The organism is Mycobacterium sp. E2497, assembly GCF_001668695.1.
GTDB lineage: Bacteria > Actinomycetota > Actinomycetes > Mycobacteriales > Mycobacteriaceae > Mycobacterium.
On the sequence record NZ_LZKD01000242.1, the window covers coordinates 56696 to 100867 of the forward strand.

31 protein-coding genes and 1 riboswitch (1 of these 32 running past the window's edge) are annotated in these 44172 nt (G+C 67.9%); of the genes, 11 read left to right on the top strand and 20 right to left on the bottom strand.

Annotation, left to right across the window (positions count from 1 at the left end; genetic code table 11):
* The 3 genes in view from fadD11 to A5713_RS23085 are tightly spaced (at most 40 nt apart) and all read right to left on the bottom strand, a layout consistent with a single transcriptional unit that may run on beyond the window.
* A protein-coding gene (gene fadD11 / locus A5713_RS23075; protein ID WP_068098502.1) for a fatty acid--CoA ligase FadD11 crosses the window boundary here: on the bottom strand, positions 1–882 show its 5' portion. Its footprint begins 945 nt before the window's first position; 882 of the gene's 1827 nt are visible here — the first part of the coding sequence; it begins with the start codon at positions 880–882; its stop codon lies off the left edge, out of view.
* A 40-nt stretch (positions 883–922) separates the two neighbouring features.
* On the bottom strand, positions 923–1402 hold the full coding sequence (locus tag A5713_RS23080; RefSeq protein ID WP_068098503.1) for a VOC family protein: 480 nt from the start codon (positions 1400–1402) through the stop codon (positions 923–925).
* Between the two features lie 14 nt (positions 1403–1416).
* Positions 1417–1797: a helix-turn-helix domain-containing protein gene (locus A5713_RS23085; protein WP_068098504.1), complete on the bottom strand. Its 381-nt coding sequence runs from the start codon at positions 1795–1797 to the stop codon at positions 1417–1419.
* A gap of 54 nt (positions 1798–1851) precedes the next feature.
* On the opposite strand from A5713_RS23085, the gene A5713_RS23090 reads away from it, so the two are divergent.
* Entirely contained in the window at positions 1852–2298 is a 447-nt protein-coding gene (locus tag A5713_RS23090) for a PPOX class F420-dependent oxidoreductase (RefSeq protein WP_068098505.1), read from the top strand.
* 95 nt (positions 2299–2393) lie between these two features.
* Here A5713_RS23090 and dnaE read toward each other — a convergent pair whose 3' ends face one another.
* The 4 genes from dnaE to A5713_RS23110 all read right to left on the bottom strand — a co-directional run bounded on the left by dnaE (position 2394) and on the right by A5713_RS23110 (position 8490).
* Positions 2394–5927: a DNA polymerase III subunit alpha gene (gene dnaE, locus A5713_RS23095; protein WP_068098506.1), complete on the bottom strand. Its 3534-nt coding sequence runs from the start codon at positions 5925–5927 to the stop codon at positions 2394–2396.
* Between the two features lie 68 nt (positions 5928–5995).
* Entirely contained in the window at positions 5996–6427 is a 432-nt protein-coding gene (locus tag A5713_RS23100; protein WP_068098507.1) for an SRPBCC family protein, read from the bottom strand.
* A 214-nt stretch (positions 6428–6641) separates the two neighbouring features.
* The gene (locus tag A5713_RS23105; RefSeq protein ID WP_068098508.1) at positions 6642–7445 is read right to left on the bottom strand and encodes an SDR family oxidoreductase; all 804 of its coding nucleotides are present in this window, start codon (positions 7443–7445) and stop codon (positions 6642–6644) included.
* A gap of 4 nt (positions 7446–7449) precedes the next feature.
* Positions 7450–8490, bottom strand: a complete 1041-nt coding sequence (locus A5713_RS23110; RefSeq protein ID WP_068098509.1) for an SDR family NAD(P)-dependent oxidoreductase — start codon at positions 8488–8490, stop codon at positions 7450–7452.
* A gap of 285 nt (positions 8491–8775) precedes the next feature.
* On the opposite strand from A5713_RS23110, the gene A5713_RS23115 reads away from it, so the two are divergent.
* Positions 8776–9186: a group 1 truncated hemoglobin gene (locus A5713_RS23115; protein ID WP_068098510.1), complete on the top strand. Its 411-nt coding sequence runs from the start codon at positions 8776–8778 to the stop codon at positions 9184–9186.
* Between the two features lie 74 nt (positions 9187–9260).
* Positions 9261–9893, top strand: a complete 633-nt coding sequence (locus A5713_RS23120; RefSeq protein WP_068098511.1) for a lysozyme inhibitor LprI family protein — start codon at positions 9261–9263, stop codon at positions 9891–9893.
* 24 nt (positions 9894–9917) lie between these two features.
* On the opposite strand, the gene A5713_RS23125 is transcribed toward A5713_RS23120, so the two are convergent.
* The gene (locus tag A5713_RS23125) at positions 9918–10988 is read right to left on the bottom strand and encodes an NAD(P)-dependent alcohol dehydrogenase (RefSeq protein WP_082973114.1); all 1071 of its coding nucleotides are present in this window, start codon (positions 10986–10988) and stop codon (positions 9918–9920) included.
* 296 nt (positions 10989–11284) lie between these two features.
* Here A5713_RS23125 and A5713_RS23130 point away from each other — a divergent pair, with 296 nt between their 5' ends.
* Together A5713_RS23130 and A5713_RS23135 are read left to right on the top strand one after the other, a co-directional pair.
* The gene (locus A5713_RS23130; protein ID WP_197516454.1) at positions 11285–12151 is read left to right on the top strand and encodes an AraC family transcriptional regulator; all 867 of its coding nucleotides are present in this window, start codon (positions 11285–11287) and stop codon (positions 12149–12151) included.
* 99 nt (positions 12152–12250) lie between these two features.
* Positions 12251–13009 (top strand): class I SAM-dependent methyltransferase, encoded by a 759-nt coding sequence (locus tag A5713_RS23135; protein ID WP_068098530.1) that lies wholly within the window; start codon positions 12251–12253, stop codon positions 13007–13009.
* On the opposite strand, the gene A5713_RS23140 is transcribed toward A5713_RS23135, so the two are convergent.
* A complete protein-coding gene (locus tag A5713_RS23140; RefSeq protein ID WP_068098513.1) occupies positions 13010–13936 on the bottom strand; it encodes an RluA family pseudouridine synthase in 927 nt (308 codons plus the stop codon).
* Positions 13933–14520, bottom strand: a complete 588-nt coding sequence (gene lspA / locus A5713_RS23145) for a signal peptidase II (protein WP_082973115.1) — start codon at positions 14518–14520, stop codon at positions 13933–13935. The genes A5713_RS23140 and lspA overlap by 4 nt, the downstream gene beginning before the upstream one ends.
* Positions 14521–14590: 70 nt before the next feature.
* Here lspA and A5713_RS23150 point away from each other — a divergent pair, with 70 nt between their 5' ends.
* Entirely contained in the window at positions 14591–15517 is a 927-nt protein-coding gene (locus A5713_RS23150) for an asparaginase (RefSeq protein WP_067917958.1), read from the top strand.
* Here the strand turns inward: A5713_RS23150 and A5713_RS23155 are convergent.
* The gene (locus A5713_RS23155; RefSeq protein WP_197516459.1) at positions 15482–16879 is read right to left on the bottom strand and encodes a DNA polymerase IV; all 1398 of its coding nucleotides are present in this window, start codon (positions 16877–16879) and stop codon (positions 15482–15484) included. The two genes, A5713_RS23150 and A5713_RS23155, sit on opposite strands and share 36 nt — an antisense overlap.
* 47 nt (positions 16880–16926) lie before the next feature.
* Between A5713_RS23155 and A5713_RS23160 the strand changes: the two genes are divergently transcribed.
* Positions 16927–17436, top strand: coding sequence for a hypothetical protein (locus tag A5713_RS23160; protein ID WP_068098516.1), 510 nt, complete (start codon positions 16927–16929; stop codon positions 17434–17436).
* A 49-nt stretch (positions 17437–17485) separates the two neighbouring features.
* Here the strand turns inward: A5713_RS23160 and A5713_RS23165 are convergent, their stop codons facing one another.
* From A5713_RS23165 to A5713_RS23180, 4 genes are all read right to left on the bottom strand, one after another.
* Positions 17486–18346 (bottom strand): DUF559 domain-containing protein, encoded by an 861-nt coding sequence (locus A5713_RS23165; protein WP_068098517.1) that lies wholly within the window; start codon positions 18344–18346, stop codon positions 17486–17488.
* Between the two features lie 95 nt (positions 18347–18441).
* On the bottom strand, positions 18442–21567 hold the full coding sequence (gene ileS, locus A5713_RS23170) for an isoleucine--tRNA ligase (RefSeq protein WP_068098531.1): 3126 nt from the start codon (positions 21565–21567) through the stop codon (positions 18442–18444).
* Between the two features lie 332 nt (positions 21568–21899).
* Positions 21900–22151, bottom strand: coding sequence for an Rv1535 family protein (locus A5713_RS23175; protein ID WP_068098518.1), 252 nt, complete (start codon positions 22149–22151; stop codon positions 21900–21902).
* A gap of 297 nt (positions 22152–22448) precedes the next feature.
* A riboswitch (M-box (ykoK) riboswitch) is annotated at positions 22449–22618 on the bottom strand.
* A 201-nt stretch (positions 22619–22819) separates the two neighbouring features.
* Positions 22820–23944, bottom strand: a complete 1125-nt coding sequence (locus A5713_RS23180) for a nitronate monooxygenase family protein (protein ID WP_067917953.1) — start codon at positions 23942–23944, stop codon at positions 22820–22822.
* 461 nt (positions 23945–24405) lie between these two features.
* On the opposite strand from A5713_RS23180, the gene pks2 reads away from it, so the two are divergent.
* The 4 genes from pks2 (at position 24406) to A5713_RS23200 (ending at position 34222) form a co-directional block, all read left to right on the top strand.
* Positions 24406–30672, top strand: a complete 6267-nt coding sequence (gene pks2, locus A5713_RS23185; protein ID WP_156751999.1) for a type I polyketide synthase — start codon at positions 24406–24408, stop codon at positions 30670–30672.
* A gap of 92 nt (positions 30673–30764) precedes the next feature.
* A complete protein-coding gene (locus A5713_RS23190; protein WP_068098520.1) occupies positions 30765–32261 on the top strand; it encodes a condensation domain-containing protein in 1497 nt (498 codons plus the stop codon).
* Positions 32262–32276: 15 nt separating this feature from the next.
* Complete coding sequence (locus A5713_RS23195) at positions 32277–33506, top strand: glycosyltransferase (protein WP_068098521.1); 1230 nt, start codon at positions 32277–32279, stop codon at positions 33504–33506.
* Positions 33506–34222 (top strand): GAP family protein, encoded by a 717-nt coding sequence (locus A5713_RS23200; RefSeq protein WP_068098522.1) that lies wholly within the window; start codon positions 33506–33508, stop codon positions 34220–34222. The genes A5713_RS23195 and A5713_RS23200 overlap by 1 nt, the downstream gene beginning before the upstream one ends.
* 36 nt (positions 34223–34258) lie before the next feature.
* Here the strand turns inward: A5713_RS23200 and A5713_RS23205 are convergent, their stop codons facing one another.
* The 5 genes from A5713_RS23205 to A5713_RS23225 all read right to left on the bottom strand — a co-directional run.
* On the bottom strand, positions 34259–35323 hold the full coding sequence (locus A5713_RS23205; protein ID WP_068098523.1) for a rhamnan synthesis F family protein: 1065 nt from the start codon (positions 35321–35323) through the stop codon (positions 34259–34261).
* 167 nt (positions 35324–35490) lie between these two features.
* The gene (locus A5713_RS23210; RefSeq protein ID WP_068098532.1) at positions 35491–36870 is read right to left on the bottom strand and encodes a hypothetical protein; all 1380 of its coding nucleotides are present in this window, start codon (positions 36868–36870) and stop codon (positions 35491–35493) included.
* A gap of 56 nt (positions 36871–36926) precedes the next feature.
* A complete protein-coding gene (locus A5713_RS23215) occupies positions 36927–38666 on the bottom strand; it encodes an AMP-binding protein (RefSeq protein ID WP_082973119.1) in 1740 nt (579 codons plus the stop codon).
* Between the two features lie 133 nt (positions 38667–38799).
* Complete coding sequence (locus tag A5713_RS23220; protein ID WP_068098524.1) at positions 38800–39381, bottom strand: carboxymuconolactone decarboxylase family protein; 582 nt, start codon at positions 39379–39381, stop codon at positions 38800–38802.
* 22 nt (positions 39382–39403) lie between these two features.
* Positions 39404–44172: non-ribosomal peptide synthetase (locus A5713_RS23225; protein WP_156752000.1), on the bottom strand; the 4769-nt coding region annotated here is incomplete at its 5' end.

The window sequence follows — 44172 nt, forward strand, 5'->3', positions numbered from 1 at the left end:
CACCGACATCGCCCACTGCAGGGCCTGGCGCTTGACCTCGTCCGTTTCGTTGGCGACGGCGAATTCGACTCCGGCCTTGAGCTTTTCCCACACGCGCGGGACGCCACCCCATACCGTCGGCCGGACGTCGGGCAGCGCGGCGGCGATGGCGCGGACATCGGAGACGACCGTGACCTGGGCGCCGAACACTTCCAGCCCGTACAGCCCCATCACCCGGTCGGCGATGTGTGCCGTCGGCAGGTAGGACGTGACCCGGTCACCGTATTGGGAGGGCAGGACGCTGTCGAGGGCGAACGCCTCGAACAGCAGATGGTCGTGGGTCATCTCCACGCCCTTGGGATTTCCGGTGGTGCCCGAGGTGTAGATGAGCGTGACGACATCGTCCGGCTGCACGGTCCGCCAGGTCGCCTCGAAGTCGAAATCCGGCGGCGCGGCGGCACACACGTCGTCGACCGACTTGGTGCCGGGCGGCGAACCGTCGACGCAGACGATGTGCTCGACGGGCGCGCCGCTGGCGCGGATGCGGTCGACGTACTGCTCCTCGCAGATCGCGACCTTGGTGCCGGCGTTGTCGAACAGGTAGGTCAACTGCTCTGCGGGCAGCGTGTTGTACACCGAAAACGAAGTGGCGCCGAGGTGTTGGGCGGCGATCTCGAACGGATAGAACTCGATCCGGTTGGCCATCATCAGCGACACCGTGTCGCCCCGGCCGACCCCCAGGCCGGCCAGTCCCGCGGTGACCTTCCGCACCTGCGCCGCAAGCTCGCTCCACGTCATGGTCTGCGTGTTGCCGGGAGTCCGAAGCGCGACGGCATCCGGCTCGATCGACGCGGTGCGCTGGAAGGCCTCGCACAAGGTGACCGGGCGCTCGGCAGTCGTCATGTGTGTGAGCGTACGTGCGTCGGTTGTGGCGCGGAACACATCACGCGGTATCGGGGCGCCAGAGCTGCACCGTGCTCGAGATGCCGGCGGGCAGTTCCAGCAGTTCGATGGGGGTGCCGTCGGGGTCGTAGATGAAGAACATGCGCACGCCGCCGATATCGACGGGCGGTTCGGCCCGGACGTCGGGGTGCTCGCGCCGGACGGCGTCGAAGGTGGCGCCGAGGTCGTCGACCCGGAACGAGACGTTGGTGTAGCCCAGGTGCGGCCCGCTCGGACATTCGGGCACCTCACCCAAGGACAGCAGTTCGACCATGGCGGCACCGATCAGCCCGCCCACCATGCGACCCTGCTGCGCCGCGCCGCCGGTCACCGAATCCAGGCCGGCTCCGCCGAGTTCGACGTCGAAGACGACGTCCATGCCCAGCACCGCGGTGTAGAAGGCCAGGGAGGCCTCGATGTCGGAGACGCCGATGCACACGTGGGAGAAGTTCTGCACGGCGATGGTGGGCGGCCGGGTCATGGAGGCTCCTTCGCTCAGGCGGGCACGGCGGTGTGAATGCCGCACGTGCACGCGTCAATCGACGGACACGTGCAGCGCATACCCCACTCGATGACGGCGCGCGCCCGGGCCAGCGATTCCATCTGCGCGTCGATCTCGGCGAGCTTGGCCTCGGCCAGGGCGCGGCTGGCCGGACGACCCGGCGCGTCGTCGGCGAACAGCAGCTGGATCTCCTCCAGCGCGAAGCCGGCGGACTTGCAGAGCCGGATCACCTCGAGCCGGGCCAGCACCGAGTCGTCGTAGCGCCGCTGACCGCCCAACCGTCCGGGCGCCGGCACCAGCCCGATCTGTTCGTAGTACCGCAACGTGGTCGCCGCGACCCCGGCCCGGCGCGCCACCTCGCCGATCGTCAGCATCGGGCCTCCTTCGGCGCTTGACTTAGAGCCAACTCTAAGTCGTTGACTGGGGCGATGCACACACATTCACTCGACGGGCTGGGCGCGGCGCGCTATGCGCTGCTTCGATCGTTCCGCCGCGACGGTACCCCGGTCGACACCCCGATCTGGTTCGGGCGCGACGGCGACGCGCTGGTGTTCCGCACCAAGGTGGGGCCGAAGACGAGGCGGCTGACCGCGCACCCGGGCGTCGAGCTCACCGCGTGCGACTACCGCGGCCGGGTTCGGCCGGGCGCTCCGGCGGTGGAGGGCCGCGCCACGCTCCTCTCCGGCGCCGAGGCCGAGCGGGCCAACCGCGTGTTGCGCGCCCGGTATGGCTGGCAGTGGAACATCGTGCCGCTGATCAAGGTCCCCGGTGTCACCAACGTCCACCAGGACCTGTGCGTGCGCGAGAAGCTGGCCCGCGCCCGCGACCGCGGCGTTTGGCCCGACAGCGTCATCGTCCGGGTGGACCTGCCATGACTCAGCCCGCCGCGAGTGTGCGGCTAGCTTCACGTTCGGTCGCGAGTGTGCGGCTAGCTTCACACTCGCGGAGGTGACCGGCCAGCCCGAAGCGGCTAACTGCCCAGGCACCCCGGGCCGAGCAACTCCTTGAGATCACCCATGAGCGCCGGCGAGGGCGTCACCCGCAGCGAGGCGTCCAGCTCCAGGGTGGTGATGCGGTCCCCGCTGATCAGCCGCAGATGCACCTGCGCGGTGCCGGGGTGACGCGCCAGCACCTGCTTGAGCGCGCTGACCTTGTCGACGGTGCATTGCCGGGTGGGCAGGCTGACCGCGATCGGCCGGTTCGGCTGGGCGTTGGAAAAGTCCGGCACCACAAGGTCGTTGGCGATCAGGCTGATCCGGTCGTCGCGGATGGCGACCTTGGCGTTGATCAGCACCACCGCGTCGTCGGCGATGTCGGCGCCATAGGTGGAATAGGCGTGCGGGAAGAACATCACCTCGATGCCACCGGTGAGGTCTTCCAGTTGCGCTGAGGCCCAGGGCATCCCGTTCTTGTTGACCCGCCGGTTGACCGACGCCAGAATGCCGCCCACCCGAACCTGGGTGTCGTTGGGGACGTCGCCGTCCAGAATGGCCGGGATCTGGGTGTCCACCTGCGCCGCCAGCAGGTGGGCCACGCCGTTGAGCGGATGCCCCGACACGTACAGGCCCAGCATCTCCCGCTCCAGGGCCAGCTTGTGCTTGTCCTCCCACTCGTCCTCGGGCACCTTGATGGTGAACACCGACTCGGTGCACCCGTCGTCGCCGCCGAACAGGTCGAATTGGCCCATCGCCTCAGCCTTTTTGGTACCCAGCACCGAATCGACGGCGTCGGTGTGCACCAGGAAGAGGCCCTTGCGGGCATGGCTCAGCGAGTCGAACGCGCCCGCCTTGATCAGCGACTCCGTCACCTTCTTGTTGCAGGCCGAGACATCGATCTTGTTCAGGTAGTCCGAGAAATCGGTGAACTTCCCCTTCTCGTTGCGGGTCTTGATCAGCGAGCCCACCACGTTGGCGCCGACGTTGCGCACCGCGCCCAGCCCGAACCGGATGTCCTGGCCGACCGACGCGAAGTTCACCAGGGACTCGTTGACGTCCGGCGGCAGCACGGTGATGCCCAGCTTGCGGCAGTCCGCCAGGTAGACCGCGGCCTTGTCCTTGTCGTCGCCCACCGAGGTCAACAGGCCGGCCATGTATTCGGCCGGATAGTTGGCCTTGAGATAGGCGGTCCAGTACGACACCAGGCCGTAACCGGCCGCGTGCGACTTGTTGAACGCATACCCGGCGAACGGAAGAATGGTGTCCCACAACGCCTTCACGGCTTTCTCCGAGAACCCGTTGGCGGTCATGCCCTCGTAGAAGCCTTTGTACTCGGCCTCGAGGACCTCGAGCTTCTTCTTACCCATCGCCTTGCGCAGCGCGTCGGCCTTGCCCATCGTGTAGGAGGCGACCTTCTGGGCGATGAACATGATCTGCTCTTGATAGACGATCAGACCGTAAGTCTCCGAGAGGATCTCGCGCAGCGGCTCCTCGAGCTCCGGGTGGATCGGCTTGATGGCCTGCCGGGCGTTCTTGCGGTCGGCGTAGTCGTTGTGGGCGTTCATGCCCATCGGGCCCGGGCGGTACAGCGCGAGCACGGCGACGATGTCGTTGAACTCGGTCGGCTGCATGCGGCGCAGCAGGTCGCGCATCGGCCCGCCGTCGAGCTGGAACACGCCCAGGGTGTCGCCGCGGCCCAGCAGCTCGTAGGTGGGCTTGTCGTCGAGCGGCACCGACTCCAGGTCGAGGTCAATCCCCCTGTTCGCCTTGATGTTTTCCAGCGCGTCGCCGATGATCGTCAGGTTGCGCAGACCCAGGAAGTCCATCTTCAGCAGGCCGATGGCCTCGCACGACGGGTAGTCCCAGCCGGTGATGATGGCCCCGTCCTGCGGCCGCTTCCACAGCGGGATGGCCTCGGTGAGCGGCTCGCTGCTCATGATCACCGCGCAGGCGTGCACACCGGCGTTGCGGATCAGACCCTCCAGGCCGCGCGCGGTCTGGTAGATGGTGCGGACGTCCGGATCGGTCTCGATCAGGCCGCGGACCTCGGCGGCTTCCTTGTACCGCTCGTGCGCCGGGTCGGTGATGCCCGAGAGCGGGATGTCCTTGGCCATGATCGGCGGCGGCAACGCCTTGGTGATCCGGTCGGCGATGGCGAAGCCGGGCTGACCGTAATGGATGCGCGCCGAATCCTTCAGCGCCGCTTTCGTTTTGATGGTGCCGAAGGTGATGACCTGGGCGACGCGGTCCTGGCCCCACTTGTCAGCGGCGTAGCGCACCATCTCACCGCGACGACGGTCGTCGAAGTCGATGTCGATGTCGGGCGCCGACGGGCGCTCGGGGTTGAGGAACCGCTCGAACAGCAGCCCGTGCGGGATCGGGTCGATGTTGGTGATCCCCAGCGCGTAGGCCACCAGCGAGCCCGCCGCCGAACCGCGGCCGGGCCCCACCCGGATGTCGACCGACCGGGCGTAATTGATCAGGTCGGCGACGATCAGGAAGTACGACGGGAAGCCCTTGTCGCAGATGACCTTGATCTCGTACTCGGCCCGGTCGATGTAGTCCTGGCCGACGCCCGCGGGGAATCGCCGCCGCAGCCCGGCCATCACCTCGTGGTGCAGCCAGGTCGCCTGGTCGTGTCCCTCGGGCACCGGGAAGACCGGCATCCGGTCCCGCGGCGCCCACACGTCGTCGTACGGCTGCACCCGTTCGGCGATCAGCAGCGTCGAGTCACAGGCGCCGGGCACCTCGGCGTCCCAGATCTGGCGCATCTCGGCGGCGGACTTGAGGTAGTAGCCGTCGCCGTCGAACTTGAACCGGTTCGGGTCCGACAGCGTCTTACCGGTCTGCACGCACAACAGCGCCTCGTGGTTGTGGGCGGCGTCGCGGGTGACGTAGTGGCAGTCGTTGGTGGCCAACGGCGGGATGCCGAGCTTGCGTCCGATCTCGAGCAAGCCCTCGCGGACGCGCTGCTCGATGGACAGCCCGTGGTCCATCAGCTCGAGGAAGTAGTTGTCGGCGCCGAAGATCTCGCGCCACTTGGCGGCCGATTCCAGCGCCTCACGGTCGTGCCCCAGCCGCAGCCGGGTCTGCACCTCACCCGACGGGCAGCCCGTGGTGGCGATGATGCCCTGGGCGTGCTCGGCGATGAGCTCGGCGTCCATCCGCGACCACTTGCCGAGCTGGCCCTCGAAGGAGGCCAACGACGAGAGCTTGAACAGGTTGCGCAGTCCGGTGGCGTTCTCGGCGACCATCGTCAGGTGCGTGTAGGAACCACTACCCGAGACGTCGTCGGACTTCTGGCCCGGGTCACCCCACTGGATGCGGCGGGTGTCGAAGCGCGAGCCGGGCGCGATGTACGCCTCGACCCCGATGATCGGCTTGATCCCGGCCTTGGCCGCCGCGTTGTAGAACTCGCTGGCGCCGAACATGTTTCCGTGGTCGGTCATCCCGACCGCGGGCATCCCCAGCCGCTCCACCTCGGCCAGCATCGGCGTGATCTTCGCTGCCCCGTCCAGCATCGAGTACTCGGTGTGGTTGTGCAGGTGCACGAAGGAGGAGTGGTTCATAGGGACGCCAGTCTATGACCGCGGACCGACACGAGTTCGGCGTGTCGCCGCGTGTGTCTCGCGCGGTTTTACCCGTACATCTCCACGAAGTTTCTCAGCGACTTCTGCACGTCGCCCTTGACGGCGCGCGCCGCCGCCGAACCGACCGGGCCGAACAGCGGACGCCCGCCCAGCTCGAGACGAAGGCCGAGGGTCGAGCCCTCCTCGGCGGCTCGCACGGTGAGCGTGACGGCGTACTTGGCGCCGCCCTTGCCCGAACCCGACAGCGCCACCTCGTGCGGCGGGTCCCACGTGGTCACCGTCCACGTCACCCGGTTACGGAACCCCTTCGCCCGGGCCACGCCCACCACCTGGACGCCCTCGCCGAGCTCGTCGGGCAGATCACTGCGCCAGCCCTCGTGCATCACCAGCCAGTCTCCCAGGTCCGACAAGTCGGAGACGTGGTCCCACATGTCCTGCGGGCTCATCGGTACGTCGGCGGTCAGGTCAACGGCGGCCATGCGCGGAGCCTAGCGCGGCCGCTTCGTCACACCCGCCCCGTGCCGTGTGCCCCCGCTCAGAGGGATGCGGCTCAGAGGGATGCGGCGTTGTGCCCGCCTCGTAGCGACAATCCGAGACCCCCTGCGCGGTAGCCGCCTTTGTCGCTGTGAGGCGGGCACATCGTCGATCGCCCCGGCGCAGTGACGGAAGTGACCGAGGGGACGCGGCGCACGCTCAGCGGCTGGGTCCCCCGCGGAAGCGGCTACCGATCCGGATCCCCGGCAGCAGCAGACCCCGCGGCGCGAACCTGCCGCCGGTGCTGACGACCTTCGGCACCACACCCGGCACGACGGTGCGCCTGCCGGCCAGCATCCCGGCGATCGCCGCCTCGGCGACGTCGCGCGGCGAGACCTGCGCGATGGGAATGCTGAACCGCTCGGCGTGGGCGATCTCGGCCCACTCGGTCGGCACCGGCCCGGGACACAGGCACGTGACCGACACCCCGGTGCCGTGCAGCTCCTCGTGGACGGCCTCGGAGAACGTCTGCACGAACGCCTTGGTGGCCGAATAGACCGCCATGTACGGCACCGGCTGAAAGCCGGCGATCGAGGCGATGTTCATCACCGCACCGACACCGCGCTTGACCATGCCGGGCAGGGCCGCGTGGGTGAGTTCCATCAGCGCCAGCGCGTTGAGGGTGACCTCCTCGCTTTCGCGCTCGAGCGGCAGCTCGTGGAAGACGCCGCTGGTGCCGAAGCCCGCGCTGTTGCACAGGCCGGCGATCGGCTCGGCGCGCAGCCGGTCCGCCAGCTTCGCGCGGCCCTTCGAATCGCCCAGGTCCAGCGGCAGCACCTCGACCGCCACGGAGTACTCCTGGCCGACTTCGTTGGCCAGCTCGTCGAGGCGTTCCCGGCGCCGCGCGACCAGCAACAGCGGGAAGCCGCGGCGGGCCAGCCCGCGGGCCAGTTCGGCGCCGATGCCGGACGAGGCGCCGGTGATGACGACGGTGGTCTGGATGTCGGGCTTGGGAAGGCTCATGATGTCACCAATGTATCCCGCGGGTCGCCCGCACAAACGTCTCGCTGCGCTTGTCGAATTGCTGTGACTCGCTTGCAGATTCGTCACCCCGGGCGGCTTCGGAGTCGCCGAACATGGCGAACGCCCGATTGCGCACTCGGTCCATCACCGCCGGGTTCACGGCGTCGGCGACGGCGGCGAACTGCCCGAACGGCGAGCTGGCCCGCCGGGGCCGGTGCACGATGGCGTCCGCGATCACCCCGGCCGCCTGATCCGGCGTCAGCGCCGGGAACTTGTCGTAGAGCGTGGTCGGGCTGATCATCGGCGTGCGCACCAGGGCCATGTGCACGGTGGTGAACTTGACGCCATCATTGACGGTTTCGGCCTGCAGGGAATCGCACAGGCTGTCCAGCGCGGCCTTGCTGGCGATGTAGGCGCCGAAGCGCGGCGCACGCGTCTGCACACCCACCGAGGAGACGTTGATGATGTGCCCGAATCCGCGTTCCCGCATCCCGGGGATGAATTTGAGGATGAGCTGGACCGCGCCCAGGTAGTTCAGCTGCATGGTCCGCTGATAGTCGTGGATCCGGTCGTAGGACAGCTCCAGCGATCGCCGGATGGACCGGCCCGCGTTGTTGATCAGGATGTCGACGCCGCCGAGGTCGCTGAGCACCTGGTCGGCCATCGCGGCGATGGCGTCCATGTCGGACAGGTCGCACGGGTAGACGTGTGCGGTGCCACCGTTGCCTTCGATTTCTGAGGCGACCTTTTCCAGGTTTTCCCGGGTCCGCGCGACCAGCACGACCGTGCCGCCCGCTTCGGCGATCTTCTTCGCGGCGGCCTCGCCGATGCCCGACGATCCCCCGGTGATCAGGACGGTCTTGCCCCCGACCGCCTCGTCGAGCGTGCGGCCCTGGACGGCGTCGAGCAGATTCCTCAGGTAGAAGGGCCGGTAGCGCCCCGCGGAGTTGGGCGTGTTGACGAGGTGGGATACCGCCGCGATCGGCTTCTCCACCAAGTTCGCGAGCGGCTTTTCGACCAAGCTCGTCAAGTCACCAAGATTCATCGGCTTTCGCTCCTGATGGTGTCGGCCCCCCGACCGCAATTGGCCTGCCCGTTGACCACGATCGCCTGGCGGGGCGGTGTGCATGATGTGACGTGAGTCATTGAGCCAACCTATGGCATAGGTTCGCCGGCTCGATGCAGATTTCGGGCATGTAACAGCGGGCGCACGTCTCACGGCCGGCCGTGCGCAACCGTCAAAAGGCGGCAATCCGCTTGTTACGCAAGGATATCCGCGTGTGATCGCGAACTAACTGGCGAGCAATGCCGAGATGTTCCAATCGCACTTATGAAAATTCTGGCACGCTTCCGCAAACCCGAGCCGGTCGCGATCTATGACCGGATCGGTGGGCACGAGGCGATCGAAGTCGTGGTCGAGGACTTCTACGTTCGCGTGCTTGCCGACGACCAACTCGCGGGCTTCTTCACCGGAACCAACATGAACCATCTCAAAGGCAAGCAGGTGGAGTTCTTCGCGGCCGCCCTCGGCGGCCCCGAGCCCTACACCGGCGCGCCGATGAAGCAGGTGCACCAGGGTCGCGGCATCACGATGCACCACTTCAACCTGGTGGCCAGGCACCTGTCCGACGCGCTCGCGGCGGCCGGGGTCCCCTCCGAGACGGTCACGGAGATCATCGGTGCGATCGCGCCGCTGGCTCCCGAGATCGCCACCGGCGAGGCCAACAAGGCGACCGTCTGACCGCTCCGCCGAGATCGCCGGCGATCTCGGCGTGTCGAGCCCGGGCGGCGGCCTGCAACCGGTAGTCAGCACCTATGCGACTGATCGCCGTCATCGTTGCGGCCCTGATGCTGGGCGCCTGCGGTGCGAAAACGACCCCGCCGTCGGCCGGCACCACCACGGGAACGACCACCACCACGACTGCCCCGCCGACCGCGGCGGCGCTCGACTGCGCCAAACCGGCCAACGCGGCGCAGCAGCTGGTGTGCCGCGATCCGCAGCTGACCGACCTCGACCACCGCCTGCAGGCCGCCTACCAACAGGCCCTTGCCCGGCCCGGCGTGGACCAGGGCGCGCTGACGTCCGCGCAGAACAGCTGGGCGACCACTCGCGACGGTTGCGCACAGAACCCGGAAGCGCGCACCTGCCTGGTCGAGGCGTATCAGACGCGGCTGGTCGAACTGGCCATCGCCGACCCCGGCACCCTGAGCCCGCCCGTCGTCACCTACCAGTGCCCCGCCGACGCGGGGCCGTTGACCGCGCAGTTCTACAACGAATTCGACCCGCCCGCGGCGGTGCTCAACTGGAAGGGCAACCAGGAGATCCTCTTCCTCGAGCCGTCGGGCAGCGGCGCCCGATACGGCCGGCAGGGCTCGCAGTACTGGGAGCACCAGGGCGAGGTCAAGCTTGACCTGAACGGCACCAAATTCGTCTGCCGCGCACCGTGATTCGGCGCGCGAAGGGCCGACGGATCAGTCGAAGACGACGACCGCCCGGCCGACGATGTCTCCTCGCCCCAACGCTTCCAGTTTGTCGTTGATGTCGTCGAGTTTGACCGGGACCACGTGGTGCTTGATCAGGCCTTGGCCGGCGAGTGCAAGCACTTCCCGCAGGTCGTTGTAGTTGCCCCAAAACGAGCCGAAGTAGGACTTCTCTCCACTGACGAACGGAAACAGTGGCAGTTCCACCCGCTCTCCCATGAGGCCTACCTGCGACAGCGCGCCCTCGGTCGCGAGAATTGCGGCCGCCAGTCCCAGGGACTCCGGTGACCCTGCGCAGTCCAGCACCGCGTCGACGGTGCGGCGGCCGGTCACGTCCTCGATCTCGTCCTGCACGTCCTCGACGGACTTGTCCCGGACGTTGACGGTGTGATGGGCGCCGTGGTCCGTTGCGATCCGGAGCTTTTCGTCGCTGCGGGCGAACCCGAACACGGTCGCGCCGCCGCCAAGCAACCGGGCGTATTGGACCGCGTAGCTGCCGAGGCCACCGATACCGTTGACAACCACCGTGCGGCCGGCGCCGAGCTTGCCCGCGTCACGCAACTTCTTCATACCGCGGTAAGGCGTGAGGCCCGCATCGGTCAGTGGGGCCAGGTACCGGGGTTCGGCATTCGGTTGATCGGCAACGGAGATCACGTGGTCATAAGGAGTGACCATGTACTCGGCGAAACCCCCATTGGGTCCGAATCCGACGAGTTGCCCATCGGCGCACAGTTGCTGGTTGCCTTCGTGGCACTGCCGGCAGGTGCCGTCCCCCCAGTTCGGGTCCACCACGACAAGGTCCCCTTCGCCGATACCGGCGGCATCCGGCACGTCGGCGCCCACTTCGGTGATGGTGCCCGCCACTTCGTGTCCGGGGATGAACGGGAAGTCCACCGGCAGGCCGTCCCGGAAGTAGCCATCCAGCAGCTGATAATCGCTGCGGCACATGCCCGTCGCCGCGACCTTGATCAGGACCTGGCTGGGCCCGACATCGGGAATGGGAACTTCGTCAATCTCCAGCGGCCGGTTGTATCCGTGCATGCGTGCTGCCCGCATCGGCATGATCTCTCCTCGATGTCCGCAATGTGATCGCCTGTGGCGCCGGTATGGGTCCTGCCCGAAGGATGATCAAAAGCCAACCGGATCAATGGCGGCCGCGGTACAAGATTCCTGCTCAATGTTTGCCCGTTTCGATCCGGCCCCGGCGACACTTACCCAGCGAGGACCCCGGCAGTCCGATACCTTTTGTTTGCGGAGCGGTTGCGGCCTCCGCGGTGTGTTGATGCCAAGGGGGTGCCGACCTGACCGCCACCGAACCTATCGAGCACCATCTCACCTCCGGCGATCTTGTCGCCGAATTGACGGCTCGTGCATGGCATTCCGGCGCAAACGTCGGATTATGGCCAGGTCTGACGATCTACCGTTTCACCGAGCCCGCCGAACCCGAGTGGCAGGAGATCCGGGGACTGTCGATCGGACTCGTCGCGCAAGGCCGCAAGGCGGTCATTGAGATGGGTCGGCGTCATGTCTACGACCAGTTCAGTTACCTGGTGATCAACGGTGATCTGCAATTCCAGAGCGAGGTGCTCGAGGCGTCGCCGAGCAAGCCCTGCCTGTGCATGGTGCTGGAGGTGGATCCATCTACCGTTCGCGACATCACCGAGAAGATGCCGGGCCGGGAGCGCGCCGAGGCCGCGGCGGTGCGAGATCTCACCGAATCGTGCGTCGTCTCCGCACTCGACGACGAAGTCATGAGTTCGATCCTGCGGTTCTTGCGGTCGCTGTCGACCGACGTCGATCGGCGTGTGCTGGCGCCCCTCTATCTTCGCGAGTTGGTGTACCGGGTTCTGCAACGGGAACAGTTTGCGCGAATGAGGGACTTCGCCACCCAGCAGGCGGCCGGTAATCCCATCGGCGCGGCACTGACGTACATCAACGCGCATTGGGCCGAGCCGATAACGGTCGCGACCCTGGCCGCGCAGGTGGGCCTGAGTTCATCCGCATTCACCAGAGCGTTCCGCGAGGTGACGGGGACTTCGCCGTATCAGTACGTCAAGGACGTGCGGCTGAACCGGGCGCGCGAACTCGTGCTGGACCGGCGGTTGGCGGTGGCCGATATCGCCCACCGGGTCGGCTATGTCAGCGTCTCGCACTTCATCAGCGAGTTCCGGACCCGGTTCGGCGCTACCCCGCGCGATTACGGCGGCGGTCAGTCCGCCGGCTGAGGCGGACCGATACCCGAAAGATCGGATCAGTAACGGCTTCGAGGACTCGCACCGGTTGGACGCTCACTTCGTCGCTGATCACTGCCTAGCATGCTCGGCATGGCCCGCACATTCGACGACCTCGTCGCGGAGGCCGACGCGGCCCCCGTCGACGGTTGGGATTTCTCCTGGCTGGACGGGCGCGCCACCGAGGAGCGCCCGTCGTGGGGTTACCAGCGGCAGATGAGCCGGCGGCTGGCGAGCGCGTCGGCCGCCTGCGACCTCGACACGGGCGGCGGCGAAGTGCTCGCCGGCGCCGAACGGTTTCCGCCGACGATGGCCGCGACGGAGTCGTGGCCACCCAACGCGGCCCTGGCCACCCAGCGCCTGCATCCCCGCGGCGTGGTGGTCGTGGTGACCGGGGACGAGCCGCGGCTGCCGTTCGCCGACGCGGCTTTCGACCTGGTGACCAGCCGCCACCCCATCGCGGTGCGGTGGGCCGAGATCGCCCGGGTGCTGCGGCCGGGCGGCACCTATTTCGCCCAGCAGATCGGGCCCGCGACGATGGCCGAGCTCGTCGAATACTTCATCGGCCCACAGCCGGAGAAGTGGGCGGAGTTGCACCCCGACGTCCAGGGCGCCGAGGCCCGGGCCGCCGGGATGGACGTGGTCGACATGCGCATGGAGCGCATGCGCGCCGAGTTCTTCGACGTCGGCGCCGTGATCTACTTCCTGCGCAAGGTGATCTGGACGGTGCCGGACTTCACGGTCGACGCCTACCGGGACCGGCTGCGTGAACTGCACGAGCGGATCGAGGCCGACGGGCCGTTCGTCGCGCACTCGGTGCGGCTGCTCGTGGAGGCGCGCAAGCCGGGGTGATCAGCCCTCGGCGCGCAGCACGTCCAGCGCGTGCTGCAGATCGGCCGGGTAGGGGCTGACGATCTCCATCCGCCTGCCGTCCGCAGGATGGGCGAACGCCAGCGAGCGGGCATGCAGCCATTGCCGTTCCAACCCAAGCCTTTTCGCGAGTTTCGGATCCGCCCCGTAGACCAGGTCGCCGCAGCACGGATGGTGCAGCGCGGAGAAGTGCACCCGGATCTGGTGCGTGCGACCGGTTTCCAGGTGCACGTCGAGCAGGCTGGCGGCCTGGAAGGCTTCGATGGTGTCGTAGTGGGTGAGGCTGTGCCGGCCCTCCTTCGTGACGGCGAACTTCCACTCGCCGCCGCGGTGGCGTCCGATCGGAGCGTCGATCGTCCCGCTCGAGGGGTCCGGATGCCCCTGCACCAGCGCGTGGTAGCGCTTGTCGACCGTGCGCTGTTTGAACGCCCGCTTCAGCGCGGTGTAGGCGCGCTCGGAGAGCGCCACCACCATCACGCCGGAGGTGCCCACGTCGAGGCGGTGCACGATGCCCTGCCGCTCGGGAACCCCGGACGTGGTGATCCGGTAACCGGCGGCGGCCAGACCGCCGAGCACGGTCGGCCCCGTCCAGCCCACCGACGCGTGCGCGGCCACCGCGGCCGGCTTGTCCACCGCGACGATGTCGTCGTCGGAGTACAGGATCGTCATGCCCTCGATGTCGACGGGCGTGTTCTCCACCGGCGGCGGGGCTTCGGGCAGCCGCACCTGCAGCCACGCGCCCCCGGTCAGCCGGTCGGACTTGCCGGCGCGCACGCCGTCGAGCTCGACGCCGCCGTCTTCGGCCAGGGCCGCCGCGGCGCTGCGGGACAGTCCGAGCAGCCGGGCCAGGCCCGCGTCCACGCGCATGCCCGCCAGCCCCTCCGGGACCGGCATGGAACGGTCGGTCATCGGCTACGGTCGGCCTTGCTCCGACGGCCCACGGTGTCGAAGTCGTAGCCGAAGACCGACAGCACCACCAAGAGGATGGCGCCGCCGACCACCGACGGGTCGGCGACGTTGAACACCGGCCACCAGCCCACCGACAGGAAGTCCACGACATGGCCGCGCAGCGGTCCGGGCGCCCGGAAGAAGCGGTCGACCAGGTTGCCCGTGGCGCCGCCCAGGATCATCCCCAGCCCGACCGCCCACCAGGGCGACACCAGCCGGCGGCCCATCCAGAAGATGCCGACCACCACGCCGGTCGCGATCAGCGTCAGCACCCAGGTGTATCCCGTCGCCATCGAGAACGCGGCGCCGGAGTTGCGCACCAGCGTCCAGGTCACCGTGTCGCCGATGATGGGCACCGGCTGACCGGGCGGCAGCAGTTTGACGGCGAGCACCTTGGTGACGACGTCCAGGGCCAAGACGATCGCGGCGACCGACAGCAGCAGGCGCAGCCGCCTCGGCGGCCGCTGCGGGTCGGTGACGGGCGCGTCCTTGGCCTCGTCGGTTGAGGTCACGGGCTCAGTGGATCCTGTGGGTTCCTCGGGCACTCTCACATCATCCCCCAATGCGTACTCGGGCCGGCCGAGGTTCGCGGTTGGCGTGCGCGATGATCTCACCATGGGCCGGCTCACCGTCATCGCCACCGGAGGCACGATATCGACCGGCACGGGCGCGGACGGCGTGCACCGGCCCTCCTATGGCGCGGCCGATCTGGCTGCCGGCCTCGATGTCGACGTCGTCGACGTGCTGGCCGTGGACAGCTCGCAGCTGATGCCCGCCGACTGGGACCGGATCCGCGGAGCGGTGCGCGCGGCGATCGACGGCGGCGCCGACGGCGTGGTGATCACGCACGGGACCGACACCATGGAGGAGACCGCGCTGTGGCTCGAGCTCACCCATGACGGCGACGTTCCCGTGGTGCTCACCGGGGCCATGCGCAGCGCCGACGCGCCCGGCGCCGACGGCCCGGCCAACCTGCGGGCCGCCCTTGCGGTGGCGGGCAGCCCCGCCGCCCGTGGCCTGGGTGTGCTGGTGTGTTTCGCCGGCCGGGTGTTGCAGCCGCTGGGGATGAGCAAGGTGGCCACCGACGACCTGACCGGCTTCGCGGGTGAGCTGATCGGCACGGTGAACGGCGGTGTCACGCTGGCCGGCACCAAGACGCGGCCCCGGCTGGGCGACCTCACCGCGGCGGACGCGCCGCGGGTGGACATCGTCGCCGCGTACCTGGGCAGCGACGGGGTGGCCCTGGACGCGTGCGTGGCCGCCGGGGCCCGTGGCGTGGTGCTCGAGGCGCTGGGTTCGGGCAACGCCGGCGACGCGGTGGTCGACGCGGTGCGTCGGCAGTGCCGGGCCGGGGTCGCGGTCGCGGTGTCCACCCGCGTCCCGGGCGGCCGGGTCGGTGCAAGCTACGGGCCCGGGCACGAGATGGCGGCCGCGGGCGCGGTGATGGTGCCCGGCTTGCGGCCACCGCAGGCCCGGGTGCTGATGATGGCCGCGCTGGCCGCGAAGCTACCGGTCGGCGACGTCATCGCCCGGTGGGGCTGACGGTTCGTTCGCTTCCAGGGCCTGCAGGACGCCCAGGTATTCCGGCCAGTCCAGCGAATCGACCGGGTTAGCCTTGGTCAGCTCGGCGGTGTCGGCGGGGAACGTCCTGGCCGGGCCCGGGCCCGAGCTGCGGGTCTCGAACCGCGCGGTGACGACGCCGTGGCCGGCGCCCTGCACCCAGCCGTGCCCGAGTTCGGGGTGCAAGACGTCGTCTCCCACCCGCCACCCCGCTTCCGCCTCCGGCCCCGGCGCGAACATGGCCTCGGCCGCCGTCTCGACGTGCTGCCCGTCGCCCGTCTCCCCCATCAGGTCCAGGTCGGGAAACAGCGACTCCTGGCGCACGTCGCTCAGCCCCGAAAAGCCCACGCCCAGTAGGCGGATCGGCCCGATCTCGCGCGGGTCGAGCAGCAGCCGCCGGGCGACCGCGACCAGCGCGCCGGGCTCGGTCGTCGCGTAGGGCAGCGTGGCCGAGCGGGTCAGCGTGCTCATGTCGGATTTCTTCAGCTTCACGGTGACGGTGCGCGCGCCCCGGCCGTCGCGCAGCAGGCGTTGGTGCGCATGCTCGGCGATCGGGTCGATCGCCTCCCGCAGCTGCTCCAGGCTGGTCAGGTCGACGGCGAAGGTGGACTCGGAGCTGATCTGCTTGGCTTCGGCGCGCTCGGCGACGGGGCGGTCGTCGACGCCCTGGGCCAGGCGGTGCAGCGCCGGCCCGATCGTCGCACCCAGGATGTTGGCGGCCTCGGCGTCGGTCAGGGCGGCCAGGTTGCCGATCGTCTCGATGCCCAGCCGATTGAGCTTCTCCTCGGCGACCGGCCCGATGCCCCACAACCGCCGCACCGGCAGCCCGCCCAGCAGCGACCGCTCCTCGGCGCGCCGGACCACCCGAACGCCGTCGGGCTTCGCCAGGCCCGACGCGATCTTGGCGATCTGCTTGCCCGAGCCGGCGCCGACCGAGGCGATCAGGCCGGTCTCGTCGCGAACCCGTCGCCGCAGGTCCTCGCAGAACGCCTCGACCTCCTCGGCCGACGCGCCCGCGAGGTGGGGCGGCTCACCGAAGCCCTCGTCGAAGGACAGCTGTTCGACGACGGGCACCAGGCTGCGCACGGCGTCGAAGACCCGTCGGCTGGCCACCCCGTACACCACGCCGCGCGGCGGCAACACCACCGCGGTCACCCCGATCAGTCGGCGGGCCTGATGCATCGGCATGGCCGAGCGGGCGCCGTACACGCGGGCCTCGTAGCTGGCGCCGGCCACCACACCACGCCCGCCCAGGCCGCCGACCAGCACCGGCCGCCCGCGCAGGGTCGGCCGGGTGAGTTGTTCCACCGAGGCGAAGAACGCATCCATGTCCAGGTGCAGCACCCAACGGGACTCCACGCATCGATGCTATGGGTCTAGCGTCGTTGGGTATGGAGGCTGACGGCACAGACGCACCGAAGTCTCGATGGGAGCGGGTGCGCCATCAGTGGAACGAGCGGCTGCAGCCCGGTGAACAGGCCACGGTGCTGGCCTGGACGTCGTTCACCCTCACCTTCGCCGGGCTGCGGGCGCTCACACATTGGATCCGCGCGGGCCATGGCCCCTCGGGGGGCGGTATGCCGTTGGGCGGGAAGCACTTTCACCACTACAACATCGGCATCGGGATGCTGGCGACGGTGGGCGGCGTGGGGCTGCGCGGAACCGATAGGCAACGACGGCACCCGGCGGCGGCCATCGCCTACGGCGCCGCGAACGCCATGATCGTCGACGAGCTCGCGCTGCTGTTGGACCTCAAGGACGTCTACTGGGCACGTGACGGCCGCGAGAGCGTCGACGTCGCGGTCGGACTCATCGCCACCGGCGCGACGGTCGTGGCAGGCATGCCGTTCTGGCCCCACGCCCACCGCGCGCTGCGCCCGCATTCCTCCGCGAGACTGTAACCAGCGACGAGTCTTCTCGAGAAACACGTCGCTGGTTACAGTCTCGCGGTCAGCACGGGCAGCCCCTCGCCGCCAGGGCACTTCGCGCCCGCTCCACGACGACATCCGGTCGGTGTCGTAGCAGGTCGGCACCGACCCGGATCAAGCGCCATCCGCGTCGCTCCAGTTCTGCGGTGCGCTCGATGTCGTTGGCCCGGATTCGCGGGTCCGTCCAGTGCTGCGGCCCGTCGTATTCCACCCCGACGAGCCACTCCTCCCAGCCCATGTCGATCCTGGCCAGCACGGCGCCCCACACGTTGCGCACGACGATCTGAGTCTGAGGCCTGGGCAGACCCCCATGAATCAGCGCCAGCCGGGTCCTGGTCTCCTGCGGAGATTCGGCGCCGGCGTCGACGAGGGGCACCACCCTACGCAACTGCTTCATGCCGCGTGCGCCGCGGTGCTTGTCCATCAGCGGCCACACGTCTTCGGCGGCGAGGCCCGTCGCTCGTGCCAGGGCGTCCATGCGGATCACCGCGAGTGTCCACCCCGGTCGCCGTCCCAGGTCGAAGGCAGTGCGGGCCGCCGATGTGACGGGTATGCCGTCGACCATCGTCACCTCTCCTGTCGCAAGTGTCTCGTTGCGGGTGACGATCAACGACGGCGGACGCGTGCGATCGCAGACCAGTTCGGCCGGGGAGTGCGGATCGACCCACTGGGCGCCGTGCAGGGCCGCGGCCGAGGTGCCCGCCACGACGGCTTGCTTACCGGACCACAACCACGCGGCGATCGCGCGGTCCCGCGCGGTCAATTCGCCACCGCGCCGCTGGTACACATTGCGGTAGATCCGGGTGCACGAACGCCGGAGCTCACGTTGCGTCCACGCTCCCGCTCGAATGGCGTCGGTACCGACGAATGGCTCTGTGCTCACGACGGCAGGGTGCCACGCCACGCCGACATGCCCGCGAGACTGCAACTAACGACGGCTCGTCTCGGGAAATGCGTCGCGGAATACAGTTTCGCGACTCAGACTTTGGCGATGCTGACCCGCACGCCGTCGCCGATGTCGACGCCGTCGGACGGCGCGCCGAATTCGAAACTGGTGGCGAGGATCTCACCGGCGATCAGGTCGCGATGGGTGCGCGCCCAGTCGGCCCGCTCGGGCGGCACCGACATCACGACGGAGATCCGGTCGGACACGTCGAGACCCGTGGATTTGCGGAGCTCCTGCAGCTCACGAATGCGGTCCTTGGCCCAGCCCTCGGCCTCCAGCTCCGGGGTGACCGTGCCGTCGAGCACCACCAGCCCGGCCCCGTCGGGCAGCGCCGCGGTGAACTCCGGGTCGGCGGCGACCAGCCGCGAGCTGTACTCCTCGGGTTGCAGCAGCGCGGGTCCCGCGGTCAGGGTGCCGTCGGGGTTGACGACGCCCTGCCCCGCCTTGACCGCCTTGATGGCGGCCTGCACGTCCTTGCCTAGCCGCGGGCCGGCGACGCGGGCGTTGACGGTGAGCTCGAACCGCCCGTAGGTGTCGATGGCGTCGGTCAGCTCGACGCTCTTGACGTTGAGCTCGTCGGCGATCAGGTCCGCGAACGGCTCCAGCCGCTGCGGGTTCTCCACCGCCACGGTCAATTTCGGCAGCGGCAGCCGCACCCGCAACTTCTTGGCCTTGCGCAGCGACGACGCCGCCGAGCACACCTCGCGGACCTGGTCCATCGCGGCGACCAGATCGGGGTCGGCCGGCAGCGCTTCGGCGTCGGGCCAGTCCGTGAGATGAACCGACCGCCCCCCGGTCAGGCCGCGCCAGATGATCTCGGTGACCGACGGCAGCAGCGGCGCGGCCAGCCGCGAGGTGACCTCGAGCACGGTGTGCAGGGTGTCGATGGCGTCGAGGTCCTCTTCCCAGAACCGCGAACGCGACCGGCGCACATACCAATTCGTCAGCGCCTCGGTGAACTGCCGCAGGTGCTCGCACGCCCTCGAGATGTCGCAGGTGTCCATCTCACGAGTGAGGTCGTCGCGCAGGTCGGCCAGCTTGGCCAGGATGTAGCGGTCCAGCACCTGACGCGAATCGGTGCGCCAGGAACCGACTTTCGGCGCGTAGAGGGCCAGGAAGCTGTAGGCGTTCCACAGCGGCAGCAGGACCTGGCGCACGCCGTCGCGGATGCCCTGCTCGGTGACGATCAGGTTGCCGCCGCGCAGGATCGGCGAGGCCATCAGGAACCACCGCATGGCGTCGGAGCCGTCCCGGTCGAACACCTCCGAGACGTCGGGGTAGTTGCGCAGCGACTTGCTCATCTTCTGCCCATCGGAGCCCAGCACGATCCCGTGCGCGACACAGGTTTTGAAGGCGGGCCGGTCGAACAGGGCGGTGGCCAGCACGTGCAGCGTGTAGAACCAGCCGCGGGTCTGGCCGATGTACTCCACGATGAAGTCGCCCGGGTAATGGGTGTCGAACCACTCGCGGTTCTCGAACGGGTAGTGCACCTGGGCATACGGCATCGAGCCCGAGTCGAACCACACGTCGAGCACGTCCGGGATGCGCCGCATGGTGCTGCGGCCGGTCGGGTCGTCGGGGTTCGGGCGGGTCAGCTCGTCGATGTAGGGCCGGTGCAGGTTGGTCGGCCGCACCCCGAAGTCGCGTTCCAGCTCGTCCAGGCTGCCGTAGACGTCGATGCGCGGGTAGGCCGGGTCGTCGGACTTCCACACCGGAATGGGGCTGCCCCAGTAGCGGTTTCGCGAGATCGACCAGTCGCGGGCGCCCTGCAGCCACTTGCCGAACTGGCCGTCCTTGACGTGCTCGGGATACCAGGTGATCTGTTGGTTGAGTTCCACCATGCGGTCGCGGAACGCGGTGACGGTGACGAACCAGGACGACACCGCCCGGTAGATCAGCGGATTGCGGCACCGCCAGCAGTGCGGGTAGGGGTGCTCGTAGGTCTCGTGGCGCACCAACACCGCGCCGTTGGCCGCCGCCGGGCCGCTGCCGTTCTTCAGGTCGCGGATGATGTGCGGGTTGGCGTCGAAGACGTGCTGCCCGCGGTAATCCGGGACGCTGGCGTCGAACCGGCCCTTGGAGTCGACCGGGGTGACCGGCACGATGCCCACCTTGTCGGTGGTCGCCATGTCGTCCTCGCCGTAGGCCGGCGCCATGTGCACGATGCCGGTGCCGTCCTCGGTGGTGACGAACTCCCCGGGCAGCACCTGAAAAGCCTTGGGGCTGTCCATGAAATACGGGAACGGCGGCAGGTAGCGGGTACCGAGCAGGTCGGCACCGCTGTAGCTGCCCAGTATCTCGGGTTCTTCGCCCAACTCGCGGGCGTAGGCGGCCAGCCGCGGCTGGGCCAGCACGAAGCGGTGCTCGCCGGCCCGGACCTCGACGTAGGTGACCTCGGGGTTGACCGCGACCGCCAGGTTCGACGGCAGCGTCCACGGCGTCGTCGTCCACACCAGCAGGTGCGCCCCGTCCAGTGGACCGCCGGCCACCTTGAATCCGACGGTCAGCGCCGGGTCCTGGCGGCTCTGGTAGACGTCGTCGTCCATGCGCAATTCGTGGTTGGACAGCGGGGTTTCGTCGCGCCAGCAGTACGGCAGGACGCGGTAGCCCTCGTAGGCCAGGCCCTTGTCCCAGAGTTGCTTGAACGCCCAGATCACCGACTCCATGTAGGACAGGTCGAGCGTCTTGTAGTCGTTGTCGAAATCGACCCAGCGGGCCTGACGGGTGACATAGGCCCGCCACTCGTCGGTGTAGCGCAGCACCGATTCCCGGCACGCGTCGTTGAACGCGGCGATCCCCATGTCGTCGATCTGCGATTTGTCGTTGATGCCCAGCTGGCGCTCGACCTCGAGTTCGGCGGGCAATCCGTGGGTGTCCCAGCCGAAACGGCGCTCCACCTTGTAGCCGCGCATGGTGCGGTACCGCGGGACGATGTCCTTGACGTAGCCGGTGAGCAGGTGCCCATAGTGCGGCAGCCCGTTGGCGAAGGGCGGCCCGTCGTAGAAGACGTATTCCGGGGCGTCGTCGCGGCGGGCGATGCTCGCCCGGAAGGTGTCGTCGCCGGCCCAGTAGTCCAGTACCTCGAGTTCGAGGGCCGGGAAATCCGGCGCGCCACCGGCCGGTTTGGGGTAGGCCGTGGCGTCAGCGTTATCGGTCACGTGGTGCGTCGTCTCCTGTGCCTCAGCGCCGTTGGGCACTGGTAGCGCCTGTTGGGGACGACGACGCGCTGCCTGCGCGAGCGCCGCGGTACCACCCCGCTTGCCACGCTGTCGCGTGGCCGCTCGTTGAAGGCTGTGACGGGCCCACCCGTTCGGTTCTACTGAGCCGGCTCGCGAAGCCGGCGGTTCTTCCGAAGGCTCCCCGGTGATGCCGGATCGACGCCAGTGGCTCGATTCTACTCAGGCGAAGCACCCCAAGGGGCTACCTGGCCTCAGGAAACACCTGCGGCCGGGTAGCCCCTTGGAGCCTTGGTTGGTCGCTGCCCATCGGATCAGGCCTGAATTTCGAGCACTCCGACGCGCCACAGCGCCGCGTAGACGTGGCGCAGCGGGACACTGAGCAGCCGGGTGGCGCCCTCCACCAGCGGGTCGCCGGCGAGCAGGGGCTGCTTGTTGACCTGGCGGGCGGCCTTCTTGGGCGTCGGGGCCGCAACGGCGGCCTGCGTCGCGTCGACGTCGCGCACCACCCTCAGCGTGCGGGCGGGCGCTACGGTCACCACTTCGTCGTGCAGGGCTACGGTCATGGTCGCCTCCTAGGCGGGGTTCGGCAAAACGGGGACTAATTGGACTGACGTGTCCCGTCCCGTCGCGGTTCCGATCCTTGAGAACGCTTGGCCGACAAGCCACTTGGCGTTGCGACGACTCAGCCGAGAACGTCGTGCCGGAGATCGGACAGGGACGAGACGGAGTTCGGACTTCGACCCGGACTGTCGCTGGAACTCATGTGTCCCTCACCTCCTCGCGGTCACGACGCGCGCGGTGATCCGCACGCGATTTTTGCGCGCAGCACGAGGAGCAGAAAACCCGGCATGGCCGGAGGATCCGCACCCCTCTCGTCAGAGCTTCGGCACCACACGACGTGTCCGGTGTCCCGGAAGCCACCTGGGCTCAACCCTTAAGCCGGGAGGAGCTGTCCTGACCCGGGGCGTCTTTCGACGTTCGGGGTCAGTGGCCTGTATTCGTGTAGACGCCTCACCTAACGAGGTGCTTACCCGACCGATAATGCACGACGGGTCCGACAGGGTCAAACTCCTCCGCGCAGCGTTTCCCAATCTTTACGGGTTTCCGGGGCGGGCACACAGGATTCAGTCAGGTTGACGCCATGAGCTGGGCGGATAGCCACCCCCGTTGGGCGCCGGTTGTTCACCTCGCGTTTGCCGGGCCGCCGCGCAGGCGGCTCAAACACGGCTGATCAGCCCTCAACGAGGCCGTCGAGCCGCCCGACGGTGTCGATGAACTCCTCGACCATGTCGAGCACCACCGTTCGCGCAGGGCGAACCCGGTCGAGCGAGCCCACCACCTGGCCGACGAAGTAGGTGGCCAGCTCACGCGCCTTGGCGCCGGGGTGCGCGGCCGCGGAGTTGATGCGCACCTGCGGCTCGGTGACCAGCGCGGTCTGCAGCGGCATGCCGAGCGGGTCGGGCTTGTCGGGCCGGTCCCACTCGTCGGTCCAGGCCGTGCGCAGCATCCGCGCCGGCTTGCCCGTCATCGAGCGCGAGCGCACCGTGTCCGAGGAGGTGGCGGCCAGGAACTTGTCCTTGACCACCGGCGGCGTCTCGGCTTCTTCGGTGGTCAGCCACACCGACCCGCACCACACGCCTTCGGCGCCCAGGGCCAGGGCCGCCGCGATCTGGCGGCCGCGGGCGATCCCGCCCGCGGCCAGTACGGGGACGGGCGCCACGGCGTCGACGACCTCGGGGACCAGGACCATGGTGGCGACCTCGCCGGTGTGTCCCCCAGCCTCGGTGCCCTGGGCCACGATCAGGTCGACGCCGGCGGCGGCGTGCCGTTGCGCGTGGCGGGTGGTGCCGGCCAACGCGGCCACCAGCACGCCGCGGTCGTGGGCGCGTTCGACGAGGTCGGCCGGCGGCGGCCCGAGCGCGCTGGCGATCAGCCGGATGTCGTGATCGAACGCCACGTCCAGTAGCGGCTCGTAGCCCTTGGGCGAGATGTTGAGGCCGCCGGCGGAGGCCCGCAACTCCTGGGCCGGTGCGGTGATGCCGTAGCGGGCCAGGATGTCGTCGACGAACGCGCGGTGCTCCTCGGGCAGCCGCGCCCGCGCCTGCTTGGCGTCGATGCCGCCCTCGTCCGAACCGACGTACTTGGGCGGCAGCAGCAGGTCGACCCCGAACGGTTTGCCGCCCGTCTGCTCTTCGATCCAGGTCAGCTCGTTCTGCAACCGCTGGGGGCTGTGCGCCACCGCGCCGAGGATGCCGAAGCCCCCGGCATTGGTCACGGCGGCCACCACGTCGCGGCAGTGGCTGAACGCGCAGATGGGAAACTCGACGCCGAGCATTTCGGCGACTCTGGTACGCATTGCCCGACGCTAAAGAGGTATCGATCGACATGTCAATGCATGCCGCCATCCGCGATTGCCGGGCAGATGAGCCGGCACATGCGGCCCGCCAGATGCGTTTTGCCCCACCGAGCGAATGCCGAATTTGTTCCGCAAGTCACATTTCTGAAGACCACCTGAAGAAAGCGCGATTGCGGGCTCGCACAATTTGCCCATCGGTAGGATCCGAGATCTAATCAACCCAACGCATGGCTTATGGTCGCGCGGATCTGTCACGGTGCGCGGAGGCATTTCACTCTTCGTGCGAGAAGGGGGAATCCTGTTGTTACCCAGACTGATTCGCAGGGGCTGGTTGGATTCGGCATCGAGGGCGACGACTCAGACGCTACCACTGAAACTTCGGCCAGCAGCCAATTTGTGAATTGCGATCGGGAACGGCGCGGACGACTTTGTTGTTTACGCCGCGCAGGAGGTGAGCGACCTTGGGCCAAACAGAGGTGACCCCGGTGGCCGTGATTGGCATGGCGTGTCGGCTTCCCGGGGGGATCGACTCGCCGGCCCAGTTGCGGGAGGCGCTGTTGCGCGGTGACGACCTGGTCACCGAGATCCCGCTGGACCGCTGGGACGCCGACGAGCATTACGATCCCGAGCCGGGCGTGCCCGGTCGCTCAGTGTGCCGGTGGGGCGCATTCCTCGACGACGTCGCGGGCTTCGATGCGGACTTCTTCGGAATCAGCGAGCGTGAGGCAACCGCGATCGATCCCCAACACCGCTTGCTGTTGGAGACCTCGTGGGAGGCGATCGAACACGCAGGTGTGGACCCGGCGACGTTGACCGGCTCGCGGACCGGCGTGTTCGTCGGATTGATGCATGACGACCACACGTTGCGAACGGCCGATGCCGGCGCACTGGATGAGCCGTACGGATTCATGGGCAACAGTTTCGCCGTGGCGTCCGGGCGCATCGCCTACGCCCTGGGGGTACACGGGCCGGCGCTCACGGTGGACACCGCATGCTCGTCCGGGCTGGTCGCCGTGCATTTGGCATGCCGCAGCCTGCACGACGGCGAAAGCGACCTGGCGCTGGCGGGAGGCGCCACGGTGTTGTTGGAACCGCGGAAGCTCGCCGCAGGTTCGGCGCAGGGCATGCTCTCCGCGACCGGACGTTGTCGCGCCTTCGACGTCGGGGCGGACGGATTCGTGTCCTCCGAGGGCTGTGCCGTGGTGTTGCTCAAACGGTTGCCGGATGCGCTGCGCGACGGTGACCGGATTCTGGCTGTGGTGCGCGGTACGGCCGTCAACCAAGATGGCCACACCGCGAGCCTTGCGACACCGTCGCACACGGCGCAGACCGCGGTGTACCGGGCGGCGCTGGCCGCGGCGGGCGTTGACCCCGGCACCGTAGGCATGGTGGAGGCGCATGGCACCGGCACTCCGGTGGGCGACCCGATCGAATACGCCAGTCTGGCTGAGGTTTACGGTGTCGAATGCCCGTGCGCCCTGACGTCGGTGAAGACCAACTTCGGCCATACCCAGTCCGCCGCAGGAACATTGGGTCTGATCAAGACGATCATCGCCCTGCAAAATGGTGAGATCCCGCAGAATCTGCACTTCGCCCGCCTGCCCGATGACCTGGCCCAGATTGAGACCAATCTTTTTGTGCCACAGGCGATTACACCTTGGCCAAGCAACAGCGCCGAACCCCGGCGGGCGGCGGTGTCGTCGTACGGCGTGTCGGGAACCAACGCCCACGCCATTGTGGAGCAAGCTCCCGAGACCACTGCCGCAGGAAACTCCGGATCCGCGGCGGCGGGTCCGGAGTTGTTCGCGTTGTCAGCCGGCTCCGCGGACGGCCTGCGGGATACCGCCAAGCGGCTGGCCGGCTGGATACAAGAGCGCGCCGACTCGGTCAAGCTGTCGGATGTGGCCTACACGCTGGCGCGGCGGCGGGCCCACCGGCCGGTGCGCACGGTCGTGGTGGCCGGCAGTACCCAGGACCTGGCCGTAGCGCTGCATGAGGTCGCCGGCAGCGAGACGCCATTTCAGGCGGCGCTCGGACGCGGTGACCGTGGGCCGGTGTGGGTGTTCTCCGGACAGGGTTCGCAGTGGGCTCGCATGGGTGCTGACCTGCTGGCCAGCGAGCCGGTGTTTGCCGCCACCGTCGCAGAAGTCGAGCCGCTGATAGTGCGCGAGTCCGGGTTTTCGGTGACCGAGGCGATGTCGTCGCCGCAGTCCCTCACCGGCATCGACAAAGTACAACCGACCATCTTCACCATGCAGGTCGCCCTGGCCGCCACCCTGAACTCCTACGGCGTGCGGCCCGGCGCGGTCGTCGGACATTCCCTCGGCGAGACGGCCGCCGCGGTGGTCGCGGGAGCGCTGTCGCTGGAAGACGGGTTGCGTGTCATTTGCCGCCGGTCACGACTGATGTCGCGCATCGCAGGTGCCGGCGCGATGGCCTCGGTGGAACTGCCCGCCCCGCAGGTGCTCTCAGAACTGATGGCGCGCGGCATCGACGACGTCGTGGTCGCCGTGATGGCCTCACCGTCGTCCACGGTCATCGGCGGCGCCATTCCCACGGTCCGGGAGCTGGTCGCGGCGTGGACGGCACGTGACGTTCTGGCTCGCGAGATCGCCGTTGATGTCGCCTCTCATTCGCCTCAAGTCGATCCGATCCTCGACGAGCTGTACGACGTCCTCGGGGAGCTCAATCCGAAGACACCCGAGGTGCCGTTTTATTCGGCGACCCTGTTCGACCCCCGCGAGGAGCCGGTGTGCGACGCCGATTACTGGCTGGACAATCTGCGTCACGCGGTGCGATTCGGCGCGGCGGTGCAGGCCGCGCTGGAAGACGGGCATCGCGTATTCGTCGAACTCTCACCACACCCGCTGCTGACCTACGCCGTTGAGCAGACCGCCGCCAGCCTCGACACGCCGGTGGCCGCATTGGCCGCGATGCGACGCGAGCAGTCACTGCCGCACGGTATGCGCGGTCTGCTGGCCGCCGTGCACAGCGTGGGCGCCGCGGTGGATTTCTCGGTGCTCTACCCCACCGGCAACCTGCTGGACGTACCGCTGCCCTCGTGGACGCACCGTCAGCTGCTCCTCGGCCGCGACGGTCACGACGATCGGTCGCGGGCCGGGTCCATCGTCGCCGTACATCCGTTATTGGGCGCTCATGTGCGCCTGCCGGAGGAGCCGGAGCGCCATGCCTGGCAGGCCGAGGTCGGCACCGCGGTGCTGCCCTGGTTGACCGATCACCGGATACACGAAGTGGCGGCTCTTCCCGGGGCCGCCTACTGCGAGATGGCACTGACCGCGGCACGCACCGTCCTCGGCGACGCTGCCGAGGTCCGCGACGTCCGCTTCGAGGAGATGTTGTTGGCGGATCGCGACACACCGCTATCGGCGCTCGCCACGGTGACATCGCCCCATGCCGCCGACTTCGCCGTCGAGACCTTCCAGGAAAACGAACGGGTCCGGCGGGCCACCGCGGTCCTACACGCGGCGGCGATCGAGGAGGAACCACCGACATACAACGTGACCACCCTGCTCGCGGCCCACCCATGCCGCATCGAGGGCGCCGAGATGCGGAAGCGGTTCGACGAACACGGTGTCCAGTACGGCCCCGCTTTCACCGGACTGACCGCGGCGCGAACTCCGGTGGGGACCGTCAGCACGGTGCTGGCCGAGGTCGCGTTGCCGGGGTCGGTCCGCTCAGAGCAGAGCGCCTACCGGATTCACCCCGCCCTCCTGGATGCTTGCTTCCAGTCGATCGGGGCGGCCTCCAGGGCGCAGAACGCGGGTAGCGGCGGTCTGCTCCTGCCGTTGGGCGTGCGCCGGATCCGCGCCTACGCTTCCGCCCGAACCGCCCACTACTGCTATACGCGGGTCACCAGCGTCGACGAGACCGGATTCGAGGCCGACCTCGATGTGCTCGACGATCAGGGCACGGTCCTAATGAGCATGCAGGGGCTGCAAATCGGCACCGGGGCCGCTGGGGGGACAGACCGCGACCGCGTGCTGAGCGCGCGACTGCTGACCGTCGAATGGCAACGGCAACAGCTGCCCGAGGGGGATCAGGTCGACGCCGGAAGATGGCTGCTGGTCAGCGCCTCCGCCACGGCGGATGTCGTGGCCGCCGAGCTGACCGACTCGCTGAAGCTGCAAGGCGGTGAATGCACGACCATCGGCTGGTCGCAGCGTGCCAACCGCCTTGCCGACGCCGAGGTGCTGCGCGATCAGCCCGGTGCCGGCCGGTTTACCGGTGCGGTCGTGCTCACCGGCCCGAAGGACGGCGACCCCGGCGGCGAGTGCACCGCCCGCGCCGGCGAGTACGTCCGCCATGCGGTGCGGATCGTCCGCGAGCTGGCAGACCTGCCCGGCGAGCCGCCGCGGCTGTATGTCGTGACCAGGAACGCCCAGACGGTGCTAGCCGCGGACTGCGCGGATCTCGAGCAGGGCGGCTTGCGCGGCCTGCTGCGGGTGATCGGCACCGAATATCCGCATTTGCGCGCCACCCACATCGACACTGACGAGCGCACCGGCGTCGAGCAGATCGCGCGCCAGCTACTGAGCGGATCGGAAGAGGACGAAACGGCCTGGCGAGAGGGCGACTGGTTCGCGGCGCGGCTACGGCTCAGTCCGCTACGCCCAGAGGAACGGCGGACCACTGTAGTCAGCCATCGGCACGACGGCATGCGCCTGCACATCCGCACCCCCGGTGACCTGCAGAGCATGGAACTCGTTGCGTATGAACGGATTCCGCCCGGGCCGGGACAGATCGAGGTAGCGGTCACCGCGTCCAGCATCAACTTCGCCGACGTGCTGCTCGCCTTCGGCCGGCACCCCAGCTTCGAGGGGCGGTTGCCGCAGCTGGGCACCGACTTTGCGGGTGTGGTGAGCGCGGTCGGACCCGATGTCACCGCGCACAAGGTCGGCGACCGCGTCGGCGGCCTCTCCCCCAACGGTTGCTGGAGCACGTTCGTCACGTGTGACGCCGGCGTGGCGGTGACGCTGCCGCCCGGGCTCACCGACGCGCAGGCGGCCGCGGTGACCACAGCGCACGCCACCGCCTGGTACGGCCTCAACGATCTGGCCCGCATCAAGGCCGGTGAAAAGGTGTTGATCCACTCCGGGACCGGCGGGGTGGGACAGGCCGCGATCGCGATCGCCCGCGCAGCGGGAGCGCAGATCTTCGCCACCGCCGGCAGCGCCAAGCGTCGAAACATTCTGCAGAACATGGGCATTGAGCATGTCTATGACTCCCGCAGCGTCGAGTTCGCCGAACAGATCCGCCGCGACACCGCTGGGTGCGGCGTCGACGTCGTGCTCAACTCGTTGACCGGCGCCGCGCAGTTGGCCGGACTGAAGCTGCTGGCGCCGGGCGGACGGTTCGTCGAGATCGGCAAGCGGGACATCTACGGCGACACCAGGCTGGGACTGTTCCCGTTCCGTCGCAACCTCACGTTCTACGCCGTCGACCTGGGACTGATGTCGCTCACCCATCCGGGGCGGGTCCGGGAGCTGCTGGACACGGTGTACAAGCTCACCGCCGACGGTCTGCTGCCGATGCCCGAGAGCACGCACTACCCCCTGACCGATGCCGCCACCGCCATCCGGGTGATGAGCGCCGCCGAACACACCGGCAAGCTTGTCCTCGACGTTGTCCGCGCCGGGAAGAGCAGCGCGGTCCTGCCCCCGGAAGACGTTCGGGTATTCCGCCCCGACGGTTCCTACATCATCAGCGGCGGCCTCGGTGGCATCGGGCTGTTCCTCGCGGAAGAACTGGCCGCGGCGGGCTGCGGCCGCATCGTGCTCAACTCGCGCTCGATGCCGAACCAGCGGGCTCGGGAGACGATCGAGCTGGTCCGGGGGATCGGATCGGACATCGTCGTGGAATGCGGCGACATCGCCCAGCCGGGCACAACGGAGCGGTTGGTGGCGGTGGCCACTGCCACCGGGCTTCCGGTGCGGGGCGTGCTGCACGCCGCGGCGGTCGTAGAAGACGCCATGCTGAGCGGCATCACCGACGACCTCCTGGATCGCTGCTGGGCGCCTAAGGTCGACGGCGCCTGGAATTTGCACCGGAGCACGGCTGACCAGCCACTGGACTGGTTCTGCTCGTTCTCCTCGGCGGCCGCACTGGTAGGTTCGCCGGGTCAAGGCGCCTACGCCGCGGCGAACAGCTGGCTGGACGCCTTCACCCACTGGCGACGGGCCCAGGGCCTTCCTGCGACTTCAATCGCGTGGGGCGCCTGGGGTGAGCTCGGGCGCGCCACAACATTCGCAGAAGACGCCGGCGCCGCCATCACTCCCGACGAGGGCGCCCACGCCTTCCAGGCACTGCTGCGCCACGACCGCGCATACACCGGGTACGCGCCGGTCATCGACGCACCGTGGTTGGCTGCGTTTGCACAACGCAGCCGGTTCGCTGAAGCGTTCGATTTGACAGGTCAAACCCCCACGGGCGCAACGAAACTGCTCGCTGAGCTGAATACGTTGCCCCACGACCAGTGGGCCACGCGGCTGCGCCGCATGGTCTCCGAGCAGGTCAGCTTGATTCTGCGCCGCGCCGTTGACCCGGACCGTCCGCTGTCGGAGTACGGGCTCGACTCGTTGGGCAACCTCGAATTGCGCACGCGAATCGAAGCCGAAGCAGGAGTACGGATCAAATCCACCGACATCACCACCATTCGGGGTTTGGCCGCCCACCTGTGCGACACCTTGGCGGAGATCGCACCACCATGACATGCCGGGTTGATTGACATCGCAGTATCCGCCGAACGCGGCGGCTGGCGCGGCATAGGGGAGGAATCGTGGTTCTAGTAGGGAAAGTCGAAGTGGGACCCATCCACCAGTGGATGCCGGCTCCGGGTTCCGTCGTGAGTTGGCAGGCATCACCTGCGTCGCTCGAGAAAGCCCGGCAGGCGCCGATCAGTACGGTACCCCCCAGCTACCAGCAGGCCCAACACCTGCGTCGCTTCAGCGAAAATGCCGCCCGCGGAATCGATATGTCACGGCTGCTCACTGCCGGCTGGGACATACCCGGTCGGTGCGACATCCGCGTCATGACGCACGTCATCAACGCGCACCTGCGCCGGCACGACGCCTACCACAGTTGGTTCGAGTTCGCGGATGACCGACGCATCGTCCGGCGGACCATAAGCGAAGCCGGCGGTATCAAGTTCGCCCCGGTCAAGCACGGTGTGATGACTTCGGCCGAAGTGCGAAGCCTCGCCCTGGACACCCCAAATCCGCTGTGTTGGGATTCCTTCCGCTTCATCGTCATTCAGCGCGAGGACCACTTCACCTTTTGCCTATGTGTCGACCACCTCCACATAGACGCGATGTTCGTGGGCGTGGGATTCGCCGAGATCCACCTGATGTACGCCGCGTTGGTGGCCGGCAGGGCTCCGCTCCCGCTCCCCGAGGCAGGCAGCTACGACGACTACTGCGTTCGACAACATCGAGAGTTGTCCGCGCTGACCTTGGAATCGCGCGAAGTGCGGCGCTGGGTCGACTTCTTCGAAGAGAACGACGGTACCCTGCCGCAATTCCCCCTGCCGCTGGGTGAGGGGCCGGTCCCGTGCGACATGTTGAGCGTGCAGTTGCTGGACGAGCAACAAACCGCCCGGTTCGAATCCGCTTGCGTGGCGGCGGGCGCGCGTTTCAGTGGTGGTGTGTTCGCCTGCGCCGGCCTGGCGGAACACGAATTGACCGGCACCGGAACGTATCACGGGGTGATTCCGGTCGATACCCGCAGATCTCGGGCCGAGCTGCTGACGACGGGTTGGTTTGTCGGCTTCGTTCCGTTGACCGTCCCGGTGACCGGCTCCTTCGCTGACACCGCCCGCGCCGCTCAGGAGTCCTTCGATTCCGGCAAAGACCTCGCGAACGTGCCGATCGAGCGCGTCGTGGAGGTGGCGCCGTGGCTGCGAATGCCGCAACGGGGGGCTCCCTTACTGTTTTTCCTCGATGCCGGTGTTCCTCCCCTGTCCGCTCTCGCCAATGCACACCTGGAGGGTGTCAACGCCAGGCTCTACCACGACGGCAGAATCCCGTCGCAAGTGGCGATCCGGGTGAATCGGCTCGAAAACGAAACCCAGGCAATCGTGTTGTTCCCCGATAATCCGATCGCCCGTAAATCGGTGCATCGCTATCTGGCGGCGATGAAATCCGTGTACACCCGTGTCGCGGACGGCGGCCACGCGGTGGCATCGCCGCGCAACGGCGCTGCGGCCCAGCAGCAGTCGGCTTGTCGACCCGAGCCCCGCAAACGCCGGTCCGGCTCGGGTCCCTCCCAACCGGCGAAGCGGCTTGCACATCCGTTCGGCTGAGGCAAGGGATTGCAGATGAAGTTCGCTCTGGCCGTCTACGGGTCGCGCGGCGATGTCGAGCCGCACGCCGCGGTCGGTCGGGAGCTGCTGCGCCGAGGGCACGAAGTGCGCATGGCGGTGCCGCCCGACCTGCGCGGCCTGGCCGCGTCGGCCGGCATTACGGCGGTCGACTATGGACCGGACACGCGGGACGTGCTCTTCGGCAAGAAGACGAATCCGATCCGGTTGCTGTCCACATCGAAGGGGTTCTTCGGCCAGACATGGGCGGACATGGGTTCGACGCTGGCGTCGCTCACGCACGGGGCTGATCTGCTGTTGAGCGCCGTGGCACAGCAGGGACTGGCCGCCAATGTTGCGGAATACCAGGGTATTCCGTTGGCGTGCCTGCACTGGATGCCGATGCGGGTCAACGGCCGGCTTCTTCCCGGCGTGCCGTCGCCGTTGATCCGCTCCGCGGTTGCGGCGTTCTGGTCGGGGTACTGGCGTGTGACGAAGACCGCCGAACTGGACCAGCGCCGCAGGCTGGGCTTGCCGAAGGCAATCGGGTCCTCGACGCGACGGATCGTGGAAAGCGGATCGCTTGAGATCCAGGCGTACGACGATTTCCTCTTTCCCGGGCTGGCGGCCGAGTGGGCGGAGTGGGGTGACCGGCGGCCCTTCGTCGGGGCGTTGACGCTGGAGCTACCGACGGCTGTCGACGCGGAAGTCTTGTCGTGGATTGCTGCCGGAACACCGCCGATTTACTTCGGCTTCGGCAGTACGCCGGTCCGGTCGCACGCCGACACAGTTGCCATGATCAGCGCGGCGTGTGCGCAATTGGGCGAGCGAGCGTTGATCTACTCTGGCGCGGACGGTTGGGATTGCGCAACCGGTGTCGACCACGTCAAAATGGTTGGGGCACTGAATTATGCGACCGTCTTTCCCGCTTGCCGCGCGATCGTCCATCACGGTGGCGCAGGCACCACGGCCGCGAGCATGCGGGCCGGCGTCCCCACGTTGGTCCTTTGGATCAGGAACGAGCAGCCGCTCTGGGGGGCGGTCGTCAAGCGAATGAACGTCGGTGCTGCCCAACGTCTCTCGAGCGTCACCGAAGAGTCGCTGGTAGCGAGCCTGCGTTCCATCCTCAGGCCTGAATATGTCCTTCGAGCCCGCGAAGTGGCCGCCAGGATGACCAAGCCCTCGGTCAGCGCGACGGCCGCAGCGGACCTCTTGGAAAACGCCGCCAAGCGAGGCCAATTCGGCTGATGCACATCGTTCTCGCGCTGGCAATTTTCGCGGCGGCCAACCCCATCCGTCTCGGCATCGCGCTTGTCCTGATTTCGCGGCCGCGGCCCATGCTCAACCTGTTCACGTTCTGGCTCGGAGCCACGATAACGGGGATCACGACGGGCCTGGCTGCGTTGATAGGGGTGCGCGGCTTTGCGCCGGCGTTCATCCAAAGCGTGTCGGCCCTGGGCCAAAGCCCCGCTGCCCGACATGCTCAAGTTGGGATTGGTCTGGCCATGCTATCGGTCACGGCGTTGACCGCCGTGGGTTTTTCAGTCCGGCGAACGCAGGTCTCGGGCGGCGCTCCCCCGGCGACGCTACCGGGGGCCGATGGACCGAACACGTTCGCACGGCTTCGGGGCCGCGCCGAAAATGTGCTGGAAGGCGAGCGTTTGTCTGTGCCGTTTGTGGTCGGGCTCGGCTCCGGATTTCCCGCCGCCGAGTATCCGGTCGCACTCGCAGTCACCATGGCTTCGGGCGGCCCCATCGGCATGCAGATCAGCGCTGTCATCATGTTCGTGGCCGTGAACCTTGCGATCATCGAAATTCCGCTCATCAGCTACTGGGCCACGCCGGCGCACACGAAAGCGGCGATGCTGCGGTTGCACGACTGGGTGCGGCCTCGCCGCCGGCGGATCGTGGCCATCATTGTCACCGCGGTGGGAGTCTTGTTGGTGGCCAACGGGATGAGCTAGCGGTCCTGCTTCATGCGCCGCCGTCCGCCGATTGGTTCAGCGATACGAATCCCGGCCCCGGATAGCCTCCACTAACCGTGCGGACTCATTAACGAAGAGCCTGTTCGCGAGCACCGCGTAGCCGCTGGGCCTTACCCAGGAATGCGGTCCGCAGCCGAGCCTGTCCAGGTTGGATTCGATCAACTCGTACGGGTAAGCAGTGTGCTGCTGGATGAAGTCGCCCAGGTGCGCCATGGAGTCGTGCCACGGCTTGTTTTGCCGAGGCAATTTCGCCTTCAGGAAGGGGAACCGGAGGTGCTCGATCAGGCCGTCCCAGAAGTACAGGGTGTTGTTGACGGGCCCGCCGGAGAGAATGCCGGCCCACTGATGCGCCGGTGAGCGACCGTGCGCCGCTTTGACACTGGCGGGAGAGACCAGCGTTTTGATGCGCAGCCCTGCTTGACGAGCACGCCTGGACAACCCGACCTCGTATTCCCAGATCAGATGCCCTTTGACGACGAGGTACCGGAAGTCGGTCCAGAAGTCGTTGAGAAACGGGCGGGTACGCGAGTTGAGGTCCCAGACCACAAAGAAGGACTGCAGGTGTGGGATCCATTCGGCGTTTTCGATAGGGCCATACATGTCGGCATCGTGGAACGCGTTCCACATTTCTTGTATGGGAAACAGTGGACCGTACACACTGTCGTTGGCGATGACGAACCGGTCGAACTGATCAAGCGACCAGCCATGTTGTCGGAGAATGCACCACGCGAGGTGCCAGCTGCCGAAGTCGAGGGAAAGCGTGCGGCGGGTGTAAATGCCGGCACAGAGGTGGCGGATCGAAGCGACCGACTCCGGCGTAAGCGCGGGCGATCCGGAGACGAAAATGATCGTTGCTCCGAGACCGTGCAGCGCTTTCAGGTAATAGGCGACGTAAGGATCGACGATCCCCTCGGGGTCGAAATGCGCGAAAAGAACCAGCGTGCGGCGGCCGGCGGGAGGCTGCGGCGAAAGCTCCTGGTGGGTTTCGCAAACGAAGCGCAACGCCTCGCCGTCGCGGCGGTAGCGCGCGGCAGCGGAGGCGCTCTCGGTTGCGGTGCGCAGCGTACTGAGAACTTTCACGATGCCCCCATAGCTTCCCGCGCGATGGTTCGCCGAGTGACTTGAACTCGCAACGTTCCTTGCCGGCGCGAGAAAGTATCGGCGTTAGGTACGGATCGACTTTAGCGATCTACTCGAAACATCGGGAGCCTCGGGCGCTTTGACCCGAGGAACAATCCGCCCGGTCTTCAGTCGATGACGCCGGTCAGGCCGAACTCCGACAGCGTGTGCGCCGCCAGTTCGCGCAGCTCACCGTTCGAGTGCTTGCCGTCGAGTTGGTAGGCGACGACGGTGATGAAAACCTGTCCGCCGATGCGCCCCGAAACCATCAAGATGCCACGGGGGCGATCGAAGCTCTGCCGCGCGAAGCGTTGCCGCACGCCTCGAATGAAGACATGACCTGCGTCGGTGCCGTCCGGGCGGCCTACTGCCGGGTCGATGTCTCCGATGGCCGAACAACCCACGTCGGTGTAGCCATAGGCCACATCGGCCAACCTTCTCATCGCCCATTTCGGCGTCAACGGGGCCAGCGGAAGTAACTGCAACAACTCCTCTGGCGTCTCCCGCAGGGTATGAAGCGCCTGGCTGATGGCGCGTCGGATATCGCGCAAATCCGTTGTCGCATGCGCCGGGTCGACACTGACGATCAGAAATGACAACGCGTTGGCGCGCGTGTCGTCCTCCGTGCGCTCGCTGACCGGGAACGACATCGCGACGGGGCTGCCGTCGCCAGCTCGGCATCCGGCGCGCTCCGCCATCTTCGCGGCAAACCCGGCGAAAAGCGCGTTACGTGTTCCGCCAAGGGCTTTCGCTCGAGTGTCCCACTCATCGAGGGCAACGTAGATCGTGATCGCCGGCGCCATCAGAGCGTCATCCGCGTTGCCCCGCTCAGTGGCGACCGGTTTCGACGCCCGCACGCGGGCGATGTCTGACTCCCTGCGGCGCCCCAGGCGTACTGCCGCGGCAAGCGCCCTCGCGATCTGGGGTGCTTCCCGTGCGGTTTGGCAGGCGTCCTGGATCACCGCCCCCAGTCGATTGCGCGACTGTGGCTGCGGATACCCCAGATCACGGGTGTTGCCCTTGACCGCATCGGCTATCGCCAGGCAAAAGCCGAGTCCGTCAACCACCAGATGCGATGCCACCAGGCTGATGGCTGTCGATCCATCCATGAAGGGCGCAACTCCGAGATGCCAAGCCGGCCCCCATTCCGGGTTGACGGGCATCCTTGCGCGTTCGTCAACCCACGCGCTGAGTTCGCTGCGCGGACGGGCGTGCTCAGCGACATCGAGGTCCGGCGCGGCCGGATATGAAACCCACCGATGACGGGCGAAGGGCAGCGGAGAACGCTCGATCCGCCGCCCCATCAACCCGAAGCCAAGGTTGCGGCGAAAGCGCTCCAGCCCGTCGAAGTCGATCGCGCGCTCGTAAATCCAGACGCATTGGACGACTGTGCCCTGGCCGGTGGCGAGGACCGAAAGAAACGACATCTGATCGATGAGCGCCAGACGGTTATCCCCCACAGCATCGCGCTCGGCGCGACGCCGACGGCGCTCTCGCGCCGGAGACATCACGATCGCCGCCGGCACGCCGCTGTTGTGCTTCTACCGGTTTCGGTCGTCACGACCTACGCGTCCAGGCGGGCGAATTGATTCTGCCGGTACAGCTCTACGCACGTCCCTCGCCTGATCTTGCCGCTAGTGGTGATGGGAATCGAGCCGGGCGCTACCACAACCAGGTCCGATACCGCCAAGCCATGGGCGTTTGAGATCGCCGAGGTGACTTCACCCTTCACCGTGAGCCATTTGCTCACAGGATCCTCCTCGGCATCGCCAGGTTTCTTGATCTCGAGGATGACCACCAGCTTTTCGGTTCCCACATCCGGAACTGCAATCGCCGCACACCTTCCCGGCGTGACCTTCTGTATGGTCGCCTCGATGTCATCTGGAGAGTGGTTGCGTCCATACACGATCAACAGATCCTTCATGCGACCGATGATGTACAACTCGTTGTCGAAGAAGAACCCCGAGTCGCCGGTTCTCAGCCACGGCTCTTGCGGTGTGCCGGCGGACGGCGCGGAAAGCTTTGCCCCGAAGGTGCTTTCCGTTTCTTCAGGTCGCTGCCAATAACCCGTTGAGACGTTCTCGCCGTGCACCCAGATCTCGCCGACGGTTCCCGGGGGACACTCGACACTGGTCGCCGGGTCCACGATACGGATCGTCTGCGAACGCGGCACGCCGTAACTGACCAGCGGTGTCCCACTTCCACTTTCGCACCGCCTCGCGTGGCCGGCGGAGAGTTCTTCAGCGCGGAAGTGGTCGACTCGTGGCGGTTGAGCCGGAGCGCGGGTCGCCACGTAAACGGTCGCCTCTGCGAGCCCGTAGGAAGGTCGCACCACCGTGTCTCGCAAGTTGAAATTGGCGAACCGCTCAGTGAAACGCCGTATCGTCGCGGGCTGCACCCGCTCGGCCCCGCTCTGGATGATCATCACGTCGCCGAGATCCAGCCCGGCCATGTCCTCGTCGGTGGTCCTGCGCGCCGCCAGCTCGAAGGCGAAGTTCGGCGCCGCCGAAAAAACCCGACTGTGGCTGGCCAGCAACTGCATCCATCGAGCTGGCCGTTGCAGAAACGCGACCGGCGTCGTGAACACACTGCGGACTCCGGCCAGGATCGGTGCGCAAATTCCTAGAATCAAACCTAAGTCATGGTAGAAGGGCAGCCAAGACACGGTGGTGGTGCCAGGCGGGGCCAGCTGCCCATACTCCAGGAAATAGTCCGAGGCGATTTGATGGAAGTTCGCCAGCAAATTGCGGTGCGAAATCATCACCCCGGCGGGTCGACGAGTGGACCCGGATGTGTATTGCAGATAGGCAATCTCAGAACGACTACGGCTCCGGGACGAGACGGCCCCGGGCGGCTTGGCATCCAGCGAGTCAACCTCGATGAGTGCTGGACCGGACCCACCGTTGTGTGGCTGTGCATACTTCGCGGCATCGCCGACGACTGAGGATGTGGTGAGAATCACCGACGGCGATGTGTCGTGCAGCACGGAATCAACACGTTCGTCGTGCGCGCCGCCAACAGGAGCCGAGAGTGGAACTGCGATAAGCCCGGCCTGCAGCGTCCCCAGGAATGCGGTGACGTAGTCGAGTCCCTGCGGCGCCAAGATCAGTACCCGGTCACCGCTGGACGCTCGGCACCTGAGTTCGTGCGCGATGTCTAACGAGCGCCGGTATGTCTGAGACCAGGTGAGACTCTTGACAATGCCGTCCCAATCGTGTTCGTAGTCGACGAAGGTGAACGCGATATCATCAGGCTGCATGCTGGCACGTTCACCCAGCACGTCCTGAAGAGACGAGCCGAACACGGTATCTCGTTACCTTCCTTCGCGTATGCCCACAGGGCCCTCGGCAGCGATTTTAATGGTGATGGGGTCGTCGTCGCTGCTCGAAAAGCGGTATCGGGGCCCCGGGCGGGGTGCACACTTTCGCCGTTTGCAGCTACCGGATCGGCCGGCGCTGCGGCCCTTGGCCGTCCGGCGGCCAACTCGCGACGCCTTCCTCCAATGGGACGGCAAGGCTCCGCAAGATCGATGCGACCATGCGCCAAGCGCCGATCGCGGTGACAAGCTCGATGAGAACCGTTGTGTCACCGTTTAACTCACGCTGGCAGCTCGCCCAGCTCGCGTCACTGACCGCGCCGTAGCGCACCACGTCGTCGGTGGCGGCCAGCACGGCACGCTCGACTGCGCCGAATCCGTCGTGTGCCTGCCAGTCGCGCACGGCGAGCAGGTCCTCGGGTGCGACCCCCAGCCTCGAGGCAACCCGCCAGTGTTGGGTCCATTCGTAGTCGCACGCGGTGAGCCAACCGATCCGCATGATCACCAATTCGCGCAACCGCGGGTCGAGTGCACCGTGCCAGAGCATGGTGGCAAGCAGATCGTTGATGGCGCGCGCCAGCTGCGGGTGGTTGAGCAGCACCTGGAAGATGTTCAGTTCTGCCATGTAGTTGGGCACGGCCGCCTCGTCGGCGGCGGCCTTTGCTTCCTCGAGCGGCAATGGGGGCACGCGCGCTGGTGTCATGACATGCAGTTTCGCACGTACGTTAGAGCAGGCCGAGCAGCTGCAGGTCGGTGACGTACTTGACGATCACGGGCGCCGACACACGCGGGATGTCCGGATCGTCGCTGTGGGGGCCGATCTTGGCTTCGCGCACCGCGGCGCGGAACCGGTCGGTCGGGGCGAACGACCCGCGGTCCGGCTCGCCAGGCTCGACCTGCGGCGTTCCGGGCGACGACAACAGCGGGAGCACCGAGTGTTGGCGTTGGCGCTCCGGCAGTTCGCGCAGGGCGGCCTCGAACCGCTGTAGCCACTCGCCGAAGTCGTCGATGCGCTCGATCGGATAGCCGGCCTCGACCAGCCAGTCGACGTACTCATCGATGCCGATCCCGTCGTCGTGCGGGTTCATCACGTGATAGGTCTCGAACCCCTGCATCACCTGCGCGCCCAAGGCGGTGATGGCCTCGGCGACGAACTCCACCGGCAGCGCATCGAAGTGCGCCCGCTGCCGGTTGCCCTCGACGTCCAGTCGATAGAACGACCGCGGCGCGACACCGGTCGCCGCGATGCTCAACACCATCCGGGTGAACATGTCCGACAGGTTGAGCTGTCCCGCGTAGGTGACATCGGCCAGAAGCAGGTCGCAGCGGAACACCGAGACCGGCAGCCCGCACAGGTCGTGGGCCTCGCGCAGCAACACCTCGCCGGCCCACTTGCTGTTGCCGTAACCGTTGGCGTAACCGCCGGCGATGGTCCGGGTGGGGCTGATGACCCGGATGTCGGCGTCCTCGGTGAAGGCGGCCGGCTCCACCCCGTCCCCGACGTTGGCGGTCGAAACATACGTGTAGGGCTTGAGTTTGGCCGTCATCGCCAGCCGGATCAGCTCGGCGGTGCCCGCGACGTTGGGGGCGAACAGCTCGCTGTAGGGCAGCGCGCCGTTGACCAGCGCCGCCGAGTCCACGATCAGATCAACAGTGTCGGCCAACCGCTGCCACGTCGGCTCATCCAGGCCCAGGTTCGCCGCACCCTTGTCCCCCGCGATGACCTCCAGGTGGCCGTCAGCGAGTTCGTGGAAGCGGTTCAGCAACTTCGGGTCACCGCTGTCGAAGGTCTTCTCCAGCCGCCGACGACCCTCCTCATCCGAGCCGGCCCGCACCAGGCAGATCAGCTTGCCGTCCACCAGCTCCAGCTGCTCCAGCCACTGCAGGGCCAGGTAACGGCCCAAAAAGCCCGTCGCACCGGTCAACAGGACCGTCCGCACCTGAGCGCTCGGGCCGGGCAACGACGGCGCGCCGCCCAGCGTCCCGGCGTCGATGAACTTCTCCAACATCAGATCGCTCGCGTACACCTCGGTGGCGTCGCGACCGTGCACCGAGGCGAAGCTGGGACCGATCTTGGGTGCGGCCGCGAAATCTTGTGCGTACGAGTCGAACTGCTGACTCAGGTTCCGCACCGACGGCGCGTCGAACACCGCGCGCACGGGCAGATGGATGCCCAGGGTGGTGTGGATCGCCGCGACCAGGCGCATGGCCGACAGTGAATCGCCGCCGAGGTCGAAGAACGAGTCCTCGACGCCAACCCGCTGCACGCCCAGGACCTGGGCGTAGATGTCGGCCAGCGTCTCCTCGACCGGCGTGGCCGGCGGGCGGTAGCGGTCCCGATCGGTGTATTCCGGCGCGGGCAACGCCCGGGTGTCGAGTTTGCCGTTGACCGTCAACGGCAAAGCGTCCACCGCCAGCACCGCGGCCGGGACCATGTAGGCGGGTAGCCGGTCGGCCAGCGCCGCGCGCAGCGTCACCGGGTCGGCGGTCCCGGTGACGTATCCCACCAGCCTCCTGTCGCCGGGGCGGTCCTCGCGGGCGATCACCGCGGCCTGCTCGACGCCGGCCAAGGCGGCCAGCGCGGCGCGGACCTCACCGAGCTCGACGCGGTGCCCGCGGATTTTCACCTGCTCGTCGACCCGGCCCAGGTACTGCAGCTGGCCGTCGGCTCCCCAGCGCACCAGGTCCCCGGTGCGATACATGCGCTGCCCGGGCACCCCGAACGGGCACGCCACGAACCGCGACGCGGTCAGACCGGCCCGGCGCACGTACCCGTACGTCAGGCCCGCCCCCGTCACATACAGCTCCCCGATCACGCCGGTGGGCGCCGGCCGCAGCCGCCCGTCGAGCACGAACAGCGCCGCCCCCGGGACCGGCGAACCGATCGGCGGTGTTCCCGACTCGGGGACCAGCGGCGCGCTGATCGCCACACACATCGTGGTCTCGGTCGGGCCGTAGACATTGAGCATGGTCCGCCCCGGCGCCCACCGGTCCACCACCTCTTCCGGGCAGGCCTCCCCGGCCACCACCAGGGCGGCCGAGTCCAGACCCTCGGGCGCCAGAATTCCGGCCTCCGACGGTGTTTGGGTGAGCACGCTGACGTTTTCGGCGGTCAGCAGCGCGTGCAGGTCCTCCGGGGAGCGGGCGGTGGCGTCGGGCACCACCAGGACCCGCCCGCCGTGCAACAGCGCGCCGAAGATCTCCCAGACTGACACGTCGAAGACCAGCGAATGGCTCTGCGCCCACACTCCCCCCGCCGGCAGCGGCGCGTCGAGTGGCGTGAACAGCTGCGTGACGTTGCGGTGAGTGACCGCAACGCCTTTCGGAGTACCGGTGGTGCCGGACGTATAGATGATGTAGGCGACGTCGTCGGCCGGTGGCGTCGCCGACGGCGCGCTCGCGGGCCGGGCGTGCAGGGCGGGATCGTCGACGTCGACGACGGGGCGGTCGAAGCCGTCCAGCCGCGACCGGAGACCGGCGGTCGTCAGCGCGGCCACCGGCGCGGCGTCGGCGAGGACGAACTCGATCCGCGCCGCCGGCAGCCCCGGGTCGATCGGCAGGTAGGCCGCCCCGGTCTTGAGCACCGCCAGGATCGCCACGACGGCCTCGGCCGAGCGGTCCGCGAGCAGCGCCACGCATTCGCCCGGGCCCGCCCCGCGGTCAATGAGCAGGTGCGCCAACCGATTCGCGGCCCGGTCGAGCTCGCGGTAGGTCAGCGTGCGGTCCCCGCAGCGGACGGCCACCGCGTCCGGGGTGCGGCCGACGTGGGCGGCGAACGCCTCCAGGATCGACGGCCAGGTCACCGTCCGGGTGGAGACCGCGCGATTGCCCCACTCGTCGAGGCGGGCGCGCTCGTCGTCATCGAGCACGTCGATCGACGACAACGGCCGCGCGGGGTCGGCGGTGACGGCCAGCAGCACCTGGTGCAGGCGTTTGACCAGCGTTTCGATGGTGCCGGTGTCGAACACGTCGGTGCGGAACTCCACCTGCCCGCCGATCCCGGCGGGTTCACCGGTGTCGCTGAAGTGTTCGGCCAGTGAGAACGTCAGGTCCATGCGGGCGGTGTGGGTGTCCACCGGAAGCGGGGTGACGTGCAGGTCACCCAGGCTCAGCTCGGTCGGGTCGTTGTTCTGCCAGGCCAGCATCACCTGCACCAGCGGATGGTGGCTGAGGCTGCGGGTGGGCCGAAGCCGCTCGACGAGCACCTCGAAGGGGACGTCCTGGTGCTCGTAGGCGGCCAGGCTGCGCCCGCGCACCTGCGCCAGAAGCTGCGCGACCGTCGGGTCTCCGCCCAGATCCGTGCGCAACACGAGGGTGTTGACGAAGAAGCCCACCACGCCGTCGAGCGACGGGTCGCGGCGCCCGGCGATCGGGAAGCCCACGGCCACCTCGCTGCTTCCGCTCAGCGTCGACAGCAGCACCGCCAGCGCGGCCTGCACGACCATGAAACTGGTCGCGTTGTGCGCCCGCGCCGCCTCGCGCACCCGCTGCTGTAGCTCGGCCGGCCACCGCACGCCCACGGTCGCCCCGCGGTGGTCGGCCACCAGCGGGTAGGGCCGATCGGTGGGCAGCACCAGCCGCTCGGGCATCCCGGCCAGCGTGTGTTCCCAGAACCGCAGCTGCCCGGCGATGGGGCTGTCCGGATCGTCCGGGTCGCCGAGATGCGCGCGTTGCCACAGCGCGAAGTCGGCGTATTGCACGGCCGGCGGCCGCCATTGCGGGGCTTGGCCCGCGCACCGGCCGGCGTAGGCCACGCCGAGATCGCGCACCAGCGGCGTGAGCGACAGGCCGTCGGCCGCGATGTGGTGGAGCACCGTCACCAGCACGTGCTCTTCCATGTCCGTGCGGAAAAGCCAAGCGCGCAGGGGAATTTCGGTTCCCAGGTCGAACGCGTAGTGGGCGACCGTCTCGACGGCCTCGGTCAAGCGCTCCTGCGGCCACGCCGTGGCGTCGACCATGTCGCACCGGACGTCGGCCTCCTCGGGTGTCATCACGACCTGCTGCGGTGTCCCCTCGGCCGCGATGAAGACCGTGCGCAGGCTTTCGTGCCGGGCCACCACGTCGCCCAGTGCGGCATGGAACGCGTCGGCATCCAGGCGCCCGTCCAGCCGCAGCGCCGCCGCCATGTTGTACACCGCCGAGGGCCCCTGCAACTGGTCGAGGAACCACAACCGGGATTGGGCGAATGACAACGGAATCACCGCGGGCCGTTCGATCGCCGTCAACGGCGTGCGCCCCGCCCCGTCGTTGCCGAGGCGCGGCGCCAACTGGTGGATGGTGGGCGCCTCGAACAGCGACCGCACCCCGAGGTGGGCGCCCAGGCCGGCGTTGACCGCCGCGATCAAGCGTGTCGCCGCCAGCGAATCCCCGCCCAGGTCGAAGAACGAGTCGTCGACGCCGACCCGGTCGAGGCCGAGGACCTGGGCGTAGATGGCGGCCAGGATCTCCTCGGTGGGGGTGGCCGGGGCGCGGTAACGACCGGGATCGCGGTAGT

What these genes read in the sequence shown, in the direction of transcription:
- A5713_RS23080 (WP_068098503.1), bottom strand. Translation starts at nt 1,402, where the DNA reads ATGACCCGGCCGCCCACCATCGCCGTGCAGAACTTCTCCCACGTGTGC.
- A5713_RS23085 (WP_068098504.1), bottom strand. Translation starts at nt 1,797, where the DNA reads ATGCTGACGATCGGCGAGGTGGCGCGCCGGGCCGGGGTCGCGGCGACC.
- A5713_RS23090 (WP_068098505.1), top strand. Translation starts at nt 1,852, where the DNA reads ATGCACACACATTCACTCGACGGGCTGGGCGCGGCGCGCTATGCGCTG.
- dnaE (WP_068098506.1), bottom strand. Translation starts at nt 5,927, where the DNA reads ATGAACCACTCCTCCTTCGTGCACCTGCACAACCACACCGAGTACTCG.
- A5713_RS23100 (WP_068098507.1), bottom strand. Translation starts at nt 6,427, where the DNA reads ATGGCCGCCGTTGACCTGACCGCCGACGTACCGATGAGCCCGCAGGAC.
- A5713_RS23105 (WP_068098508.1), bottom strand. Translation starts at nt 7,445, where the DNA reads ATGAGCCTTCCCAAGCCCGACATCCAGACCACCGTCGTCATCACCGGC.
- A5713_RS23110 (WP_068098509.1), bottom strand. Translation starts at nt 8,490, where the DNA reads ATGAATCTTGGTGACTTGACGAGCTTGGTCGAAAAGCCGCTCGCGAAC.
- A5713_RS23115 (WP_068098510.1), top strand. Translation starts at nt 8,776, where the DNA reads ATGAAAATTCTGGCACGCTTCCGCAAACCCGAGCCGGTCGCGATCTAT.
- A5713_RS23120 (WP_068098511.1), top strand. Translation starts at nt 9,261, where the DNA reads ATGCGACTGATCGCCGTCATCGTTGCGGCCCTGATGCTGGGCGCCTGC.
- A5713_RS23125 (WP_082973114.1), bottom strand. Translation starts at nt 10,988, where the DNA reads ATGCCGATGCGGGCAGCACGCATGCACGGATACAACCGGCCGCTGGAG.
- A5713_RS23135 (WP_068098530.1), top strand. Translation starts at nt 12,251, where the DNA reads ATGGCCCGCACATTCGACGACCTCGTCGCGGAGGCCGACGCGGCCCCC.
- A5713_RS23140 (WP_068098513.1), bottom strand. Translation starts at nt 13,936, where the DNA reads ATGACCGACCGTTCCATGCCGGTCCCGGAGGGGCTGGCGGGCATGCGC.
- A5713_RS23150 (WP_067917958.1), top strand. Translation starts at nt 14,591, where the DNA reads ATGGGCCGGCTCACCGTCATCGCCACCGGAGGCACGATATCGACCGGC.
- A5713_RS23160 (WP_068098516.1), top strand. Translation starts at nt 16,927, where the DNA reads ATGGAGGCTGACGGCACAGACGCACCGAAGTCTCGATGGGAGCGGGTG.
- A5713_RS23175 (WP_068098518.1), bottom strand. Translation starts at nt 22,151, where the DNA reads ATGACCGTAGCCCTGCACGACGAAGTGGTGACCGTAGCGCCCGCCCGC.
- A5713_RS23180 (WP_067917953.1), bottom strand. Translation starts at nt 23,944, where the DNA reads ATGCGTACCAGAGTCGCCGAAATGCTCGGCGTCGAGTTTCCCATCTGC.
- A5713_RS23195 (WP_068098521.1), top strand. Translation starts at nt 32,277, where the DNA reads ATGAAGTTCGCTCTGGCCGTCTACGGGTCGCGCGGCGATGTCGAGCCG.
- A5713_RS23200 (WP_068098522.1), top strand. Translation starts at nt 33,506, where the DNA reads ATGCACATCGTTCTCGCGCTGGCAATTTTCGCGGCGGCCAACCCCATC.
- A5713_RS23210 (WP_068098532.1), bottom strand. Translation starts at nt 36,870, where the DNA reads ATGTCTCCGGCGCGAGAGCGCCGTCGGCGTCGCGCCGAGCGCGATGCT.
- A5713_RS23220 (WP_068098524.1), bottom strand. Translation starts at nt 39,381, where the DNA reads ATGACACCAGCGCGCGTGCCCCCATTGCCGCTCGAGGAAGCAAAGGCC.